This window comes from Mesorhizobium sp. M0491 (assembly GCF_040321265.1).
Classification (GTDB): Bacteria; Pseudomonadota; Alphaproteobacteria; order Rhizobiales; family Rhizobiaceae; genus Mesorhizobium.
The window spans coordinates 1-55,985 of the sequence record NZ_JAMYRE010000014.1 but is presented as its reverse complement, the minus strand read 5'-3'; the positions used below and the strand labels follow the sequence as shown (position 1 = coordinate 55,985).

Below are 55,985 nucleotides of genomic sequence, written 5' to 3'. Positions count from 1 at the left end.
TGCCCGGCCATCGAGATGGGCGGTCACCCGGTCATGAAACGGCGAAAAGATGATCTCGGCACGCCGGGTCCGCTCCGTCGCGTCGATGCCGACATTGCCGGGAATGCCGGTATCTTCCGACAGCACCGGAATGCTGCCCTGGGTATTGAGCGGCCGGTTGAGGTCGATCAGCAGCCGGGAGTAGCCGCTGAGGAAAGCTGGTGAATCGAGCTTCGCGGACAGCAGGCGGGTCACCTCGGCGGCGCCGATATCCCAGGCGATGTGGCGCTGCAGATGATTGGCATCGAGGCCGAGCTGTCGATACTCGGCCGGCATGTGGTTGGAGGCATGCTCGCACAACAGCACGATATCGGAGCGGCCGTGCTCGTTGAGGACCTCGACGGCCTCCGGCCAATCTTTTTCGGTCCGTGCGGTCATCAATAGAGCGTCCGGTAGAGATCGCAGATGGAGGCCGGATCGAGACCGGCAAGACGCTCGACTTCATGTCGTTTGAGGCCGACGAAGGTTTCGATGAAGACAGGCGCGAACCATCCCGTCACGGTGCCGTCGGCCAGCAGAGCGTCTAGCGCCGCCGGCAGGGTTTCGGGCAGGCGCACCAGACCGAGACTTGCGCGCTCCGCCTCGCTCATCAGCGTCGGGTCGCCGGTGACCAGCGGCGGCGACGGCAAGTCCGCCTTCAGTCCTTCCAGCCCGGCGCGGATGATCGCTGCCAGCGACAGATAGGGATTGCCGGTGGCGTCCGCCGCCCGGTACTCGATATTGTACTGCCGCGCCGGATCGCGTCCGCCCATCGTCACAGTCGGGCAGATGCGCAGCGACGCCTCGCGGTCGCGGTCGGCAAGCCAGGTGTAGGACGAACTCCAGCTGTGCGGCTTCAGCCGGTAGAAGGACGACACGCTCGACGCCGTCATCGCGGTCATTCCAGGCAGATGGCGCAGCACGCCGGCACAGAAGGCGCCGGCTTTGGCGGAAAGACCTCCGGGCTGCGTTGGATCGTATGTCACCGGCTTGCCGGCCTCGTCGACGAAGCTGAAATGGATGTGGACGCCGTTGCCGACGGCAGTTGGCGCTGTCTTGGGCGCGAAGCTCGCACGCCAGCCGGCATTGCGCGCCAGTTCGCGCGTGATTTCGCGGATGGCGACGGCGCGGTCGGCTGCCGTCAGCGCGTCCGCCGGCTCGTGCGTCACCTCGAACTGCTCGTCGCCGAATTCGGCGATGACCACTTCGGGTGCGACGCCGGCCTCCTCCAGCGCCGCCATCAGGTTGGGCGCGAAGGGGTCGGTTCGCCTGAGCGCGGCGAAAGACATCGAATGCGCCGGCGCGAAGCCGCCGTCGGCGACGTTGAATTCATGCTCGAAGGCGGCGATGACCGACAGGCCGGTCGCGGCTTTCAAATCGGCCGACGCCTCTTTGAGCATCGTGCGGGTGCAGCCGAGCCATGGGCTGCCGTCGAGCTCGACGATGTCGCCGGCGACCATGTCGAACGGCGTCGCCGATCCGGTGCGTGTCGTGCGAAAGCGCGCCTTGAGATCGGGGATCAGCCGCAGGTCGCCCGACGAGCCCCAGGGGTTGGGATCGACGATCGAGTTGAACGGCGTCAGCGACAGATTGGCCTGCAGCCAGCCGACCCCGGTCGTGGCGGTCTTCTGCAACTTGCTTTCGGCAACGAAACGGCCCCGCGTGACGGCGGAGAGATCCGTGGTGACGACGGCAACCAGAGGCTCGACGGTCGATGTCATGCCGGTTTTCCCAAAGCGTTGAAGCGGTCGACGACCGTGTCGGTGTCGGCCACCCAGCAGTAGCCGCCGAAGGCCTTGAGCGCGATGTCGTGGCGTTCCTGGGTGATGGTGGCGCAAGCATCCGATACGCAGGTGACGAGATAGCCGCGGTCGGCGCCGTCGCGCACCGCCATGTCGACGCATTGATCGGTCAGCACGCCGACCACGACGAGATAGCGGATGCCGAGGTTCTTGAGGAGATAGTCGACATTGGTCGAATTGAAGATGCCCGACGACGTCTTCGGCAGCATGATCTCGTCGCCAACCGGCGCCAGCGATGCCACCGGCAGTCCCTCGGGGAGGCTGGGTGCAATATGGATCGGCGTCAGCTTGTGGTCGAGCGAGCGGTCGCGGCCGTCTTCGGTCAGGCTCTGGATGATGGTGTGCAGCACCTCGACGCCATTGGCCCGCGCCGCGGCCAGCAGGCGCTCCTGGTTGGGGATCGTCCGCGAGGATGTCTGCCGGTAGAAATAGTGATCGGGGCCACGCTCCGGATGCGACGGATCGGCGCCCGGCTCCAGCCAGATGCGCTGCATGTCGACGAGCAGCAGTGCCGTTTCGCCGGCACGGAAGGCTTCGTCTCGTTTGGGTAGGGCCTGGGTCATGCTTTGTCGTCCTGCTTTGCTGATTTGGGTCCCGGCGTCTTGCGGGGTCCGGGTATCTTGCGCGCGCCGTTCTCTTGCGGGTCGCTGTCGAGCGTCACGGCATTGGCATGTCGCACGCTTTCGAGCCGCTCGATGCGGGCGCGGGCCTCGTCGCCCAGCGTCGAAACGATATGGGCGACCAGCGCCTCCATCTGGGCGATCGCCGGCGCCAGCGTGTCGTAGGGCGAGGCGACTTCGAGCGGGCTGACGATGGTGACTTCGGCGAGATCTGATATCGGCGACAGCCATTGGTCGGTGAACAGGACGATGCGCACATTGAGCGCCGCCGCTTGGCTCGCATAGGCCATCACATCAAGCTGATAGCGGCGATAGTCGAACACGACGAGCACGTCGCGGCGGTCGAGGTCGGCGAGCGTGTCGAAGGTCTGCGGGGAGAGCACACCAAGATCGCGAACCCCGGAGCGAAACTGCACGAGATAGCCGGCCAGCATGCCGGCGATGTGGCGGCTGAACCGGCCGCCAACCAGCACGACCTCGCCCTTGACCTCCATCAGCAGGCGGGCCGCCCGTTCGTATGTCTGGATGGGTGTCGCGGCGGTGGCTTTCTGCAAGGCCGTGGTGACGCTATCAAGATAGGCCAGCACGGCGCTGTCGTTGGAACCGCTCTGCCGCTTGGCCTCCATCATCAGCAGCGGCGAGTGCAGTCTTGCCTCGACTTCGGCCAGAAGCTTCGCCTGGAAATCCGGAAACCCTTCATAGCCGAGTTTTACGACCAGCCTCACCACGGTCGGATCGCTGACGCCAGCGCGCCGCGCAAGCGACGAAGCGGTGCCGAGGCCGGAGGTCGGATAGTCCGTCAACAGCAGCCGGACGATCTTCTCTTCCGACGGCGTCAGCGCAAGATCCCCGCGCATCAGAACATCGCGTATCGCCATGGGCCTCCCCGAAATCCATGTTCTCTTGTTTTGTCGAGTTTATTACAGAGATTTAAATCTTGGTCAACAATGAAGAGATGTTGACATTGTGTGATCGCTGGCCCTACCTTGTCGGAAAGCAGCCAAGAGACTGTGGGGAACAGCCATGCGAAACGGAAGCGACGTCATCGTCGTCGGTGCCGGTATTGTCGGATCGAGCGCCGCCTATCATCTGGCCAAGGCCGGTGTGAAGGTCACGTTGGTCGAGCAGACCCACCCCGCCGGCGGCCCGTCGGGCAAATCGTCGGCGCTGCTGCACGCCTTCTACCTGATGCCGGAACTGTCGCAGCTGTCCATCCGTGGCCGAGAGATCCTGGTGTCGCTGCCGGAAATCGCGGGCGAAGGATCCTTTGTCACCGAAATCGGCATGATGTGGGTCTGCGGCAACGACAACAAGGTGAGTTGGACGGCGGCAGCCGAACGCATCCGCGGCGAGGGCGCGCGCATCGAGACATTGTCGCCGCAGGCCTTTGCCGACGCGGCACCCGGCTTTGTCCTGGACAATGTCGCAATGGCGCTGTGGGAGCCGGAATATGGCTACGCCGATGCCTTCGGCGCCACCAACGCCATCGCCCGTGCCGCCCGCGCCAACGGTGCTGGGATCATGCAGAACACGTTGGTCGAGAGCCTCCAGCGGCAGGGCGACCGCATCACCGGCGTCACCTTGACCGATGGAACGGTGCTGGAAGCCGGTACCGTCGTCCTGGCCGCCGGGCCATGGACGCGCCGGCTGCTGGCGACAGTGGGCCTGGATCTGCCATTGCATGTCGAGCGCCATCCGATGGCCGTGCTGGACGCTGCCGGCAAGGCAAGGCAGGTCATGCCGTTCGCCTGGTGCGACGACATTTCCTGCAACTATGCACGGCCCGACAATGACGGCGTCATCCTGGCCGGCACCTGGGCCGGCGGCGGCACCGGCCTGCGCCATGAGCATGCAGGCCGTCCGCGCCTTGTCGAAAATCCCGACAACTACATGGAAGGTGTCGAGGAAGCTGAATCGGTCGAGATCCTGGAGACCTTCGCCACCCGCTTGCCGGCCATGGCCGAACTTGGCATCCGCCCCGGCTATGCCGGGCTCTACGACATGAGCCCCGACGATCTGCCTGTCATCGGCGCCATGCCTGGGGTCGAAGGGCTGGTCGTTTCTGCCGGATCCTCCGGCCACGGCTTTAAGACCGGTCCAGCCGTCGGCGAGGCCGTGGCCAGGCTGGTCACCGAGGGAGCACAGCCGATCCTGGCGCCGTTTTCGCCCGATCGCTTCAGGGCCGCGTGATGGCGTCGCCGACGATGAGCGAGAGCAACTCACGCGGCCTCATGCCGGCCGCGTTTCGCAACGCCACCGCCGATGCCCTGTGCATGGTCGCGGTGCTGCTGCTGGTGGCGCTTGCCGCCTTTGTCTTCGGCAGCGCCGCCATGCAACGTGTGGTCACCTATGCAGCGATCATGCTGACGGCGGTGCTTGGCCTGCAGATATTCTCCGGCAACAGCGGCATCGTCTCGTTCGGCCAGGCCGCCTTTGTCGGCCTCGGCGCCTACGCTACGGGCATCCTCACCATGCCGACCGCATTGCAGCGAACGGCGCTGCGCGACCTGCCGCAATTCCTCGCAGGCCATCAACTCTCCTTTGTCGCGGCGCTGGCCGTCGTCCTTGCTCTCGCGGTCATCGTCGGCCTGTTGACCGGCACGCCGCTGCTCAGGCTTTCCGGATCGAGCGCTTCGATCGCAACGCTTGCCATGCTGATCATCGTCTACACGCTGCTGGTCGCCGGACGCGAAATCACCCGCGGCAGCCAGCCATTTTACGGCGTGCCGCGCGAGGTCGGGCTGTGGACGGCTGCCGCTGTCGCTTCGGTGGCGCTGGTGGCGGCGAGGTTGTTTCGCGAAACCTCCTTCGGCCTTGCCACCCGCGCCGCCGCCAATGACGAGCGTGGTGCGGCCGCCGTCGGCGTCGACCAGCGCACGGCGCGTCTGGCCGCCTGGGTGGCGGGCGTCGTCGCCGCCATGGCCGCCGGCGCCATGATGGCGCAATTCCTTGGCGCGTTTTCGCCGCGCGATTTCTATTTCGACCTCGGCTTCACCATGCTCGCCATGCTGATCGTCGGCGGCATGACCTCGTCGCTCGGCGCTTTCGCCGGCGTCATCGTCACCATCGTTTTGGTCGAAGTGGTGCGCCGCTTCGAGGGCGGCGGCGAGGTGCTCGGCCTGCATCTGCCTGTCCTGTTCGGCTTGACCCAGGGCGTGCTGGCCATCGCCATGATCCTGGTCATCTGGCGACGCCCGACCGGTCTGTTCGGCGAGCGTGAGCTCAACCTTTTGCGCCGGCCGGGACGCCAGGCCGTGACGGCTTCGGCGGCACCTCCGCAGCATGTCGAGAGTGACCGGCTCACCGCCGACCATCTGTCGCGCCGCTATGCCGGCGTCGTTGCCGTCGATGACGTCAGTTTGAGCTTCGGGACAGACAGCATCACCGGCATTATCGGTCCCAATGGCGCCGGCAAGACCACGCTGCTCAACATGCTGGCCGGTGATGTCCAGCCAAGCACCGGCACAGTGTCTGTCGGCGGCGCGGTGCGGCAGGCTTCGGCCTTTCGCTTCGCCCGCTCCGGCGTTGCCCGCACCTTCCAGAACATCCGCGTTTTTCCGCACATGACGGTGCTCGAAAATGTCGTTGTCGCAGCACGCCAGGTGGAACCTGATCTCGGCCATGCCGAGGCGGCGGCGATGAGCGAGCTTGCGCGCATGGGGCTGGAGAGATTTGCCGATCAGCCGGCCGCCAGGCTTGCCTATGGCCAGCGCCGCCGGCTCGAAGTGGCACGCGCCCTGGTGTTGAGGCCACGCTTCCTGCTGCTCGACGAGCCGGCCGCCGGCATGAACGCCGTCGAGACCGCCGAACTGGTCTCGATTCTATCGACGGTTCGCGCGGAGCGCCGCATCGGCGTCGTGCTGATCGAACACGACATGCGGCTGGTGATGAATTTGTGCGAGCGCATCGTCGTCATCGATCATGGCCGCGTCATCGCTGACGGCACGCCCGGCGACGTCCAGAAGAACCCCGCCGTGATCGCCGCCTATCTCGGCAGCCGCACGGCGCGTGCCAAGACCGCAACAGCTGAAAACCAGACCGCATGACCTGCAACGACAACCAATCATAAAAATCCAGAAGGAGAACCGACATGCCAAGCCTCTATCGCCTCCATCGCGCCGCCCTGTGCGCTGCCGTGTTCGGCATCGCCGCCATTTCGACGGCCAGCGCCGAGGAGATCATCATCGGTGCCGCGACCGCGCAGACCGGCGGCCTTGCCCCTTACGACCAGCCGGCACTTGCCGGCCTGCGCATGTCGCTCGACGAACTCAACGCCAAGGGCGGGCTCGGCGGCAAATACACCGTCAAGCTTTTGATCAAGGACACGCGCTCCGATACCGCGCAGACCGCCACCGTCGCCCAGGAGCTGATCGACGCCGGCGCCAAGATCATGATCACGCCGTGCGATGCCGATCCCTCGATTTCCGCCGGCCAGCTCACCCAGCCGCTCGGCATTCCGACCCTGACGCTGTGCGGCTCCGCCCCGGTGCTGACCGGCGCGGTCGGCGACGTCATGTTCGGCACCTATCCGGCCGACAATGTGCAGGCGACGGCGGTCGCCGACTTTGCCGTCTCCGAAGGCAAGAAGAAGGTGTTCCTGCTGACCTCGCCGGACTCCACCTACACCGCCAATCTGCCGGAATATTTCGGCAAAGTGTTCGAGAAGAAGGGCGGCGCCATTGTCGGCCGCGGCACCTTCAGCATGGGCCAGCCCGACTTTTCCGCCGAGATCACCAACATCAAGGGCCTGGCCGACAAGCCCGACCTGATCATGACGGCGGCCTACGAGCCGGATTTCCCGGCCTTCGTCCAGCAATTGCGCGGCGCCGGCGTCACCATCCCGGTCTATGGCGCCGATGCCATCGGCACGCCGACCATCAAGGCGCTCGGCAAATTGGTCGACGGCGTCGTCTACACCGCGGCCGGCTATGCCGAGCCAGGCAGCAAGCTCGAGGCCTTCAACGCCGCCTTCACCAAATATGCCGGCCACGCACCGGAATCGACCTATGAGGTCAATGGCTACGAGATCGGCCTGATCCTCGACCAGGCGGTCAAGACGGCCGGCTCCGACGACCCGAAGGCGATCCGCGACGCCATCGCCGGCCTCAAGGATTTCGAAGGCATCACCGGCAAGATCACCTATGCCGGCACTGATCGCATGCCGCTGCGGCCAGTGGCGCTGATGCGCTACGAGGGCGGCGAGGGCAAGCATGTCGAGACCCTGATCCCCGACGCCGCCGACGTTCCGGCGCCGTGATATCATGCTGAGCGTCGAAGCCCTGAAAATCCGGTACGGCGAGGTCGAGGCGGTGCGCCGCGTCGACCTCACCGTCGGCAGCGGCGAGATCATCGCGCTGGTCGGTGCCAACGGCGCCGGCAAGAGCTCGACGCTCGGTGCCGTCGCCGGGTTGGTGCCGGCGGCATCCGGCAAGGTGGTCTTCGACGGTGTCGACATCACCGGCCTGGCGCCGGAGGCGATAGCCCGCAAGGGCGTCGCGCTGGTTCCCGAAGGCCGCCGTATCTTCGCCAGCCTGACGGTGGCCGACAATCTGCGTCTCGGCGGCGCGGTGCATCAGCCGGCGGCCGAGGCAAGGCTGCGCGAGGAGGAGATGCTGGAGTTGTTCCCGATCCTGCGCCGCTACCACCGGGTCAAGGGCGGCAATCTGTCGGGCGGCGAACAGCAGATGCTGGCCATCGCCCGCGCGCTGATGGGCAAGCCGCGCATGATCCTGCTCGACGAGCCCTCGCTCGGCCTTGCCCCGCAACTGATCGACACCGTCTTCGACCTGATCGCCGAACTGCGCCGCAAGGGCCTGACCATCCTTCTGGTCGAACAGAATGTGGCGCTGGCGCTCGAAATCGCCGACCGCGCCGTCGTGCTCGCCAATGGCGAAGTGGTGCTGGCCGGCACGGCAAAAGAACTCGCCTCCTCGGACCTCGTCCGCCAGGCCTATTTGGGAGCTTGAGAAGCATGATCGCGCAGCAGATCATCAATGCGGTGAGCCTCGGCGGCGTCTATGCGCTGCTGGCGCTCGGGCTGGCGATCGTCTTTTCCATCGTCGGCCTCATCAACTTCGCCCATGGCGAGCTGATGACGCTGTCGGGCTACGCGCTTCTGGCCTCGCTGGTGCTCGGCTTTCCCTTCCCGGTAGCCGTGCTTGTCGCCGTCTCCTGCGGCGCGCTCGCCGCTGTCGCCATGGAGCGTATCGCATTCAGGCCGATGCGCGGCGCCAGCGTCACCAGCCTGCTGTTGACCAGCTTTGCCGTCTCCAGCCTGTTGAAGGTCGTATTCCAGAACGGCATTTCGGCGCGGCCGCAAGCTGTCGCCATGCCCGGTTGGATGACCGGCGCCTTCTCCTTCGGCGATTTCACCATCGGCGTCGGTCCCAGCATCTCCATCGTCGTCTCCGCACTGGCGCTGATTGCGCTGGAAGTCTTCCTTCGCCGCTCGGTGACCGGCACGGCGATGCGCGCCGCGGCGGAAGATTTCGACGTCGTGCGCCTGATGGGCATTCCGGCCAGCCGCATCATCGCCACCGCCTTCCTGCTCTCCGGCCTGCTTGCCGGGCTGGCGGCCATGCTGTGGGTGGCGCAGCGTGCCTCAGTCGATCCGCTGATGGGCTTTACGCCGGTGCTGAAGGCCTTCATCGCCGCCGTCGTCGGCGGGCTCGGCAGCTTGCCCGGTGCTGTCGCCGGCGGTTTTCTGCTCGGCATCATCGAGGTTTTGTTGCAGGCGACGCTTCCGGGAGCGATCGCGCCCTACCGCGATGCCATCGTGCTGTCGGGGGTCATCGCGGTACTGCTGGTTCGCCCGCAAGGCCTGATCCCGGCGGTTCGCGCTCAGCGAAGCTGACCTGATGTATACCAAGCCTGAATTTGCGCCGCTGTCGTCGGACGAGGTGTTCGGCCTGATCGAGGCTGCGGCCTTCGCGACGGTGGTGACAGCGGGACCGCAGGGCCTTGTCGTCTCGCATCTTCCCTTCGTGCTCGATCGCCCGCGTGGTGAAAACGGAACGCTGGTCTCGCATCTCGCCAGGGCCAATCCGCACAGCACCTTGATCAGCGAAGGCAGGGAGACGGTCGCTATCTTCCACGGCCCACATGGCTACATCTCGCCGTCCTGGTATCCGCGCAACCCGGTGCGCGACAGCGCGCCGACCTGGAATTTTGCTGTCGTGCATTGCCATGGGCATCCGGTTCCGCTCGACGATCATGCCACCGCCCGGCATCTCTTGCAGCTTGTCGACGTGCTGGAGAAAGATCGCGAGGATCGCTGGCGCATGCGCGAGCTCGGCCCTGGCGGCATGGAGCGGCGCATACCTGGTATCATAGGGTTTGACCTGCCGATCGATCGGCTCGAGGCCAAGTTCAAGATGGGTCAGGATGAGCGCCTCTACGACACAGGCGGAGCCATCAGGGCGCTGGAGCAAAATGACCCTGCGCTGGCAACGATGATGAAGACGCACAACGCGCATCGCCAGGACTGACCGGCTGCATGCGGCAAGGACAAGAAAAAATGATTCCCAATCTCAACATCGTCCCCTTCGTCAGCGTCGACCACATGATGAAGCTGGTGCTGAAGATCGGCGTCGAGCGCTTCCTCGTCGAACTCTCAGGCTACATCGAGGACGATTTCCGCCGCTGGGAACTGTTCGACAAGACGCCGCGCGTCGCCTCGCACAGCGCCGAAGGCGTCATCGAGCTGATGCCGACCAGCGACGGCGAGGTCTATGGCTTCAAATATGTCAACGGGCACCCCAAGAACATGCGCGAGGGCCGCCAGACGGTGACCGCCTTCGGCATGCTCGCCGATGTCCACAATGGCTACCCCGTATTGCTGTCGGAAATGACCATCCTGACCGCGCTGCGCACGGCGGCGATGTCGGCCCTGGCCGCCAAGTACCTGGCGCCGACTGGCTCCGACTGCATGGCGCTGATCGGCAACGGCGCTCAGGCCGAATTCCAGGCGGTAGCCTTCAAGGCGCTGCTCGGCGTCGACAGGCTGAGGCTTTACGACATCGATCGCAAGGCCACCGAAAAATGCATCCGCAATCTGGCCGGCCTCGGCTTCGACATGGTCGCCTGCGGCACCGCGCAAGAGGCGGTAGAAGGGGCCGACATCATCACCACCGTCACCGCCGACAAGCAGTACGCCACCATCCTCACCGACAACATGGTCGGCTCCGGCGTGCACATCAACGCCGTCGGTGGCGACTGTCCCGGCAAGACCGAACTGCACCGCGATATCCTGCTGCGCTCCGACATCTTCGTCGAATATCCGCCGCAGACCCGCATCGAGGGCGAGATCCAGCAGCTTGCACCAGATCACAAGGTGACCGAGCTGTGGCAGGTGATGTCAGGCGCCGTGCAAGGCCGGCGCGATCCCGGGCAGATCACGCTGTTTGATTCGGTCGGTTTCGCCATCGAGGATTTTTCGGCACTGCGTTACGTCAGGGATCAACTGCGCTCGACCGGCCTCTATCAGGAACTCGACATGCTGGCCGACCCCGACGAGCCGCGCGACCTGTTCGGCATGCTGCTGCGGGCGGCCCAGCAGGGTTGAGACATCGGTCGTTCAGATAGCCGAACCCCACATGGCATCCGGCACCACTACCAGCTTGCCGACGAAATCCTTGGCGATGAAATCCGCTTGCGCATGGTGGAAATCGGAGAGCTTGTAGACGCCGCCGACCAGCGGCCGGATCTTTTTCGCCTCGATGTGCCCGACGATGCGGCGGAAATCCGCGCGCGTGCCTTGGCTCGAGCCATGCAACTGCAATTGCTTCAGGTACATGGTCCTGAGATCGAGCTGCACGACCGGGCCGGCGATTGCGCCAGCCGTGGTGTAGCGGCCCTCGGGCCTGAGAATACGCAGGAGGTCATTGAAGATGGCACCGCCAACAAGGTCGGCGACAACGTCGATCGGCTGGCCTCCGGTCGCCTCGTTCACGGCATGCGGCAGGTCGGCAACGCCACGGGTGATGACAGCCTCGGCGCCGATGTCGCGCACCGCCTGCTCCTTGCCCTTGCCGACGACGGCATAGGGGATGGCGCCGCGCGCCCGTGCCAGCTGCACGATGCCGGAGCCGACACCGCCCGAGGCGCCGGTGACCAGCACGCGCTCGCCAGCCTTGAGCGCGGCGCGTTCCAGCATCTGTTCGCCGGTCAGATAGGCGCAGCAGAAGGTGGCGAGCTCGACGTCGGTCATGTCGGTATCGACGACATGAGCATTCTCGGCCGGCACGGCCTGGTACTCGGCGTAACCGCCATCGCGACCGTGGCCCATATAGTCAATGTCGGCGAGCGAATCGTCGTCGCGGTTGTAGATCGAGAAGTCGACCATCACCCGTTCGCCGATACGATCAGGCGACACGCCTTCGCCAACGGCGGCGATGGTGCCGACAGTGTCGGTGCCCTGAATGCGCGGGAAGCTCAGAGTGTTGCCCTGACGCCGCCAGGTCGACACTGCAGCCGCGTCCTCTTCTGTGCCATAGGCGCCCTGGCGCACCCAGACGTCGGTGTTGTTCATCCCGCAGGCGCTGACTTTCACCAGCACTTCACCCGGCGCAGGCGCAGGCACTTTGACATCGCTGCGGTAGATGAGCTTTTCCGGTCCGCCGTGCCCGGTAAGCAGCACGGCGGCCATGGTGGCGGGGACAGTTTTGGTCATGGCATTCATGGATCGATCTCAGAGATTGGCAAACACGCTCTTGACCGCGTCGGCGGTCTTCGAAACGACGATGTCGGCTTCTTCGCGGGTCAGGCAGAGCGGCGGCGCAAAGCCGAGAATGTCGCCCTGCGGCATGGCGCGGCCGATGACCCCGCTTGCTGCAAGCGTCGTCGCAACCTGCGGTCCGATCTTGAGCGAAGCATCGAAGAACACCCGATCGTCCTTGTCGGCAACGAACTCGACCGCCGCCAGCATGCCGTCGCCGCGCACGTCACCGACATGTTTGTGACCGCCGACCGCCTTGGCCAGCTCGGCGCGGAAAAAGGCGCCGGTCTCGCGGGCATTGGTCACAAGATCCATCTCGTCGATCAGTTCGAGATTGGCGACGCCGGCGGCAACGCAGATCGGGTGCGCGGAATAGGTCCAGCCATGGCCGAGCGAGCCGAGCTTGTCGGAGCCCTCAACCAGCACCTGCCACATCTTGTCGGCGACGATGACGCCCGACAGCGGCGCATAGGCCGAGGTCAGGCCCTTGGCGATGGTGATCAGGTCCGGCTTGATGCCGTAATGGTCGGAGCCGAACATGGTGCCCAGCCGGCCGAAGCCCGTCACCACTTCGTCGGCGACCAGAAGCACGTCGTACTTCTTAAGCACCGCCTGGATCTTTTCCCAATAGCCTGCCGGCGGCGGCACGATGCCGCCAGTGCCGAGGATCGGCTCGCCGATGAAGGCCGCGACGGTTTCCGGACCCTCGGCCAGGATCATCTCCTCGAGCTTGTCGGCGCAATGCTGCGAGAACTGTTCTTCGCTCATCGAGCGGTCGGCTCGGCGGAAATAATAAGGCGCCTCGGTATGCAGGATCGGCGCGCGCGGCAGGTCGAAGGCGTTGTGGAACAGGTCGAGCCCGGTCAGCGAACCGGTCATCACGCCCGAACCGTGATAGCCCCGCCAGCGCGAGATGATCTTCTTCTTCTCCGGCCGTCCGAGCACATTGTTGTAGTACCAGATCAGCTTGATGTTGGTTTCGTTGGCGTCGGAACCGGAGAGGCCGAAATAGACCCGCGACATGCCCTGCGGCGCGCGGTCGATGATCATCTTGGCCAGCGTGATCGAGGCTTCGGTGCCGTGGCCGACATAGGCGTGGTAGTAAGCGAGGTTCTTCGCCTGGGCGGCCATGGCATCAGCGATCTTCTGGCGGCCGTAGCCGACATTGACACAATAGAGGCCTGCGAAGGCATCGAGGCTCTTCCGGCCATTGTTGTCCCACACGGTGACGCCTTCACCGCCGGCCATGATGCGCGTCGGGCTTTCACCCCGCGCATGCGTTCCCATATGGGTCGAGGGGTGGAAGAAGTGGTCGCGATCCCAGGCGGCGAGTTCGTTGGACTGGTCGAGCATTCTTTTGACTCCTGACAAAAGGGTGATTCCGGCGCAGCTTAAGCTACATCGAGACAGAGATATTTTAGATCGGTGAAGGCCTCGAGCCCGTGGCGCGAGCCTTCGCGGCCGATGCCGGATTGCTTGACGCCGCCGAAGGGTATCGGCGCGCCGGTGATCTTGACGCGGTTGATGGCAACCATGCCGTAGTCGAGCGCGCGGCCCATGCGCAACTGGCGGGCGCCGTTCTCGGTCACGACATAGGCGACGAGGCCATACTCGGTGGCGTTGGCGCGGGCGATCACCTCGTCCTCGCTGTCGAAAGCTGTCACGGCGGCGACCGGACCGAAAGTTTCCTCGCGCATGATCAGCGCTTCATCGGTGACATCGGCCAGCAGCGTCGGCTGATAGAACAGGGGGCCAGCCTGGTGCCGCTTGCCGCCGGTGAGGCAGCGCGCGCCAAGGGTCAGCGCATCGGTGACCTGCTCTTCGATCTTCTTGATCGCGCGCTCATGCATCAGCGGGCCGATGTCGGTGTCATCTGCAAGGCCATTGCCGGTTCGCAGCGCCTCGATGCGCGCGGTGAAAGCTGCGCAGAAGCGATCGTAGAGCGGACGCTGGACATAGATGCGGTTGGCGGCGAGGCAGTCCTGGCCCGACGTGGCGAATTTGGCGTCGATGGCGATATCAACCGCTTTGTCCAGATCGGCATCGGCAAAGACGATCAGCGGCGCATGGCCGCCAAGCTCCATCACCAGCCGTTTCATGGTCGGCGCACTTTGCGCGGCGATCAGCCGGCCGATCTCGGTCGAGCCGGTGAAGCTCATGGCGCGAACGCGCGGATCTTCGCACATCCGGCCGACGATGGTCGAAGCCTTGCCGGTGATGATGTTGAAGACGCCGGCGGGCAGGCCGGCGCGTTCGCCGAGTTCGGCCAGCGCCAGCGCCGACAGCGGTGTTTCCGAGGAGGGATGCGCAACAATGGTGCAGCCGGCGGCAAGGGCTGCCGCCGCCTTGCGGGTCAGCATCGCCGACGGAAAATTCCACGGCGTGACGACACCAACGACACCGAGCGGCTCGCGCCGCACCATCATTTCGGCGCCCGGCAGATGGCTTGTGACGCTCTCGGCATTCAGCCGTTTTGCTTCTTCGGCATACCATTCGACGAAGGAAGCGGCATAGTCGATCTCGCCCAGCGACTCCTGCAGCGGCTTGCCCTGTTCCAGCGTCATCAGCAGAGCCAGGTCATCCTTGGCGCCGATGATCAACTCGAACCATTTGCGCAGGATTTTCGAGCGCTCCTGCGGCAACAGCGCCCGCCAGGCCGGAAAGGCGCGCGCGGCGGCATCGATCGCCTTTGTCGTCTGCCGGCCATCGAGCGCGGCGACGAAAGCAACGGTGGTGCCGGTGGCCGGATCGGTGACCTCGAAGCTCTCGGCGGCTTCGCTCGCCGTCCAATGGCCATCGACATAGGCGAGTTCGCGCAACAGCCGGCGGTCGGCGAGGCCGTCGAGCGCTTCATGGCGATGCGAGCGGGCGAAATGCGCGGACATGGTCGAGGCCTCCCGGTTCGGACTGATGCGGGAAGACTATCCGCCCGATGCAGATAGAGAGGCTGTTTGGATGCCTCGAAGGAGAGAGACTCTCTCTTTTGTCCCGCCCCGACAGATGATCTCTCCGCCTTAAGCCGACGCCGGCAGCAGGTCGGCTATGGGCAGCGCGATCTCGTCCTTCACCGTCTTGGTGACGATGTAGGTGAAGTAGCGGTCGATGCCGATTTCCCGTTCGAGCAAGCCATCGACCAGCCGCTGATAGGCGTCGATGTCGCGCGCCATCACCTTCACCACATAGTCGACGCCGCCGCCGACAGACCAGCAGGCGACGATCTCGGGAACATCGCGGATGACGCGCTCGAAGCGGTCGAAATCGGCCTGGCGGTGGTTTGCCAGCGTCACCTCCATCAGCACGGTGGCAACGGGTGCGACGACGCGCATGGCGATCCTGGCGTGATAGCCCGAGACGATGCCGGCCTTCTCCAGCTTGCGCAGCCGCATCCAGCACGGCGTCGGCGACAGGCCGACCTGCTCGGCCAGCGCCAACTTGGTGATGCGTCCGTCGCGCTGGATGGCGTCGAGGATTTTCAGGTCGATCGGGTCGAGTTTCGCGGATGTCATCAGAGCTCACTTTTCGTCCGAGTACCATGACGGCGCATTATTTCGATTGTCAATTGCACTGATTTCGATCTCTAATAAGTCATGACATTGTGGCAACCCGATCCCGCGCTCATCCGGCGCCCGGCCTATCAATCGCTGGCCGACCAGTTCGCGCGCGCCATCCATGACGGGCGCCTCGCCAATGGCGCGCGGCTGCCGACCCATCGACGTCTGGCCGACGACCTCAAGCTTTCTGTGCAGACGGTGAGCCGCGCCTATGAGGAATTGATCCGCCGCGGGCTGATTTCGGGCGAGATCGGCCGCGGCAGCTTCGTCCAGACGCAGCGCCGCGAGCCGGAACCGCCCTATCTGCCGGAGCGGCTCGGCGAAGTCATCGATCTGTCGATCCTGAAGCCGGTCTGCGAGCCGATGCATCTGGAGCGGCTGAAGCAGGCGCTGGGCTGGCTGGCCGAGAACCTGCCGTCGAGTTCGGCACTGTCGTTTCGGCCCAACATGGTGTTTCCGCGCCACCGCGCGGTGGCGGTCGAATGGCTGAAACTGTGCGGTCTCGACACCTCCGCGCAGAACATCAGCCTGACCAACGGCGCCACCGCCGGCATGACGGTAGCGCTGATGAGTGTCGCCCCGCCGGGCTCGACGGTCGCCACCGAGGCGATCGGCCACCATACGCTGGTGCCGTTGGCACGCTATCTCGGCTTCAACCTGGAAGGCCTGCCGATCGACGACAACGGCCTGATCCCGGAAGCGCTGGACGAAGCCTGCCGGCTTTCCGACATCCGCGCGGTCTTCGTGCAGCCCTCGGTGATCAACCCGACGGCGACGTTGATGGATGCGCGGCGGCGCGAAGAAATCGCCGCGGTCGCGCGCAAGCACGACATCGCCATCATCGAGAACGATGTGCTCGGTCCGCTGGTCGAAGACCGGCCGCCGCCGGTTGCCGCGTTCGCGCCGGAGCGCACGCTCTACGTCACCTCCTTCACCAAGATCACCGTGCCCGGGCTGCGCATCGGCTATCTCGTCGCACCCGACCGCTATGTCGCCGCCGTCGCCAACCGGCATCTGGTTTCGAACTGGATGGCGACGCCGCTGGTGGCCGAGATCGCCACAAAATGGGTGACCGACGGGACGGCGATGGAGCTTGTCCACTGGCAGCGCGCGGCTTTGCGGCGCCGGCAGGATATTGCAGCGCAAGTGCTGGCGGGGGTCGGCTATCGCGCCCGGCGAGACGGGCTGCATGTCTGGCTGCAACTGCCGGCCGACCGCGCCGAGGAAAGCTTTGTCGCCCAGGCCCGCCTGCAGGGTGTGGCGATTGCACCCGGCACGTCCTTCCGTATTTCGGCTGCGCCGTGGCATCCGGCGGTGCGTATCTCGCTGGGTTCGACCACCGAGGGGGAACTGCGCGCCGGCCTCGGCGTTGTCACCAAGCTGCTGCTTGGCGATCCGGAACACCTGCTGCTCGCTATCTAGGCTGGGGTTGCTCGGAAATTGTGCGGAATCAGAAATAATTGTCATGATATTATTTTCTCAATTGACATGATTTGGCGCGTTCCGCATCGTTAAGAGCATAGACCTCTCCAGGACGGGGAACTGCAGTGCCCACGCCCATCATCAAGATCGACGCCATTTCAAAAAGCTTCGGCACTTTCAAAGTGCTGGACGGCCTGTCGATGCAGGTCATGCCTGGCGAAAAGCTGGCACTGATCGGCCCGTCGGGCTCGGGCAAGACGACAATCCTGCGCATCCTGATGACGCTGGAGCGCATCGATGGCGGTCATATCCAGATCGACGGTGAGCAGCTCTATCACATGGAACGCAACGGCCAGTTGCTGCCCGCCGATGAGCGACACCTGACAAGGATGCGCCAGAAGATCGGCATGGTCTTCCAGCTGTTCAACCTGTTTCCGCACAAATGCGTCATGGACAATGTCACGCTGGCGCCGATGCTGACCAAGGGCACGCCGCGTGCGGCCGCCGAAAAGCGGGCGATGGAACTGCTCGAGATGGTCGGCATGGCCGACAAGGCGAAAAGCATGCCGGCACAGCTTTCCGGCGGGCAGAAGCAGCGCGTGGCGATCGCCCGGGCGCTGGCGCTGTCGCCAAAGATCATGCTGTTCGACGAGGTGACGTCGGCGCTCGATCCGGAGCTGGTCGAGGAGGTGATGAACGTCATGCGCAAGCTTGCCGCCGAGACCGACATGACCATGCTGCTGGTCACCCACGAGATGGGCTTTGCCCATGATTTCGCCGACCGGGTGCTGTTCTTCGATCGTGGCAGGATCGTCGAGGAGGGCAAGCCCGACGAGATTTTCCGCAATCCCAAGCGGGAGCGCACGCAAGGCTTCCTGAAGAAGATCATCGCGGCCGGACATCGCGTCTGACCGCAATGCCCAAGGCGACGAAGTCGTCCCGAGGTGGCGAGAGCCGCCTCGTAACAAAGCAAGACAAGAAACAAGGAGTTGGGAACAATGAAAAAACTTGGCATTCTGGCTGGCGTCGCCAGCCTTGCGTTGGCGGCGGTGCTGGCCGCCTCGAACGTGGGTTCGGCCGATGACAGCAAGCTCGAACAGCTCAAGGCGCAAGGTTTCGCCCGCCTCGCCATCGCCAACGAGCCGCCCTATACGGCGGTCGCCGCCGACGGCAAGGTTTCGGGTGCCGCGCCTGATGTGGCCCGCGAGATATTCAAGCGGCTCGGCGTCGCCGACGTCGCCGCTTCGATCTCCGAATATGGCGCCATGATCCCTGGCCTGCAGGCCGGTCGCTTCGATGTCGTCACCGCCGGCCTGTTCATGAAGCCGGAACGCTGCGCCGCCGTCGTCTATTCCGAGCCGGTGCTTTGCGATGCCGAGGCGATGTTGGTGAAGAAGGGCAATCCGAAGGGCTTCAAGAGCTATGAGGATGTCGCCAAGGATACGACTGCGACCATCGGTGCGCCGGGCGGCGGCACCGAGGAGAAGCTCGCCCTCAATGCCGGCGTGCCACGCGATCGCGTCATCGTCGTGCCGGATGGCCAGAGCGGCGTGAAGATGCTTCAGGATGGCCGCATCGACGCTTATTCGCTGCCCGTCCTGTCGATCAATGATCTGGTCAAGAAGGCCAACGATCCGAACCTCGAAGTCATCGCTCCGGTGCAGGGCGCACCGGTCTATTGCGACGGCGCCGCCTTCAAGAAGGGCGACGAGGCACTGCGCGACGCCTTCGACGTAGAACTGGCCAAGATGAAGAAATCAGGCGAGTTCGCCAAGATCATCGAGCCCTACGGCTTCTCGGCGGCGGCCGCGATGTCGACCAGCCGCGACAAGCTCTGCGCGGCGAAGTGAAGTAAGGAAGACCCCTTCATCCGGCCCTTCGGGCCACCTTCTCCCCGCTGGGGAGAAGAGGCTGGCGCCGACGCTGGTGGTCTCCTCTCCCCGCCGGGGAGAGGTCGGCCGAGCGTAGCGGAGGCCGGGTGAGGGGGCTTCGACCAAACGTCCAGGTGGAACAGTACATTAGATGACCCAGTGGTCCGGCTATTTCGGCCTGATATTGCAGGGAGCGCTTGTCACCATCGAGCTGACGCTGATGGGGTCGGTGCTTGCGCTGTTCATGGCCTTTCTTGCCGGAATGGGGCGGCTGTCGCGTTTCTTCGTGCTGCGCGCGCTGGCTACCGCCTACATCGAATTCTTCCGCGGCACCTCGATCTTCGTGCAGTTGTTCTGGGCCTATTTCGTGCTGCCCTTCATCGGCATTTCGCTGACCCCGTTGCAGGCCGGCGTGCTGGCGCTCGGCCTCAATGTCGGCGCCTATGCCGCCGAAGTGGTGCGTGGCGCCATCCAGTCGATCGGCCGCGAACAGTATGAGGCCTGCACAGCGCTCAATCTCGGCCGCTGGCAAGGCATGCGCCACATCATCCTGCCGCAGGCGCTGCTGGTGATGCTGCCGACTTTTGGCAACAATGCCATCGAATTGCTCAAGGCGACCGCCGTGGTGTCGCTGATCTCGCTCACCGACCTGACCTTCCAGGCGCAGGTGGTGCGCGCCCAGACCGGCAACACCCTGGTGCCGTTCACCACCATCCTGATCATCTATTTCGTCCTCGCCCTGCTCATCTCGTGGGGCGTGCGCTCGCTGGAACGACGCATGGCGCGCGGCCTCGATGGGGTGCGTGCCTGATGGCCAATTCCCTTCTGACAAATTGGGCTTGCTGATGGAGTGGGATTGGAACTTCGTCTGGGAAATCATGCCGACGCTGATCCAGGGGGTGAAGATCACCATCCTGGCGACGCTGCTCGGCTCGGTGCTGGCGGCGATCGTCGGGCTTGGCATTGCGCTTGCGCGCCGCTCGCCCAACAAAGCGCTGTCGCGCACGGTCGGCTTCCTCGCAGAGTTCATCCGCGGCACGCCATTGCTGGTGCAGCTCTATTTCATTTTCTACGTGCTGCCCGACATCGGCATCCTGCTGCCGCCGCTGGTCGCCGGTGTCATCGGGCTCGGGCTGCACTACGGCACCTACACGGCGGAAGTTTATCGCGCCGGCATCGACAATGTGCCGCGCGGCCAGTGGGAAGCGGCCAAGGCGTGCAATCTGAGCGCCACGCAGACCTGGACCAACATCATCATTCCGCAGGCTATCCCGCCGATGATACCGGCGCTCGCCAATTACTTCATCGCCATGTTCAAGGAAACGCCGCTGCTGTCGGCAATCACCGTGCTGGAACTGATGAACCAGGCCAAAAGCGTCGCCAACACCTACTATCGCTATATCGAGCCGATCACCCTGGTCGGTGCTTTCTTCCTGGTCATCAGTCTGTTTTCGGTCGTGCTGCTGCGCTGGCTGGAACGCCGCTACGGCAAGATCGAGAGGTAGCCGATGAAACCCTTGCCCGAGATCAAGGTCTACCCGAAACGGTCGGCGCTGGATGCGCGCCCGCTGGAGCGGCGCGTCGGCCTGATTATCCTGGCCACCGACCATACCAGCGAACCGGATTTCCGCCGCATGGTGGCGGGCGAGCGGGTCGGCGTCTATGTCGCGCGCATTCCCTATGCCAACCCGACGACGCCTGAAAACCTGCGCAAGATGCAGCCGGCGCTGACGGCGGGCGCGGCCCTGATCCTGCCGGACGAGAAGCTCGATGCCATCTGCTATTCCTGCACTTCGGCCTCGGTGGTGATCGGCGATGCCGAGATCGAGGCGGCGATCCAGGTCGCAAAGCCCGGCGTGCCGGTGGTCACACCGCCGATGGCGGGCGTGCGCGGGCTGCGTGCTCTGGGCGCAAACAAGATCAGCATTCTCACTCCCTACACGGTCGAGACATCCAGGCCGATGGCCGCCTATTTCGCCGCGCGCGGCTTCGAGATCGTCAGCTTCACCTGCCTCGGCTTCGAGGACGACCGCGAGATGGCACGCATCGCACCGGCAACGCTTGTCGACCTGGCGCGTGAAGCGACCGACGCCAGCGCCGATGCGCTGTTCGTGTCGTGCACGGCGCTGCGTAGCGCCCTCGCGGTCACCGGCATGGAAAATTCTATTGGACGTCCCGTGGTGACCAGCAACCAGGCGACCGCCTGGAACTGCCTGAGATTGTGCGGGGATGAGGCGCCGCATCCTGAGTTCGGGCGGCTGATGACGTTGCCCTTGGTTCAGTAAGATTATGTCCAGTGTGAGCGAGCACCCCCCTCTGGCCTGCCGGCTATCTCCCCCTCAAGGGGGGAGATTGGCAGTTCATGCGTCACCGCTCTTCCTGCAACATCGACAATTGGCGAAGGTGTTGCAGCCGCTAATCTCCCCCCTTGAGGGGGAGATGGCCGGCAGGCCAGAGGGGGGCGTTTCGTGATGCCCGCCGTCATTCTCACCGACATCCGTACCGCCCGTGAGCGTATCGCTGGTAAAGTCGAGCGCACGCCAACCGTCTTGTCCCACAGCCTCTCGGAACAGTTCGGCGTCCCCGTTCACCTCAAGCTCGAGCATCGCCAGACCACCGGCAGCTTCAAGCTGCGTGGCGCCTCGAACGCCGTCGCCTCGTTGAACGCCGAACAGAAGGCGCGGGGCGTGGTCGCGGCCTCGACCGGCAATCACGGCCGCGCGCTGGCGCATGCGGCGAAGCTTGAGGGCATGCGCGCCGTAATCTGCATGTCGCGCCTGGTGCCCGGCAACAAGCTCGACGAGATCCGCCGGCTTGGCGCGGAAGTCCGCATCGTCGGCGACAGCCAGGACGATGCCCAGCAGGAGGTCGATCGGCTGGTGGCGCAAGAGGGGCTGGTTATGCTGCCGCCCTTCGACCATCCCGACATCATCGCCGGGCAAGGCACGCTCGGGCTTGAGATGATCGAGCAGGTCCCGGATGCCGCCCTCGTTCTGGCCCAGATCTCCGGCGGTGGGCTCGCATCAGGGGTTGCTACAGCCATCAAAGGCGTCAGCCCCCGGACAAAAGTCGTCGGTGTCTCGATGGCGCGTGGCGCGGCGATGAAGGCCAGCCTCGATGCGGGCCAGCCGGTGCTGGTGGAAGAATTGCCGACGCTGGCGGATTCGCTCGGTGGTGGCATCGGCCTCGACAACCGGCTGACCTTCGCCATGTGCCGCGACCTGCTCGACGATGTCGTCCTGCTCAGCGAAGACGAGATCGCCGCCGGCATCCGCCACGCCTATGCGCAGGAGCGCGAGATCGTCGAGGGCGCCGGCGCGGTCGGCATCGCCGCACTGCTCGCCGGCAAGATTACGGCGAACGGGCCGGTGGTTGTGCTTCTTTCTGGCCGAAACATTGATATGGAGCTGCATCGGAAAATCGTCTGCGGTGACACTTCGATAAATGCGGGTCGCGCCGGATGAAACGTCTTTCACGCCGAGTTTCTTCACACCCCCCTCTGTCCTGCCGGACATCTCCCCCGCAAGGGGGGAGATCGGCAGCTTCGATGCTGCCGCTTTTCTTGCGGCGTCTGAGATTGGCGAAGGCAAAGATGAAGTCCAATCTCCCCCCTTGCGGGGGAGATGTCCGGCAGGACAGAGGGGGGTGTGACAGAACGCTGTCCTTTGCAGAGCTTGCCACTCCGGAGCGCGCCGCATGAGCCGGATGACCATCCTTACCGAGAAAGAGTTGCGGGCGATCGTGACACTCGATCTCGATGCCGTCGCCTGCATTGAAAACGCTTTCCGCGCGCTCGCTACCCTGCCGGTGGCGATGCCGCCGATCCTGCGGCTCGACATTCCCGAGTACCACGGCGAGGTCGACGTGAAGACAGCCTATGTGCCGGGCATTGACGGCTTCGCCATCAAGATCAGCCCCGGCTTCTTCGACAATCCGAAGCTCGGCCTGCCCAGCGTCAACGGCATGATGGTGCTGCTTTCGGCCAAGACCGGCCTAGTCGAGGCGCTGTTGCTCGACAATGGCTATCTCACCGACGTCCGCACGGCTGCCGCCGGCGCCGTCGCCGCCAAACATCTGTCGCGGCAGGACTCGTCCGTTGCCGCGATCTTCGGCGCCGGCGTCCAGGCCGGATTGCAATTGGAATCCCTCATGCTGGTGCGGCCGATTGCCGAGGCGCGCATCTGGGCGCGCGATGCGGCAAAGGCCGAGGCGACCGCCGGAGCCCTGCGCGAAAAGATCGGCATCGTCGTGCGCGCTGAATCCGACGCGGCAAACGCGGTCGCCGGCGCCGACATCATCGTCACCACCACGCCTTCGACCGAGCCGCTGATCAAGGCGGGATTCGTTTCCGCCGGCCAGCACATCACCGCGATGGGTTCCGACGCCGAGCATAAGAACGAGATCGCGCCGGCAATCCTGCGCATGGCCGATCTCTATGTCGCCGACAGTGCCCGCCAGACAAGGCGGTTGGGTGAGCTGCACCATGCCATCGCGGCGGGCGTGATGGCCGCCGAGGAAGAGGTGACCGAACTCGGCCAGATCATCGCCGGCGAAAAACATGGCCGGCGCTCGGCCAGCGACATCACCATCGCCGACCTCACCGGCACTGGCGTCCAGGACACGGCGATCGCCACGCTCGCTCGAGATCGCGCGAGGGTGGCCAACTCCGGAACGATTTTCGAAAGCTGATGCTGGCCAAAGCGTGATCCGGAAAAGTGGGAACAGGTTTTCTCGGACAAACAGTTTCCGTTTTGTCCAGAGATCACTCTCAAACAAGAACGACGAGTTGGATTCAAAGCTGATACCGGCCGCAAGGCCCAACAAACGAGGACCAAGAACAATGCAACCGAACCTGAAGTTCTCGCGCGGCGAATTTGCGGATCGTCTCGCCAAAACGCGCAAAGCCATGGAGGTGAAGGGCGTCGATCTTCTTGTTATCAGCGATCCTTCCAATATGGCCTGGTTGACCGGCTATGATGGCTGGTCGTTCTATGTGCACCAGGCGGTTATCGTGCCGCCTTCGGGCGAGCCGGTCTGGTACGGCCGCGGCCAGGACGCCAACGGCGCCAAGCGCACCGCCTATCTCGCGCACGACAACATCGTCGGCTATGCCGACCACTATGTGCAGTCGACCGAGCGCCACCCGATGGATTTTTTGGCGAGCGTGCTTGCGGATCGCGGCTGGGGCAAGCTGACAGTCGGCGTCGAAATGGACAATTACTGGTTCTCGGCGGCCGCCTTCGCGTCGCTGCAGAAGCATTTGCCCAATGCCCGCTTTGTCGATGCCACCGCGCTGGTCAACTGGCAGCGTGCGGTGAAGAGCCCGACCGAGATCGACTATATGCGCAAGGCGGCCCGCATCGTCGAAGCGATGCACCAGCGCATATTCGACAAGATCGAGGTCGGCATGCGCAAATGCGATCTCGTTGCCGAAATCTATGATGCCGGCACGCGCGGCGTTGACGGTATCGGCGGTGATTATCCGGCGATCGTGCCGCTGCTGCCGTCGGGTGCCGATGCCTCGGCGCCGCATCTGACCTGGGATGACAGACCGATGAAGCGGGGCGAGGGCACCTTCTTCGAGATTGCCGGCTGCTACAACCGCTATCACTGCCCGCTGTCGCGCACCGTCTTCCTCGGCAAGCCGACGCAGGAATTCCTCGATGCCGAGAAGGCGACGCTGGAAGGCATGGAAGCGGGGCTGGCCGCGGCGAAACCCGGCAACGCCTGCGAGGACATTGCCAACGCCTTCTTCGGTGTCCTCAAGCGATACGGCATCATCAAGGACAACCGCACCGGCTATTCGATCGGCCTGTCCTATCCGCCGGACTGGGGCGAACGCACGATGAGCCTGCGCCCCGGCGACCGCACCGAGCTCAGGCCCGGCATGACCTTCCATTTCATGACCGGCCTGTGGCTGGAAACGATGGGACTGGAGATCACCGAGTCCATCCTGATCACCGAAACCGGTGTAGAGTGCCTGGCCAATGTGCCGCGCAAGCTGGTGGTGAAGGATTGAGCCCGATGTCCAGTATCCGCCCGTCGCCCATCGCGCCGACCGTCGATTTCGACCGCGACGGCGTCCAGCACGGTTTCCTGCGCTTGCCCTACAGCCGCGACGACTCCGCGTGGGGCTCGGTGATGATCCCGATCTGCGTCATCCGCGACGGCAACGGGCCGGCAGCGCTGCTGTCCGGCGGCAACCATGGCGACGAGTATGAGGGGCCGCTGGCACTCTACGATCTCGCCAGGACCCTCGATCCCAAGCAAGTCAGCGGCACGGTGATCATCGTGCCGGCAATGAACTATCCGGCCTTCCGTGCTGGCACGCGCACCTCGCCGATCGACAAGGGCAACATGAACCGCAGCTTTCCCGGCCGGCCGGACGGGACGGTGACCGAAAAGATCGCCGACTATTTCCAGCGTGAGCTGCTCCCCCGCGCCGACATCGTGTTCGACTTCCATTCGGGCGGCAAGACGCTGGACTTCGTGCCGTTCTGCGCCGCGCACACTTTGCCCGACAAGGCGCTGGAGCAGAAAGCTTTCGACGCGGTCGCGGCCTTCGCCGCCCCGTTCTCGATGCGCATGATCGAGATCGACGCCGTCGGCATGTATGACACGGCAGCCGAGGAGATGGGCAAGGTCTTCGTCAGCACCGAGCTTGGCGGCGGCGGCACGTCGCGCGCGCAAACCGTGCGGATTGCGCGGCGCGGCATTCTCAACGTGCTGCGCCACGCCGGCATTGTCGCCGGTGCGGTGGAGAAGACCTCAACCCAGTGGTTGGATATGCCATCGGGCGATTGTTTCTCCTTCGCCGAAGATGACGGCATGATCGAAACCATGGTCGATCTCGGTGAACCCGTCGAAAAGGGCGCGGTGCTCGCGCGCATTCATCCCACCGGCCGCACCGGCATCGCCCCGCAGGAAATCCGGGCAAAAATGTCGGGCATGCTGGCGGCGCGGCATTTCCCCGGGCTGGTCAAGGCCGGCGACTGCGCGGCGGTGGTGGCTGTGCACGTCTGAGCGATTCCGCCGAGGCTTGCTCCACCCCGTTCGCGTCCATCGTCACTTGCTCTTGGTCCGTTGCGGAGCCTTCGGCGCGGCGGAAAGAAGCAGCATGGCGAGCGGAGTCGACATTGCAGGAGGATGTCACTATATAGCGGCGGCTTCGACCTGCGCGCCCGAGGGCCGCACCTCGAAGCAACTGTGAATGTGTAGTGTGTTGCGCCATCTATTGTGACGGAAATCGGCTCGGAAACCGGAAAAAAGCAAATAGAAACAGTGGCGCAGCGCTGGGCGTGACCCAGCCAACGGTACCGACCCCTCCAGAATCAGAAAATGCTCTTGACCCCTCGATTTCCTATGGCTCTGTGGACCTTGGACGGCATTGGCTTGCCGGCCGACCGCGACTCGGCTGGAATGGGGACATGCATCCTTTGCGGGATGTCGACGTTTATGATTACCAACCGGCTTTGCCGCCAGGGAACAGCAGTATGAGTGAACACGCCATCGAATTCTTGCGGGGATGGATCGGCGAAAAGGTCCATTGCCAGTCCTCCCAGGCAAGGATCGACAAGCAGGCCGAAACCTTGGCCAAGGAGTGCGCTGCCGAGGCGGCCGAGGTCGGCATCCCGCTGGAGGACATCCAGGAAGAAGTCGGCGATATCCAGGAACTTATCGCATCCCGGCTTGAGGAAGCGGCCGAGGCCGAGGAAAGCCAGCAGGCTCCGAGAAAAGCCGCGGAATGATCACCTAGAGAAGTTCACCGTTTCACGGAAACAGTGAACTTCTCTAACTCTTGTTTTTACGCAATCCCGGACGGAAAACCGTTTCACAATTTTCCTGGAATTGCTCTAGCGGCGACGTTGTTTCAGCGCGGGCTTCTGGCCCGCGTTTTTGTCTTCAGCCAAACTTCTCCTTCAGCCACGCCTTCGGGAGCGCCGGCACGAAATTTCCGTCGCGTCCGGTCATATCGTCATTGGCAACCAGCGCGTTAAGGATTGCTTCCTCCACGGTCTGGATCACCGCATCGAAAAACGGATCGATATCGGTGTCCGGAATAAAATTGGCGCTGGCGGTGCGGCCGGAGGGCGCCAGCGCTGCGCTCGCATTGGCGGTCGAGAAGGCGATAAAAATGTCGCCTGAGCTGTGATAGCCGAAGCCGCCGGTCATGGCGACGCCGAGCGGCACCCGGCGGGCCAGCCGCTTCATCTGATGCGGCAGGAACGGTGCGTCGGTGGCGACGACGGCAATGATCGAGCCCTTTTCAGCACGCGGTGTGCCTTCGCGGACCGCCGGCTCGACGAGTTCCGGCCCGACGCGCAGGCCGCGAATGGTGATATTGCGCCGTTTTCCAAAATTAGACTGCACGAAGGCGCCGACGGTGTAGGCACGGCCGTGCCATTCGACGATGCGCGATGCGGTGCCGGAGCCGGCCTTGAAGCCGAAAGTGATCATGCCGGTACCGCCGCCGACGCTGCCTTCCTCGATCGGTCCGCCGGCGGCGCCGTCGAGGGCCTGCGCAACATGCGCTGACGTCAAATGGTGACCGTTGATGTCGTTGAGGAAGCCGTCATAGGTCTCCGCCGCCACCGGCAGCCCCCAGCCGCTGTCGAGTGCCGCCGGCAGCACGCTTTGCATCCAGCGCAGCGTGCCGTCGCGCGAAACACCGCAGGAATGCGTGTTGGTGATGGTGATCGGGAAGTTGAAAGCGCCGGTTTCCTCGACGATGTGCGAGCCGGTCAGTTCGCCGTTTCCGTTCTGGCTGAAGATGCCGGCGAAGACCGGGGTGGCGAGATCCGCCAGCGGTCTGGGCAGGATCGCGGTCACGCCGGTGCGCACCGGTCCCTCGCCGACGACAAGCGCGCCATCGCCCGAAATCAGCGTCGCATAACCGACCGCGACGCCGGGCACATCGGTGATCGCGTTAAACGGTCCGGGCCGCCCGTCGAAGCCGATGCCGAAATTTCGCGCGCGCGGTTTGCCTGAGGGCGTTGTCAGATGATGCGGATTGTTGGTCATGGTGTCAGAACAGGGATCCCTGATTGCCGGGCTCTTTGGCCTTGGCCGCCGGCTTGGCTACGGCTTTCGGTTTTGCCGTGCCGGTGATCGCCACCGCATCGGCGACGCCGTCGGCGAACTCGAGCGAAAGCGCCATTCCCGACGCCACATCGGCAGCCTGCTTGATCACCGCGCCATCCGCATCCCTCACCAGCGCAAAGCCGCGCGCCAGGACGGCCTTGTGCGACAGTGTTGCCATCAGCCTGTCGGCCTGGACGACACGGCCGCGCAAACGCTCCAGCCTGAGCACCACTGCTTGCGTGCCGCGTCTTGTCAAAGCTGTCAGCAAATCCCTCTGCACGCGTTGCCGCCGTGCCGTCGGCTCGATCGTGATGCGGCCTTGCAGCATGGCCAGTTGCTGCTTGTGCCGCTGCAGCGATGCCCTGGCACATTTTGGCAATTGATCCGCCGCTCGGTTAAGCTGCGCACGCCGGGCTCTTGCCAACGTGCGCAATGCCCCTTGTGCTCGCAAAAGATTGCGTTCGTTGGTGCGCCGCGCCTCGGCAATGCGCTGCGACAGCATTGCCGGTGTCAGCTTTACGGCAAAAAACCTTGCACGCTTGCGTTCGGTGGAGACCAACAGGCCCCGGCCGAGCCTGGATGTCGCCTCATCGAGGCGTCGGCGCGGCAGCGCCAGCAATTGATCGGGCGAGGGCAGAGCCCGGGCGGCGGCACGGGCAGCCTGCCCTTTGCGCTCGAAATTGCGCAGGACCGCCGCTTTCAGCCGTGCACCGAGGCTGGCAAGCGTTGCTTCGAGATCGGCCTTCACCGGCACGGCGATTTCGGCTGCACCCGTTGGTGTCGGCGCCCGCACATCGGCAACGAGATCGATCAGCGTCCAGTCGGTCTCGTGGCCGACAGCCGAGATCACCGGAATGCCGGAAGCAGCAACCGCGCGGGCGAGCGCCTCGTCGTTGAAGCCCCAGAGGTCTTCGAGGCTGCCGCCGCCACGCGCCACGATCAACAGATCGGGACGCTGGACGGCGCCATCCCATGCCAGCGCGTTGAAGCCGTTGACCGCAGCAGTCACTTCCGTGCCTGACGTCTCGCCCTGAACACGCACCGGCCAGACCAGGATGTGCAGCGGAAAGCGGTCCTTGATGCGGTGGATGATGTCGCGGATGACGGACCCTGTCGGCGAGGTGACGACGCCGATGATGCGCGGCATGAATGGCAGCAACCGCTTGCGGCCGGTGTCGAACAGACCCTCGGCCTGTAGCCGCCGCTTGCGCTCCTCCAGCAGCGCCATCAGCGCGCCGGCGCCGGCAGGCTCCAGATTGTCGATGACGATCTGGTAGTTGGACTTGCCGGGATAGGTGGTGAGCTTACCGGTGGCGATCACCTCCATGCCCTCTTCGGGACGGAATTTCAGCCGGCTCATCGTGCCTTTCCACACCACGGCGTCGAGCCGGGCGCGGTCGTCCTTCAGCGCGAAATAGGCATGACCTGAGGAATGCGGCCCGCGATAGCCTGATATTTCGCCACGCACCCGCACATTGCCGAAAACGTCCTCGACCGTGCGCTTCAGCGCGCCGGAAATCTCGCTCACCGTATATTCGGCGGCGTTGGTGCGTGATTCGGATGCTGCTTCGCTCATCGGCCAATTGGGGAACGGTTGGGCGCCGGCGTCAAGGCGGTTGCGTGGGGCCAGCCGTTCATCACCCGCATACCTGACCCTGCCTACCAGCCGGGCAGAATCTGGTTCGGCTTGGTCCGCCGCAGCTTGGTGAAGGCCAGTGCTGCGAAATCGAATGTCCCGGGGTCTTCGCCGACCGGGACGGAGATATTGTCCAGGCTTTCCGAAATATGGCGGGCGAGCGCATCGACGATCTCCGGCCGCGACGTCTGGCCGCGCATGATACCGATGCGGCAGTCGGGCAGGGCGCCGAAGCCGTCGGCTTCGCTCAGCACCCGCATGCCGGGCCGCAGCGCGCATTCCGGCAGCACCGAGATCGCCAGCCCGGAAAGCACCGCGGCGGTGATGACGGTGGCCGAGAAACTGGTGAACAGGATGCGATAGTCGCGGTTCTGCTGGTCGAGCACATCGACGGCGGCGCGCCGCCAGATGCAGTTCGGCCGGCCAAAGGCCATCGGCAGCGTTTCCTGCTCATGCGTTGCATGGTTGGCCGAGGTGACCCACAGCAGCGGTTCGCGCCGCACCACCTCCGACTGGCCGCGTACGTCGTTGTGAGTCACCAGCGCGAGGTCGAGATTGCCGCGCTTGATATGCTCGACCAGCCCCGGCGTCGGCTCGCAGATGACGGTCAGTTCGACGCGCGGATTGGAGCGCGTGAACCGCGCCATGATCTCGGGCAGGAAACGATCGGCATAGTCGTCGGGCGTGCCGATGCGGATCGTGCCTTCGAGCCGCCGGTCGTCGAAGGCGGCCAGCGTTTCGCGGTTGAGATAGAGCAGCCGCCGCGCATAGGAGAGCAGCTTGTCGCCTTCCTCGGTCAATCTGTTGGTGCGCCCGTCCTTTTCGAACAGCGGCTTGCCGAGCCGCTCCTCCAGCCGGCGCATCTGCATCGACACCGCCGACTGGGTCCGGTGCACCTCTTCGGCCGCCCTGGTGAAGCTGCCGGTATCGGCGATCGAGATGAAGGTCTGCAACTGATCGAGATCGAGCGGCGATTTCATCGACATGATCCATCACTAGTGTTGATGGTAAAGATTAGAAACATTCGTTGGGTTAATCAATCACTCGATGGCAAATTGGTATTGTCCACATGAAGGCATGTGAATCGAGGCCGGAACGGCCGCTGTCGCCAGCGCCGATAGCAAGGCTTTGCCCGTTCGAGTCTGAAGGAGACCGACAATGACCACGTTCGATTTCGCCACCGAGACCTCGCGCATCACCTCGCGTCCGGCCGTTGCGACTCGCGTGGCTAACACCGTCTCCAACATCTATCGCGCCTGGAAAAACCGCCGCGCCTTTTATCGCCTTGGCGAGATGTCGGACGCCGAACTCGCCGATATCGGCCTGACGCGCGCCGACCTGCATGTCGCCATCGACGTGCCGTTTGGCCGCGACCCGACGGCGATGCTGCGCGAAATCGCCAGCGATCGCGTCGAAACGATCGAGGACATCGCCCGCAAGGTGGCCTGATCTGATGCTTGTTGTTAGGGTTGCCGCGAACCTTTTCGGGGTTCGACGCGACTGACGAGTATGCAGGCTCCCACTCCCTGCCGGATCCCCCCGGCCCGCCTGCACTCTGCCCGGTCCTCCCAGGACCGGGCTTTTCTCTTTCTACCTCAGCGAAGACCGACTACCGTCGGTCCATATCCCGCTTGAACTGGTCGAAGATCGTCTCCACGCCCTTCTGGTAGTCGTCACGCTGCTGGGCGCCGGTCTCGAACATCTTGCCGAACAGGTCGTCGAACGGATTCGTTGGCCTGCCGCTCGGATTGGCCTGTGGCTGCGGTGCCTGACGCTGCTGTGGGGGCGCTTGAGGCTGTTGCGGCGCCGGCTGTCCGCCAGGGATGCCGCCTAAGCCACCGCCACCTTGCCGCAGCATCTCCTCGAAGATTTTCCCCAGCGGATTGTCTCCGTAGGGGCTTTGTGTCTGCTGCGGCTGCGCCCGCCCTTGCGGCTGCGGCTGAGGCGCGCCACCGCCGAACATGTCCTGCAGCACCTTGCCGAGTGGATTTTCGCCGTAGGGATTGGGCTGCGGCTGCGGCTGGCTTTGCGGCTGTGGCTGAGGCGCACCGCCGCCGAACATGTCCTGCAACACCTTGCCGAGCGGGTTGTCCATCGGGTTCTGGGGCTGCGGCGCCTGGCGCGGCTGCGGCGCCGGGGCCTGCATGCCGCCGCCTTGCCGCATCATCTGCTCGATGATCTCGCCGAGCGGATTGTTGCCGCCGCCAAAACCGCCGGCGGCCTGCATCTGATTTGTCGTCTGCTTGAACAGCCCGCCCATGACCATCGAGGCGATCGCCGGCAGCATCTGCTGCAGGATCTGCTGATTGACGCCGCTGGCTTGCGCCGCCTGGCTGGCCACGGCGCGAGACAGGTCTTTCGAGCCGAACAGGTGCCCGAGAATGCCGTTGCCCTCATCCACGCCTTGCGGCGAGAAGGCCCGGGTTGCGTCCTCGAAATACTTGGCGTGCTGGCCGCTGGCCATCGCCGTCATGAAGGCGCCGAGCCCGTAAGGGTCGGCGGTGTTGCGCTGCAGCCCTTGCGAAAAGGCCGGCAGCAACGCGGCGACCGCCGCTTGCGTCTGCTGCATCGAGAGCCCGTATTGCTGGGCAAGGGCCTGCATGCCGTTGCCGTTCTGGGCCTGCGTCAGCATGTCGAACAAGGAAGGCATTGGTCTCTCCTCCGGAAATCCTCGCCGAAGAAGCCTAGTTTGTTTCCACTTCCGATTGAAGCGACTTTTGCCGGCCGGTCAGCTTTCCCAGATCCGAGGGTTAATAGGCGTATTCCATGAAAACCGGCTCGATCGAGCCGCCCCAGCGTGTGTGATAGGCCGACAGCATCTCCTCGGCGCTGGTGGTGCCGCGCGCCACGACTTCGTCCAACGTGTTGAGGAAGGAGGTCTCGTCGTAGCCGTCGCGGTTCTTCTTGCCACGGTTCTTCAGCCCCATGCGGGAAATGACCATCACGTCACGCGCGATCTCGCGCAGCGTGGTGTTGCGGAACGGTGCGGAAATGCCTTGTTCCGGCACGGCGTTGCGCATCGCCAGCGTTTCTTCATACGTCCAGCTCGAGGTCAGCGCCTCGGCGGCATCGAGTGCGGCCTCATCATAAAGCAATCCGACCCAGAAGGCCGGCAGCGCGCAGATGCGCCGCCATGGCCCGCCATCGGCGCCGCGCATCTCGAGGAAGCGCTTCAGCCGCACGTCCGGGAACAGCGTTGACAGATGGTTCGCCCAGTCGCCCATTGTCGGCAGCCCGTCCGGCACTGCATTGCGCGCGGCCCCGGCCATGAACTGGCGGAAGGTGATGTGGGTCATGTCGTGATAGCGGTCGTCCCGGATGACGAAATACATCGGCACGTCGAGCGCCCATTCGACATAGTCGGCAAAGCCGAAATCGGGCGAGAAGCAGAATTCGAGCAGGCCCGAGCGCTGGTTGTCGGTGTCGCGCCAGATGTCGCCGCGCCAGCTCTGCAGACCGTTCGGGTGGCTTTCGGTGAAAGGCGAATTGGCGAACAATGCCGTCGACAGCGGCTGCAGCTTCAATGACACCTGCATCTTGCGGCGCATGTCCGCCTCGCTCTCGAAGTCGAGATTCACCTGGATCGTGCAGGTGCGGTACATCATGTCGAGGCCCTTGGTGCCCACCTTGGGCATGTAGCGCGTCATGATCTCGTAGCGCGATTTCGGCATTTTCGGCGTCTCGGCCAGCGACCATTTCGGGCTGCCGCCGAGGCCGAGGAAGCGGATGCCCATCGGCTCGGCGATCTCGCGCACCTGCGCCAGATGGGCGTTGCCCTCCCGGCAGGTCTGGTGGATCGTCTCCAGCGGTGCGCCGGAAAGTTCGAACTGGCCGCCGGGTTCCAGCGAAATCGCACCCTGACCGGTCGGTTCGACCAGGCCGATGATGCGGCCGTCATCGACGATCGGATCCCATCCGAGCTTTGACTGCATGCCTTCGAGAATGGCGCGGATGCCGCGCTCGCCACCATAGGGGACCGGTGCATTGCCGTCGACATAGAACGGGAATTTCTCGTGCTCGGTGCCGATGCGCCATTTGTCGCGCGGCTTGTTGCCTTCGGCCAGATGCTCGACGAGTTCGTCGATGCCTTCGATGGGCCGGAAATCGGTTGTGTCGCGCGCCATGATCAAGCCCTCAGAGGCGGTTGGAGAACCGCCGGCGCTAAATGGACGAAATGTCAGTAGCCGATCAAGCGAAAAATCCTGAGCCACAGGTCAACAGGAATTGAACCTTACCGCGCTCACCGTCCCTTGCAAGAGATGACGTTTCACCAGTCTCCGACTGTCGCCTGCATCACCGCGAGCGCGGCCACCGCCGCCGTGTCGGCGCGCAGGATGCGTGGGCCGAGCGGAATGGCGGTGACGAAGGGCAGGGCGCGCAGCATCTTGCGCTCGTCGTCGGAAAAGCCACCCTCCGGCCCGACCAGCAGCCCAAGCTTCTTTTCCTTGACCGCCTGCAGCGCGGCCAGCGGATTGTTGGTCGAAGCATCCTCATCGCAGAAGATCAGCCGTCGCCCTGTGTCCCAGCCGATCAGCAGGCGGTCGAATTTTTCGGCTTCGTGCACCTGAGGTACCGCCAAGATGCCGCATTGTTCGGCGGCTTCGACGACATTGGCGCGCAGGCGATCGATCGACGGCTTGGCCACTTGCGTGTGCTGGGTGATGACCGGCTGCAGGACGCCGGCGCCCATCTCGACCGCCTTCTGCACGAGATAGTCGAGCCGGCCCTGCTTCAGTGGCGCAAAGCAGTAGACGAGATCGGGCAGCGGCGGCTGCGGTCGCTGCAGCGCCGACACCTTCAGTCGAACCGACCTTTTCGTCTTCGCCGCGATGGCCGCCGACCACTCGCCGCCGCGGCCATTGAACACCAGGATTTCGGCGCCTTCGCCAAGCCGCAGCACATGCAGGAGATAGTGGCTCTGCTGTTGGCCGGCGTCGAACTCTACATCCGGCGCGAGATCGTCGGGCACGAACAGACGTTGCATCTTGTAATTGGCGCGCATCGCCGAGGAATGAGCGAGCCGGCTGCCGGCGTCAAGCCTCGGCGGTCGGATGCCACACCGGCCGAAAGCCATACCCCAGCACGGCGAGCGTTGTGGCCGGTGTCAGCAGCGAGAGTGTCTTGCCGTTGAGCAGGCCGAAATCGCCGGGATGCCCATACCCGGCAAACGACCAGCGCAGCGTCTTGCCCCGACGCAAAGCATAAACCGTGGCGCCATCCGCGACCATGGCGCCGTCCGGCAGGCCGGCAAGGTCTTCAACCGCAACCACTGGCGGCCTGCCGCCCGAGGCCAGCCGCTCCTTGTGCAGCCGCCTGTCGACCATCGGCGCACGCGGTTCGGCAATGCCGAAGGCGTCGCCGAAGCGGCCGACGAAATCCCTGGCCCGTTCGCGCTGGCAAAAGAAGCAGGGGCGATGCCCGCCAGCCAATGCAGTCACCTCGTCGAGGAAGAACAGCTCGGTCCAGCCCGCTTTGCCGCCCTTCCGGTTGCGGCCCATCGGTTCGCGCCGCACATGGCGGAATTGGCGGACGCAGATGATCCAGGCCGGAAGCGCCCAGCGCTTCTTCTTGAGCGTCTTCGTCTCGGGATCGTGGATGATGCCGCGATTGCCGGTGAACAGGCCGCGATCGGGCACGGCGTGGATGGTACCGAACGGATCGACCCGGTTCTGCAGTGGCATAGTTTTCTCTCCGGACACGCATCTTGGCTGCAATGCGAGCGGCATGATATCGCTCGTCGCATCTTTTTCATGTCAGCAGGGTTTTGTGATGCGGGTGCTGGTGGTCCAGAACTACGACAATACCGGCCTCGGCCAGGTCGGCGCAGCACTTGCGGAAGCGGGTGCCGATCTCGACCTGCGTCTCCCTTACAGGGGCGATCCCCTGCCGGACGACGCGGCCGGTCATGATGCCATGGTGGTGCTCGGCGGTGGCCAGAATGCGCTGGCCGACGATGAGTACCCCTATTTCCCGGCGCTGCTCGAACTGACCCGCGATTTTGCCGACAAGGATCGCGCCGTGCTCGGCATCTGCCTCGGCAGCCAGCTCGTCGCCCGTGCCTTCGGCGGCGAAAACCGCATCGGCGGCGCCAATGAGTTCGGTTGGCGCGGCGTATCGCTGACGGCGGACGCCAAGGCCGATCCGGTGTTGGGCGCGCTGCCGGAGAAATTCCCGATCTTCCAGTGGCATGACGACACCTTCGTGCTGCCCGAGGCCGCCGTGCGGCTCGCCGGCAACGATGTCGCCGAGAACCAGGCGTTTCGCGTCGGCCGCGCCGTCTATGGCTTCCAGTTCCATTTCGAGGCCGACCGGCCGATGGTCAAGGACTGGAGCACATCCTTTGCCCCGACCATCGCCGCCCGCCATCCCGACTGGGCCGGCAAGCTCGATGGCGAAATGGCCCGCAACGGACCCGATGCGGATGCCGCGGGTCTGGCCATTGCCCGCGCCTGGGTAGCGACCATCTGAGCGTTGGTCTCTCTGCACCCTCCAGCGTGACATAATTGGCACGCGGCGGTGAAACCGCCTGGGGAAAACCGTTTCATTCTTGGCTTGTGTCCGCCCGCCATCCTAGAAGGCGCGCGCTCTGCATCTTCTGTGCAACGGCTATGAACCTTTGTGTGACCCGCGCGACACACCGTTGATACAGAACATGCCTAGAAGCGCAAAATCGTCGAAACTTTGAAGCGAATTCTCCGTTTCAACGCATTGGTAACCGCCTGGTGCACAGATGCAGAAAGCTCAACAAGAGATGACCTCCGTGAAAGCAGCGCTTCTGTCCTTTGCCATGTTGTCCGCCATCGTGCTGTGCGGTCTCGGCATCTATGCCGCCGACGCAGCCAACAACCACAACGCCGTAGACGGTTACGGCGTCACCGCCTCGCTGCGCTAAAGGCGGGAAGCGTCTTTCGCGTCTTCCGACGCGCGACGCTCAAGCTTCCTTGATCGTCATTGTCAGGATGCGTTTGTCCGCGCCGTCGACGACGAGCGCGCTCAGCATGCCTGACTGCCAGGCAAGCGTGTCGATATTGACGCGGTTGGCCATCACTTCCGCCTCCGGCACCGGGGTGTGGCCGTGCACCACGATCTTCGGATAAAGGTCGGTGTGGTTGTGGAAGACGTCGCGGATCCAGATCAGGTCCTGTGGGTTTTGCTTCTCCAGAGGATTACCCGGCCTGATGCCGGCATGACAGAAGAAGAAGTCCCCGAAAATCGCGGAGAACGGCAGTGACCGCAGGAAGTCGATGTGGCTTTGCGGCACGGCCTCGACCAGGGCCTGATGTCCTTTGCGCACGGCCGATTCAGCCTTGCCGAACCATACGCTGGTGCCTTCACTGATCGCCACGCCGTAGGACTGTGCCGTCTGGATGCCGCCGAACCGGATGAAAAGCCCTTCCGGGTCAGGGGTCTTGAGAAAGTCGAGAAAACCGATGTCGTGGTTGCCGGCCAGCATCAGGTGACGAGGGTCGCGCTCTTGCGCTTCGATCAGGAAATCGATGACGCCCTTCGAGTCCGGCCCGCGGTCGACATAGTCGCCAAGATGGATGATGCGCCAGTCGGCAGGCGCCTCCTGCTCGATCTCGGCCCTGATGCGCAGATGCATGGCGGCCAGAAGGTCGAGCCGGCCGTGGACGTCGCCGATCGCATAGAGACGCATGCCGTCCGGCCCATGCGCGTCGAGAAAATGGATGCCGGGTTCTGCCAATTTTTCGGTGCCTCCGTGGTCAGGCGGTCACGGGACCTGGCGCCGGAGCTGGTCCTTGCCCATGTCGGTGACCAGACGCTTTCCGCATAGCGCCAGCGTGATGTCCATCTCCTTGCGGATGATTTCCAACGCCTTGGTAACCCCTTCCTTGCCAAGCGCCCCCAGGCCGTAAAGAAATGGCCGCCCGATATAGGTTCCCTTGGCACCGAGGCAAAGCGCCTTCAGCACATCCTGGCCGGAGCGGATGCCGCCATCCATATGCACTTCGATCGTGTCGCCGACCGCGTCGGCGATCTCTTCCAGCACGCTGATCGACGACGACGCACCATCGAGCTGGCGCCCGCCATGGTTGGAAACGATGATCGCGTCGGCGCCGGTCTTGGCCGCCATCAGCGCGTCCTCCTTGTCGAGAATGCCCTTGAGGATCAGCTTGCCGCCCCAGCGCTCCTTGATCCAGGCGACGTCCTTCCACGACAGATGCGGGTCGAACTGCTCCGTCGTCCACGATGCCAGCGAGGCCATGTTGCCGACGCCCTTGGCGTGGCCGACAATGTTGCGGAAGGTCCGCCGCTTCGTGCCGGCCATGGCGGCGCACCAGTGCGGGCGGATGGCCATGTCGACGATGTTCGTCAGCGTCAGCTTGGGTGGCGCGGAAAGCCCGTTGCGGATGTCCTTGTGGCGCTGACCGAGAATCTGCAGGTCGAGCGTCAGCACGAGCGCCGAGCATTTCGCCGCCTTTGCCCTGTCGATCAGGTTGAGCACGAAATCCTTGTCACGCAGCACATAGAGCTGAAACCAGAACGGCTTCGTGGTTACCGAGGCGACATCCTCGATCGAGCAGATGCTCATCGTCGACAAGGTAAACGGCACGCCGAATTCCTCCGCCGCCTGAGCCGCCAGCATCTCGCCATTGGCGTGCTGCATGCCGGTCATGCCGGTTGGCGCCAATGCCACCGGCATCGACACTTTTTCGCCGATCATCGTCGACGCCAGCGAACGGTTGTCCATGTCGACGAGCACGCGCTGGCGGAACTTGATCTTCTGGAAGTCCTCTTCGTTGGCCCGATACGTGCCTTCGGTCCACGAACCGGAATCGGCATAGTCGAAGAACATCTTCGGCACGCGCCGGCGGGCGAGGTCCTTGAGGTCGGCGATGGTCAGGATCTGGCTCATGGGTTCCCGTCTCGATAGCTAGGAGCGTTTGCGTGCTGGTTCTGTATCGGTGGCGTCGACGCGCTGTTTCAACCTCAGTCGCGAGACGCGCTGCCAGTCGCCGCTGCGCTCGGCCTCCGCCATCGACCGTTCGACATAGGTGATGTGGTCCATCGCCGCTTGCCGGGCAGCATCCGGATCGCCGGCCTTCACCGCCGCATGGATCGCGCGGTGCTGCGCGAGCAGGGCGTCGCGCGCGCCGGGCACGCTGAACACCAGCAGCCGGTTCTGGAACACGCCCTCCGACAACAGCCGGTAACAGGAGCGCAGCGTGTGCAAAAGGATGATGTTGTGCGCGCATTCGCAGATCGCGTGGTGGAACTCGACATCGATCTCGGCTTCGTCGTCGAAGTCGCCGGTCCGGTGCGCATCGTCCATGCGTGCCATGATCTTGTCGAGCAGCGCCATGTCGTCCGCAGTGGCGCGCCGTGCCGCGTATTCAGCCGCGACCCCTTCGATCTCGCGGCGGTATTCCAGATAATCGGTCACTGCCTTGCGGTGCATCGAGATCAGGTCCGTCACCGGCTTGGTGAAAAGCTGGCCGATGACATCGGCGACATGCGTGCCGCCGCCGGGCCTTGTCGTCAAAAGGCCGCGTCCTTCCAGTGCCTTCAGGGCGTCACGCAGGATCGGCCGGGATACGTCGAACTGGCGTGCAAGCTCGCGCTCGCCCGGCAGCCGGTCGCCGGTGCGCAGCACGCCTTCGAGGATGAGGCTCTCGATCTGCTGCACCACCTCGTCGGCGGTGCGCGAATGCTCGATCCTGGAAAAAATGTCGCTCAACAGAATGCCTGGAAGGTGAACCGGTGTCGCAGAATAGAGCCTGCCTCGCCAACTGGTCAAATTATTTATCCAATTGACAAAAGCGTGCCGATTTTTCGCCCTGATGCCATCATCTTCGGCTAACTTTGCTGTTTGCGTCATAAGGCCATTGGCACTAGAGGGACGCACGTGCAAGAGGGTTCAAGGAACCCAGGGAACAAGCCGTGTCAGACGACCCGTCCGATCTCGAATTCCAGCCGCGCGCCAAGGGCAGCGTCATGGGCTTTCCCGCGCATGAGGGGCGGCCCGGCGCACTCGGCGAGGTTCATGCCCGGCCGCATCCGCTGATCGAAAAGCCACGCGTCCTGATGCAACTCGCCTTCATGACGGAGGGTGGCTCCGGCGTCGACCACGCGGTGCTTTCCGAACTGTCGCGGCGCCTCGGCATCGCCGCGCCCGACCGCCAGGCCCGCCACCATGCCATGAAATGGGGCAAGGGCTCGCTGCGCTGGGAGCGGCACACCGAATTCTCGACCTATTTGTGGGAAGGGCCGCTTTCCGAAAGCGGCAGGACGCAGGAGGACTCACCCTTCGGCAACGGGTTTTCGCCGCCGGGAACCTGCATCTCCGGCATCAGGCTCGAAATCCGCAAATGGACGCAAGCGAGCGAGCAACTGATAGCCGGTTTCGACCCGACCAGCCTGTGCTACTCGCTGGTAGAGCGCGGAAACGCCGCCATCGTCACCGATTTTCGCCAGGATGGCGATGGCCTGACCCGCATGCTGCTGCTCGATCGCGGTTTGACCCCGGCGCGCACCGGCGCGTTGTCGCAGCGGCTTATCGACATCGAAACCTATCGGACGCTGGCCATGCTCGGCCTGCCGCTGGCGTTGACCTTGTCCGGCCGCGCCCGCCGCATCGAAGACCGGCTGGCGCAGACCACGCTGGAGATGAAGGTCGCCGGGACACGCGACAGCCAGACCTTGCTGGCCGATCTGACCGAACTTGCGGCGGAGCTGGAGGCGGACGCGGCATCGAGCCTTTACCGCTTCGGCGCCAGCCGCGCTTATGACGGCATCGTCGGCGAACGGCTGGAGGCGCTCGAGGAAGAGGCTGTGCCCGGTTATGACACATGGCGCGGGTTCCTGCAGCGCCGTGTGGCACCCGCAATGCGCACCTGCCGCTCGGTCGAGGAGCGGCAGGAAAATCTGTCGCGAAAACTGACCCGCGCCACGACGCTGCTGCGCACCTGGGTCGATGTCGAGGTCGAGAAGCAGAACCGCGACCTGCTTGCCTCGATGAACAACCGCGCCCGCCTGCAACTGCGCCTGCAGCAGACCGTCGAGGGGCTCTCGGTCGCCGCCGTCTCCTATTATGTGGTCGGCCTTGTCGGCTATGTCGCCAAGGGCGCCTCGATCTTCGGCCATGCCTTCGCGCCGGAGATCGTTACCGCTGCTTCGGTGCCTGTCGCCATCCTGCTGGTCTGGTGGGGCGTACGCCGTGTGCGCCGGATGCATTCCGAGCCCGGCAAGCCGCCCGGCGAATAGATCTGCTCACCCTCCCCTTGTGGGGAGGGTCGGCTCATGATCGCAGCGAAGCGAAGATCGTGAGACGGGGTGGTGGTCCTCGTAGAGCGCCGCGCGGACCCCCACCCCGCTCGCTTCGTTCGCGACCCTTCCCACAAGGGGAGGGTGAGAGAGCGGCAGATTGCCGCTGAGGAAGCTTGCCTCAGCCTTGAAGCGGATTCCCCGCCGCCACAGGATTTGCACCCAACGCGCTTCACTGGTAAAAGATTTTGACCAGTCAAGCGAAATGAGGCTGCTGATGTCCGGCTTGGCCATGCCGAAACCAGACGACGCCACGATGCGCCGGCGCGACGAGATCGTCGCCGACATGCGCATCATCGTGCCGGGTGAGGGCGTCGTCGACGCCGCCAATTCCATGCGCGCCTTCGAGAGCGACGGCCTGACCGCCTATCGGCAGCTGCCGCTGGTTGTCGTGCTGCCGCAAACCGTGGCGCAGGTTTCGCGCGTGCTGAAATACTGCAACGACCGCAACATCCGCATCGTGCCGCGCGGCTCCGGCACCTCGCTGTCGGGCGGCGCACTGCCGCTCGAGGACGCGGTGCTTTTGGTCATGAGCCGCTTCAACCGCATCCTCGGGATCGATTTCCCCAATCGCGTCGTCGTTGCCCAGCCGGGCGTCACCAATCTCGGCATCACCGCCGCCGTCGAGCAGGAGGGCTTTTACTACGCCCCTGATCCATCCTCCCAGATCGCCTGCTCGATCGGCGGCAATGTCGCGGAGAATTCCGGCGGTGTGCACTGCCTGAAATACGGCCTAACCGCCAACAATGTGCTCGGCATCGAGATGGTGCTGATGAATGGCGAAGTGGTGCGGCTGGGCGGCAGTCATCTCGATGCGGAAGGCTACGACCTGCTCGGCGTCATGACCGGCTCCGAAGGGCTGCTCGGCGTCGTCACCGAGGTTACCGTGCGCATCCTGAAGAAGCCGGAGACGGCACGTGCACTGCTGATCGGCTTCCCGACCAGCGAGCAGGGCGGCCAGTGCGTCGCCGACATCATCGGCGCCGGCATCATCCCGGGCGGCATGGAGATGATGGACCGGCCGGCGATCCATGCGGCGGAAGATTTCGTTCATGCCGGCTATCCCCTCGATGTCGAGGCGCTGCTGATCGTCGAGCTCGACGGCCCCGGCGTCGAGGTCGATCATCTGATCGGGCTGGTCGAGGCGATCGCCTACAAGAACGGCTCGACCACCTGCCGCATTTCGCAGTCGGAACAGGAACGGCTGAGCTTCTGGGCCGGCCGCAAGGCGGCGTTTCCGGCCGTTGGCCGCATCTCGCCCGACTACTACTGCATGGACGGCACCATCCCGCGCAAGGAGCTGCCGCGCGTGCTCGCCGGCATGCGCGAGCTGTCGGAAAAATACGGTCTCGGCGTCGCCAATGTCTTTCATGCCGGCGACGGCAATCTGCATCCGCTGATCCTCTACGATGCCAACGTACCGGGCGAACTCGACAAGGCCGAAAGCTTCGGCGCCGACATATTGCGGCTCTGCGTCAAGGTCGGCGGCGTCTTGACCGGCGAACACGGTGTGGGCGTGGAAAAACGCGACTTGATGCCGGAAATGTTCACCCAGATCGATCTCGACCAGCAGATGCGGGTCAAATGTGCCTTCGATCCCAACCATCTGCTCAACCCGGGAAAAGTGTTCCCGCAGCTGCGGCGATGCGCCGAGCTTGGGCGGATGCACATTTCCGGCGGCAAACTGCCGTTCCCAGACATTCCGAGGTTTTGAGGGATATGTCGGCGCTTGAACACCCCCCTCTGTCCTGCCGGACATCTCCCCCGCTAGGGGGGAGATTGGATGTCGTTTTGGCTTTCGCCAATCACCAAGGTTTGAAAGGCGCGGTCGTGCGAGCTGCCAATCTCCCCCCTTGCGGGGGAGATGTCCGGCAGGACAGAGGGGGGTGTGAAGAAACGCGGCCGATGTGGCCTTCCCCGCTTCGCTGGGCGAGGAACAGGGGTCGCCCATGACCACCTTCACCCCGACCACCTCATCCGAAGTCCCCTCCACCGTCGCCTGGGCAGCGGCGGAAGGCTCGCCGCTGGAAATCCTCGGCCACGGCTCCAAGCGTGGCATCGGCCGGCCGCTGCAAACCGAACACACGCTCGACTTGTCGAAACTCTCTGGCGTCACGCTCTATGAACCGGCTGAACTGGTGCTGTCGGCAAAAGCCGGCACACCGCTGGCCGAGATCGAAAAGCTGCTGGCGGAAAACGGCCAGCAGCTTGCCTTCGAGCCGATGGACTACGGCCCACTGCTCGGCGGCGAAGCTGGCAAAGGCACAATCGGCGGCGTGCTCGCCGCGAACCTCTCCGGTCCGCGCCGGCTGAAGGCGGGCGCGGCGCGCGATCATATCCTGGGCATCAATGTGGTGTCCGGGCGCGGCGAGGCCTTCAAGTCGGGCGGTCGCGTGGTCAAGAACGTCACCGGCTATGACATGTCCAAGCTGATGGCCAACAGCTGGGGCACGCTGGCCGCCTTCACCGACGTCACCTTCAAGGTGCTGCCGGCAGCCGAGACCGAAGTCACGCTCGCCATCCGTGGCTTGCTCGACGATGCCGCTGCCGCCGCCATGGCCCTGGCGCTTGGCTCGAGTGCTGAAGTGTCGAGTGCCGCCCATCTGCCGGAGCGGATCGCCGCGCGCGTCGCCGGCGGCAGTCTCGGCAGCGAGGCCGCCACGCTGCTGCGTGTCGAGGGTTTCGGCCCGTCGGTTGCCTACCGTATTGCCGCGCTGAAAACGCTGCTCGGCAAGGCCGGGCCGCTGCAGGAGATTGCCGGTGAAACCTCACGGCTGATCTGGCGCGATGTGCGCGATTGCAGGCCCTTCGCCGACAACGGCGAGAAACCGGTCTGGCGTGTCTCGATGACGCCGGGACAGTGCCACCAGATGGTCCTGACACTGCGCATGCAGGCCGCCGTCAGCGCCTTCTATGACTGGCAGGGCGGGCTGGTGTGGCTGCGCATGGAACAAGGCGACCCGGAAGCCGCCCTGCTGCGCGGGCTGTTGAGGAAACATGGCGGCGGCCATGCGACGCTGGTGCGTGCCGCACCTTCGCATCGCGCCGCTCTGCCGGTGTTCGAGCCGCAGCCGCCGGCGCTTGCCGCACTAGCGGTGCGCCTGAAACAGGAATTCGACCCGAAGAATATCCTCAATCCCGGCCGAATGGCCTAGGACATCAGCGATGCAGACCAATTTTTCGCTTGCCCAGCTTGCCGATCCGCATGTCGCGGAATCGGAAAAGATCCTGCGCAAATGCGTGCATTGCGGCTTCTGCACCGCCACCTGCCCGACCTATGTGACGCTTGGCAACGAGCTCGATTCACCGCGCGGGCGCATCTACCTGATCAAGGACATGCTGGAGAACGGCCGTCCGGCCGACAAGGAGATCGTCACCCATATCGATCGCTGCCTGTCGTGCCTTGCCTGCATGACCACCTGCCCGTCGGGCGTCAACTACATGCATCTGGTCGACCATGCCCGCGCCCATATCCAGGAGACCTACAAGCGGCCGCTGCTCGACCGCCTGACCCGCGCCATGCTGGCCTTCGTGCTGCCCTATCCCCAGCGTTTTCGCGCCGCGCTCAAGCTGGCGAAGCTGGGCAAGCCGTTTATGGGCTTGTTCGACAAGGTTCCGGCGCTGAAGCCGCTGAGTGCGATGCTCAAGCTCGCGCCGGCCTCGATCCCGACAGCATCGTCGATAGCTTCACCTGGCATCCATGCCGGGCAGGGGAGCAAAAGAGGCCGCGTCGCCATCCTCACCGGCTGTGCGCAATCGGTGCTCGATCCCGCCATCAACGAGACGACGATTTCGCTGCTGACGCGGCTCGGTGTCGAGGTCGTGGTGCCACCGGGCGAAGGCTGCTGCGGCGCGCTGGTGCATCATATGGGGCGCGAGCAAGCCGCCCTTGCCTCGGCGAGACAAAATGTCAACGCCTGGACGTGGGCGATCGACCAGGGTGGGCTCGATGCTATCGTCATCACCGCGTCCGGCTGCGGCACGACGATCAAGGATTACGGCTTCATGTTGCGGCTCGACCAGGCCTATGCCGAGAAGGCGGCGCGCGTTTCGGCGCTGGCCAAGGACATTACCGAATATCTCTCGACCTTCGACCTGCCTGAACCGGTGCGCAAGCCGGGCACGGTCGTCGCCTATCACTCGGCCTGTTCGATGCAGCACGGCCAGAAGATCACCCGCCAGCCGAAGGAACTGCTCGCCAAGGCCGGCTTCATCGTGCGCGAGCCGCGCGAAGGGCATTTGTGCTGCGGTTCGGCCGGCACCTACAACATCCTGCAGTCCGAAATCTCGGCCAAACTGCGCGACCGCAAGGTGACAAACATCGAGGCGACGGGGGCTTCGATCGTCGCCACCGGCAACATCGGCTGCATCACCCAGATCGCTTCCGCCGCCAAGCTGCCGGTGGTGCACACGATAAAACTGCTCGACTGGGCCTATGGCGGACCGATGCCGGAAGGCGTTCGGGGAGAGAACCTCATCGCCGCGGAGTAGGGCGCCGCGCTTACTCCGCCGCGAGCCTGTCCGCCGTACCGTAGGTCGCCTCATAAAGCGCGCGCTGGCGGCTGAGCGCCACCATGGTGTTGCGCAGCAGGATGGCGATCGTAATCGGGCCGACGCCGCCCGGCACCGGGGTGATCCAGGAGGCGACCTCGCGGACGCTTTCGGTGTCGACGTCGCCGACGATGCGGCTTGAGCCGTCAGGGCCGATTTCGGAATTGATGCCGATGTCGATAACGGCCGCACCCGGCTTGACCATGTCGGCCTTGATCAGCCGTGGCTTGCCCACGGCGACGAACAGCGCATCGGCCCGCCTTGCATGGGCGGCGACCGACCGCGTCATGTGGTGGCACACGGTCACCGTCGCGCCTTCGCTCATCAACAGGAAGGCGATCGGCTTGCCGACGATTTCCGAATGGCCGACGATGACGACTTCCAGTCCCTTGAGGTCGAGGCCGGTTTCCTTGAGCAGTTCGACCGAGGCCGCCGCCGTGCAAGGCGCGAGATCGAGCTGGTTGTAGACGATGTTGCCGATCGAGGCCGGATGCATGCCTTCGACATCCTTGAGCGGATGCACCGCCGCCTGCAGCGTCCTGATCGGGATATGCACTGGGACCGGCCGCTGGATGATGATGCCGGTAACGCGCGGATCGGCGTTCAGGCCGTGAATGGCCGCTTCCAACTCGCCTGCCGTGATGGTGGCGGGAAAGCGCCGTTCCTCGAAATCGATGCCGGCGAGCTCAGCCTTGGCGCGCTGGTTGCGTACATAAACATCCACCGCATCGGTGTCGCCGACGGTGATCGAGATCAGCTTGGGCGGAAAACCCTCGGCTTTGGCGATCGTGGCGTCCTCGCGAACGGCGGCGATGATGCGCTGGGCGACCGGGCCGCCCTTGAGATAACGGCTGTCTTCGGACAGGGGCATGGGTGAACTCTTTTGTGGAACTAGCCACCGAGATAGCAAAAGAATGCGGTAAAGGGCAGCATGAAAGCGAACCGCTATGCCGTTGCGCGACGCGTGGGTGACCTTTGCCCTCGATTTCTGCTCAAAAACGGAAAGGGCAGCGCGGTTTCCCGTGCTGCCCTTCCTGACCGGCCGCATCCCCATACGGCCCGTCCCCCGTTGTCCCTAACTGGCCTCGAAAAGCGGACTGCTTTGCCGGCCAGGTGATTCGCAGGACCTACTATATCACCTCGACCGTGGTTCCGACATTGACCCGTTCATAGAGGTCGACGACGTCCTCGTTGCGCATGCGGATGCAGCCCGATGACACCGCACCGCCGATCGTCCACGGCTGGTTGGTGCCGTGGATGCGGTACTCGGTCGTGCCGAGGTAGAGCGCGCGGGCGCCAAGCGGGTTCTCCGTGCCGCCGGCAAGATAGGTCGGCAAATAGCGGCCCTTGGCGGCTTCACGCTTGATCATCTGCGCCGGCGGGCGCCAGTCCGGCCATTCGCGCTTGTTGGTGATCTTGTGCGTACCCGACCATTCGAAGCCCGGCTTGCCGGTGCCGACGCCATAGCGCCTTGCCTTGCCGTTCTTCTCGACCAGGAAGAGGAAATTCTGCGTGGTGTCGATGACGATCGTGCCCGGCTTCTGGCCTCCGTCATAGTCGACTTCCTGCGGCAGGTAGATCGGGTTGATCTGAGGACGCGCGACCATGCGCTTGGCCGGCGGCTGCACCGCCGCCGTCTGCACCCGGTCGGGCTGCGCCGGGCGCAGGCGCCGCTGTTGCTGGACGACCTGGCGGTTCTGGCGCACGATGCCGGGTGCCTGGCCAAGCTGCAGCACCCAGGGTGCGGAAAGGTCGGGGCTCACCATCACCGGCGGCCTGTCGGCATAGCGGTCGCCGGCGGTTGAGGGTGTGACGCCGGCGGCAAACACAGCCACGGCGCCGAGCACGGGAAACAGAACTGTCTTCATCGTAACGCACCTTGATCGTCTGATACAAAACGGGTGGAAACGTCCTCCCGGTTCGGCGATCATTGGCGCGCAAGCAGCAACCGAAACATGAATCGGAATGCGTAAAATGCGGAACTGTCGGTAAACCTTTTGGTGTGGTTACCGCCGGGTTCAGGAATCTGGTAAAGCCGCAGTAAATGCCGCGCAAAAGCGCGTTAACGAACGGATTTTGGCTTATGGACAAGGAAAACACCGGACTGCTCGCCGGTCCCGATGGTGTCGCGCGCTGCTTCTGGCACGGCAATCTGCCCGACTATCTGCACTACCACGATCATGAATGGGGCCGGCCTGTGGCCGACGACCGCAGGCTGTTCGAAAAGATCTGCCTCGAAGGCTTTCAGTCTGGCCTGTCGTGGCTGACCATTCTGCGCAAGCGGGAGAATTTTCGCGAAGCCTTCGCCAATTTCGAATTCGACAAGGTCGCCGCCTTCACCGACAAGGATGTCGAGCGCCTGCTCGGCAATGCCGGCATCATCCGCCATCGCGGCAAGATCGTCTCGACCATCAACAACGCCAAGCGCGCCCGCGAAATGGCCGACGAGTTCGGCTCGCTGGCCGCCTGGTTCTGGAAGTTCGAACCCGGCAAGGAGGAGCGGCCGCAGATCGTCGATCTCGCCCATCTGCGCGCCAACCCGACCACGGCGGTCTCGGTGCGGATTTCGAAGGAGTTGAAGAAACGCGGCTGGAGCTTCGTGGGGCCGACCACTGTCTACGCCTTCATGCAGGCGATGGGCCTGGTCAACGACCATCTCGAGGGCTGCATCTGCCGCAAAGAGGTTGAGAAGCAGCGGAAGGCTTTCAGGCGGCCGAAATAGGCTCAGGTGCCGTTGGCGCTGGCCAGCACCAGGCCGGCGACGATCGCCACCACCGTGGCCACGGTCGGATAGATCACCAGCAGGCCGGTCATCAACGCGTCGCGCATGGATGGTCCCTTGCCGGTCTCGCTGGGTACTTCGAACGGGCCGGCAGCCTGGCTGACCATTTTCGGGGCGTTGATGTCGGCCGGGCGCAAGCGCGCGGGCAATTCGCCGGCTTCGCCATCAATAGCGTAAAATCTTGCTGTGCTGACCATGGCCCCGAGCCCTCATTTACCCCGCCTTATCGGCGACGATTGTGTCGGCACGATGCCGCACCCGTGTCGGGATTGTTTCATTTTCGATGCGGTTTTGTTTCACGGAGGTTCGAGCGTGGTGCTGGGTGCCGACCCTTGCCGCTCCCGGCTGCATCAGTTAGGAAACGCGCGCTGCCGAATAGGAAATTTCCTATCCCGCAACGCCACGAAACACCGAGTACCCATCTCATGGCCGATAAATCGGAAAAGACGAAAGCGCGACTGCCGCGCGGTTTTGCCGACCGCAGCGCCGAGGACATCCGCGCCGTCGAGAAGATGATGGCGACGATCCGCTCGGTCTATGAGCTTTACGGTTTCGAGCCCGCTGACCAGCCGCTGATCGAATACACCGATGCGCTTGGAAAATTCCTGCCCGACCAGGACCGGCCGAACGAAGGCGTGTTCTCCTTCCAGGATGACGACGACCAGTGGCTGTCGCTGCGCTATGACCTGACCGCGCCGACGGCCCGTTTCGTCGCCGAGAATTACGAGCGCCTGCCCAAGCCTTACCGCAGCTATCGCTCCGGCTGGGTGTTCCGCAACGAGAAGCCAGGCCCCGGCCGCTTCCGCCAGTTCATGCAGTTCGACGCCGACACGATCGGTACGCCGGGCGTGGCCGCCGACGCCGAAATGGCGATGATGATGGCCGACGTCATGGAAGCGCTCGGCATCAAGCGCGGCGACTACGTCATTCGCGTCAACAACCGCAAGGTTCTGGATGGCGTGCTGGAGGCGATCGGGCTTGGCGGCGAGGAGAATGCCGGACGAAGGCTGACGGTGCTGCGCGCGATCGACAAACTGGACAAGCTCGGGCCGGGAGGCGTGAAGCTTTTGCTTGGCCCGGGCCGCTGGGACGGTGGCAAGGAAGGCGAAGGCGACTTCGCCAAGGGCGCCGGGTTGAATAACGGGCAGGCCGAGGCAGTCCTTCTCGCGACAGCGAGGAATGCACAGGTAGGCCAGGATTCCATGGTCAGTTCGAATGCCATCTACCAGGAAGGCGTCGGCGAACTCGCCACGATTGAAGCGCTGGTCAGGGCGGCAGGATATGGCGAGGACCGTATCGCCATGGACCGCTCGGTCGTGCGCGGCCTCGAATACTACACCGGCCCTGTCTTCGAAGCCGAGCTGCTGGCCGAAATCCCCAACGAGGACGGCCAGATCGTGCGCTTCGGCTCGGTCGGTGGCGGCGGTCGCTATGATGGTCTGGTTTCGCGCTTTCGCGGCGAGCCGGTGCCGGCGACCGGCTTTTCCATTGGCGTCTCCAGGCTGATGACGGCGCTGAAGAACCTCGGCAAGCTCGACGCCTCGGATGTGATCGCACCTGTCGTCGTGCTGGTGATGGACAAGGACACCGACAGTCTCGGCCGCTACCAGAAGATGGTGGCGAGCCTGCGCGCCGCTGGCATCCGGTCCGAAATGTATCTCGGCGGCGCCGGCATGAAGGCGCAGCTCAAATATGCCGACCGGCGCGGCTGCCCGGTCGCGATCATCCAGGGCGGCGACGAGCGCGCCAAGGGCGAACTGCAGATCAAGGACCTGATCGAAGGCGCCCGCATGTCGGCCGAAATCACAGACAATGCCGAATGGCGCGCCGTCCGCCCGGCGCAGGTGACGGTGGCGGAGGGCGAGCTGGTCTCCGAGGTTAGGAAGATCCTGGGGGCGCAGGCTGCTGATCGCGCGAAAGGTGGCGCTTGAACACCCCCCTCTGGCCTGCCGGCCATCTCCCCCGCAAGGGGGGAGATTGGATGTCACGTGGGCTTTCGCCAATCTCCAGCGTTGAAGAAGAGGCGCTGAGCCTCAAGCTGCCGATCTCCCTCCTTGCGGGGGAGATGGCCGGCAGGCCAGAGGGGGGTGCCTCGCGCCCATCCGCTCCATGACCTCCCGCACCCCCGCCATCTCCACCGACATCACCAACCTCTTCGCCACCCGCAACACGCATGCGGTCGAAGTCGCCATATTGCAGCCGGCCGACCCGTTCCTTGACATGGCCGGCGAGGATCTACGCCGCCGTATCTTCCTGACCGAAAGCGAAACCGGGCAGACATTGTGCCTGCGGCCGGAATTCACCATTCCGGTCTGCCTCGACCACATAAGCTCGCAGGCCGGCACGCCGCGACGCTATTCTTACCTGGGCGAGGTGTTTCGCCAGCGCCGCGAAGGCGGCAACGAGTTCTTCCAGGCCGGCATCGAGGATCTTGGCGACCGCGATACCGCTGGAGCCGATGCCCGCTCGGTGGCCGATGCGCATGCGCTGCTGTCGCTGGTGCTGCCTGGCCAGGCATTGGCGATCACGCTCGGCGATCAGACTATTTTCGAGGCGGTTCTGGCTGCCCTTGGCTTGCCGCGCGGCTGGCGCATGCGCCTTGCCCGTGCGTTCGGCTCGGCGCCGATGCTTGAGGCGGCTCTCGCCGATCTCGCCAACCCGCCGCGCAACAGCCAGCTCTCCGGCCCGGTCGCGGCCCTTGTGCTAGACGGTGATCTGGACGGTCTTTCCGCCCATATCGCCAGCGGCATGGAAGAGGCGGGCCTGTCGGCGTCCGCCGGGCGCGCGCCGTCCGACATTGCCCGGCGGCTGATCGAGAAAGCCGAATTGCGCAGCGTTCGGCTGTCGAGCGAGGCCTTTTCCGCGCTGAAGGATTTTCTGGCGATCGACGTTCCGCTTGATGGCGCAACCCAGGCGCTGGAGTCCTTCGCCACCGGCGCCGGGCTGTCGCTCGATGTCGCGCTGGAAAAGTTCGCTGCCCGCGCCAAGGCGATCGAAACGTATGGCTTGCCGGCCGATAAAATCCGCTACGACGCCGCCTTCGGCCGCCCGCTCGATTACTACACCGGTCTTGTTTTCGAAATCGCGGCCGACAATGGCGACCGGCCGCTGGTCGGCGGCGGCCGCTATGACCGGCTGCTGACCCTGCTTGGCGCGAAGACGCCTATCCCCGGCGTAGGCTTTTCGGTCTGGCTCGATCGCATCGAGGCACTGCGGGAGACGGCGCCATGATCACGCTGGCGATCCCGTCGAAAGGCCGCCTGAAAGAACAGGCGCTGGACGTGCTGGCCAAAGCCGGCCTCGCCGTCAGCCTGCCAGGCGACGAGCGCAAGTACCACGCCCGCGTCGAGGGTCTGGATGATGTCGAAGTGGTGTTCCTGTCGGCTTCCGAAATATCAGGCGAGATCGGCCAGGGCGCCGTCGATCTCGGCATCACCGGCGAGGACCTGGTGCGTGAAAACCTCGCCGACTGGGAGGCGCGCGCCGAAATCGTCGCCCGTCTCGGCTTCGGCAATGCCGATGTCGTGGTGGCTGTGCCGGATATCTGGCTCGATGTCGACACCATGGCCGATCTCGACGACGTCGCCGCCGATTTTCGCCAGCGCCATGGCCGGCGGCTGCGCATCGCCACCAAATACTGGCGGCTGACCCAGCAATTCTTCTCGCAGAAGCACGGCATCCAGGTTTATCGTATCGTCGAGAGCCTAGGGGCTACCGAAGGCGCGCCGGCGGCCGGTCTGGCCGATGTCATCGTCGACATCACGACCACCGGCTCGACGCTGCGCGCCAATCATCTCAAAGTGCTGGGCGATGGCCTTGTCCTGCGCTCGCAGGCCTGTCTGGTGGCGTCGAAGAAGACACGGGCGGCGGCTGATGAGGCGCTCTTGCGCGACATTGCCGCGAAGATGGCGGCTGCGGCCGGATAGCGGCGGGGCCCACTACCCTTAGGGCCCCGACCCAGCTTAAGAACCCTGACGGCCGCCCAGCGGTGTCGGTAGCGTTTGCGCCGAGGTTTTCATGTTGATAGGAATTTTTTCTTGACCCGTGAGGGCAGCTATGCTACATTTTTGCCCATGGTGCTGATTTGCGCCAGCGACCCGCCGCCCAGGCGGGTTTTTGCGTTTTGGGGCTTCGTCAACCAACGCGAAGCTCCGAAGCATCGTTGACCTGCCACGACGATCGGCGGGTTTTCACCACCCCCTCAGGCTGATAGGTTCGGCCAATGCATGTCGCCCAAAAGTGATCTCGGTTTTGGGAGAACGACATGCCTAAAAACAAGGACCTAAAGCGCGTCGCATGATTCCGTTTCAGCGCGACACGCTTTAGTCCCGGGAGGAGAGAGCGATGCCGGTCAATCTCGACGAGCTGAAGAACGCCAGCAATTTGCGCGGACGCGGCGCGCGTGCTGGCGGTGTCTTCGTGGCACCCGTCGACAACAGGGCGCATGTCTCTGGCGAACGCAGCGTGCCGCTGCTCGACAAGACCATCCCCGCGCTGTTTTCCGACACCGTCAGCAAATACGGCACGCTCGACGCCGCCGTTTTCGTTGATCAGGACAAGCGCTTCACCTGGAGCGAACTGTCGGACACAGTGGACGCGCTGGCTGCCGGCTTCCTGGCACTGGGGTTGGCAAAGGGCGATCGCGTCGGCATCTGGTCGCCCAACCGCTGGGAATGGCTGGTGACGCAGTTCGCCACCGCCCGCATCGGCCTGATCCTGGTCAACATCAACCCCGCCTATCGGTTGACCGAGCTCGACTATGCGCTGAACAAGGTCGGCTGCAAGGCGCTGGTCACCGCTGCCAGGTTCAAGACGTCAGACTATCTCGGCATGATCGAGACGCTGGCACCCGAGATCGCCAAGGCCACACCGGGCAAGCTCAAGGCACAGAAACTGCCGGCGCTGAAGATCGTCATCCGCATGGGCGACGAGAATTCGCCCGGCATGTTCAATTTCGGCGACGTGCTGGCCATGGCCGGGCGTGACGAGCATGACAGCCTCGACCGCATCTCGGAGAAGCTGAAGCCGGGCGAGGCCATCAACATCCAGTTCACCTCAGGCACCACGGGAGCCCCCAAGGGCGCGACGCTGACCCACAGCAACATCGTCAACAACGGCAATTTCGTCACTTCGGCGATCAAGCTGACCGTCGACGACCGGCTGTGCATTCCGGTGCCGCTCTACCACTGCTTCGGCATGTCGATGGGCACGATGGGTTGCGTCTCGAAAGGCGCCACCATGGTTTTTCCGGGAGAAGGGTTCGACGCCGGCGCCACACTGAAGGCGGTGGCGCAGGAACGCTGCACCGGGCTTTATGGCGTGCCGACCATGTTCGTCGCCCTGCTGGATCATCCGGATTTTTCCGCCTTCGATCTCTCCAGCCTGCGCACCGGCATCATGGCCGGCTCGCCATGCCCGATCGAGGTGATGAAGAAGGTGGTGTCGCTGATGCATATGGAACAGGTGACCATCGCCTACGGCATGACCGAGACCAGCCCGGTCTCGTTCCAGAGCGGCGTCGACGACCCCTTGGAAAAGCGCGTCTCGACCGTCGGGCGCATCCATCCCCATGTCGAGGTAAAGGCGGTCGATGCCGATGGCGCTACCGTTGCGGTCGGCGTACCGGGTGAGCTTTGCACGCGCGGATATTCGGTGATGAAGGGTTACTGGGACGACGAAGACAAGACCCGCGAGGCGATCGACAGCGACGGCTGGATGTGCACCGGCGACCTCGCCACCATCGATTCCGAGGGTTATTGCAACATCGTCGGCCGGGTCAAGGATATGGTCATCCGCGGTGGCGAGAACGTCTATCCCAGGGAGGTCGAGGAATTCCTCTACCGCCATCCAAAGGTCAAGGAGGTGCAGGTGTTCGGCATTCCCGACGCCAAATATGGCGAGGAGCTGTGCGCGTGGATCGTGCTCAAGCCCGGCCAGATCGCCACCGAGCAGGAGGTCAAGAACTTCTGCGCCGGCCAGATCGCCCATTACAAGATCCCCCGCCACATACGCTTCCGCACCGAATTGCCGATGACGGTGACCGGCAAGCCGCAAAAGTTCTTGATGCGCGAGGCCATGGTGGAGGAACTGGGGCTGGTGGCGCAGAAGACGGCGTGAGCGAAGGCGGCGCTTCGGTTTGTCCGGCGCGCTGGGTGCGGTCAGGTCGCGATCCTGCTGCATCATTTGGAGCGCGTTGTTTGTGAGGGGGCGAACGCCGGCCGTCGGGCCTGCCGGATGTTTTCCAAGGCGCTCCACACTCCACATGGGGTTTTCCGCAAGGTTCGCAGAAGCGCATAGGGGCTTGAATGGTTGGTTTCAAACGATCGGTGGTTTCTTATGCGTTGCCCTTGGCCGCCTTGGTGATGGCTGTTGCAGTCAGGGCAGGCGGGCTGTCGGCGGACGAAGGTTCGCTGAGCGCCAGGATACTCGTCGGAGCGCTTTCGAGTGCGATTATGTTCACCACCATTTTCGTGGTGCTCGACCACGCCGAGGCGGTGGCCCGGCGTGTAGGAGAGCCCTATGGCACATTGGTGCTGACTTTTGCCGTGACGGCAATCGAGGTGTCGATCATCGTTTCCATGATGCTGCATGGAGAGAACAACCCTACGCTTGCACGTGAGTCCGTCTTCTCAACGGTGATGATTGCATCTACCGGCGTCGTCGGCACGTGTCTTGCGCTCGGCGGCTGGCGTCATCGCAAGCAGGCAATTGTTCGACAAGGGACCAGCGCATATTTGGCGGTTCTGATCGCGCTGACCATCATGACGCTTATTCTGCCGACCTACACACAAGCTACGGGGCCGGGCACATTTTCGGCAGCTCAACTTGGCTTTGTGAGCGTGCTTTCGGTGCTGCTTTATGCAAGTTTTGTGTTCGCGCAGACTGTCCGCCACCGAGAAGACTTTGTCGAAGGGCAGGCCCACGGCGTTGCGCTGCGGACTGCCCCTCACGAAAGCGTCTTTGCCGGCGCATTGCTGCTTTTGATCGGGCTGATTGGCATTGTCATGCTCGCCGAGCAGGTCGCCGCAAGTGTTGAAAATACGCTCGTTGCCTATCAGGTGACACAGGCTGACAGCATTGTGGGGGCATTGATCGCCGGGCTGGTTTTGATGCCGGAGGCCATTTCGGCGGTTCGCGCTTCACTCAACAATGAGCTGCAACGCGGTTTGAATGTCGCGATGGGTTCCGCTTGTGCCACGATTGGTTTGACAATACCGGCGGTCGCAGCCGCCAGCCTGCTGACGGGAAGAGGGTTAACCCTGGGGCTGCCGGCTGCTGATGCGGTCCTTTTGGTCTTGGCGCTTTTCATATGCAATGTAAGCTTCAGCACTGAAAGAACGACGTTCTTGACCGGAATGGTCCATCTTGTAGTATTTTTTACTTATGTATTTCTGATATTTATACCATGAGAGCTTTGGTGCAAGCGAAGCGCCAAGGGGGCGGTATCCTTCGTTACCTCACGCCGTGGATTTGAGGTGGTCGATGAAGGCGCGCAGCTTCGGCAGGATCTGGCGCTTGCCGGGATGGTAGAGGAAGACGCCCGGCGTCGTGGCGGCGATGGTGTCTAGAGCGTTTCATATTTTGACGGAAGCGTAGCCTGCGTTTTCGAAGTAGTTCTTGCATTCGGCTGCCTCGATTGTTTCGACGAGG

At 64.0% G+C, this 55,985-nt stretch carries 52 protein-coding genes and 1 pseudogene (1 of these 53 running past the window's edge); 31 read left to right on the top strand and 22 right to left on the bottom strand.

The genetic code is table 11. The features are described 5' to 3' along the window. The 4 genes in view from NKI69_RS19365 to NKI69_RS19350 are tightly spaced (each overlapping or abutting the next) and all read right to left on the bottom strand, a layout consistent with a single transcriptional unit that may run on beyond the window. Nucleotides 1–417, bottom strand: the 5' portion of a protein-coding gene (locus tag NKI69_RS19365) for an N-formylglutamate amidohydrolase (protein ID WP_352722370.1). 351 nt of this gene lie to the left of the window's left edge; the window shows 417 of its 768 coding nt (coding positions 1–417); the start codon lies at nt 415–417; its stop codon lies beyond the left edge, outside the window. After that, on the bottom strand, nt 417–1,739 hold the full coding sequence (locus tag NKI69_RS19360) for a type I glutamate--ammonia ligase (RefSeq protein WP_352722369.1): 1,323 nt from the start codon (nt 1,737–1,739) through the stop codon (nt 417–419). Before NKI69_RS19360 ends, NKI69_RS19365 begins: the two co-directional genes overlap by 1 nt. Beyond that, nucleotides 1,736–2,383 carry a cysteine hydrolase family protein gene (locus tag NKI69_RS19355; protein WP_023809063.1) on the bottom strand — a complete coding sequence of 216 codons (648 nt, stop codon included), beginning with the start codon at nt 2,381–2,383 and terminating at the stop codon, nt 1,736–1,738. The genes NKI69_RS19360 and NKI69_RS19355 overlap by 4 nt, the downstream gene beginning before the upstream one ends. Beyond that, nucleotides 2,380–3,318: a MurR/RpiR family transcriptional regulator gene (locus tag NKI69_RS19350; RefSeq protein ID WP_352722368.1), complete on the bottom strand. Its 939-nt coding sequence runs from the start codon at nt 3,316–3,318 to the stop codon at nt 2,380–2,382. The genes NKI69_RS19355 and NKI69_RS19350 overlap by 4 nt, the downstream gene beginning before the upstream one ends. A 145-nt stretch (nt 3,319–3,463) precedes the next feature. On the opposite strand from NKI69_RS19350, the gene NKI69_RS19345 reads away from it, so the two are divergent. Genes NKI69_RS19345 through ocd form a run of 7 tightly spaced genes read left to right on the top strand, consistent with a single transcriptional unit; the run spans nt 3,464 to nt 11,003 of the window. After that, nucleotides 3,464–4,630, top strand: coding sequence for an NAD(P)/FAD-dependent oxidoreductase (locus NKI69_RS19345; RefSeq protein WP_023809061.1), 1,167 nt, complete (start codon nt 3,464–3,466; stop codon nt 4,628–4,630). 14 nt (nt 4,631–4,644) lie between these two features. Next, nucleotides 4,645–6,486, top strand: a complete 1,842-nt coding sequence (locus NKI69_RS19340) for a branched-chain amino acid ABC transporter ATP-binding protein/permease (RefSeq protein ID WP_245486042.1) — start codon at nt 4,645–4,647, stop codon at nt 6,484–6,486. 44 nt (nt 6,487–6,530) lie between these two features. Then, nucleotides 6,531–7,697, top strand: coding sequence for an ABC transporter substrate-binding protein (locus NKI69_RS19335; RefSeq protein ID WP_352722367.1), 1,167 nt, complete (start codon nt 6,531–6,533; stop codon nt 7,695–7,697). A 4-nt stretch (nt 7,698–7,701) separates the two neighbouring features. Continuing rightward, entirely contained in the window at nt 7,702–8,406 is a 705-nt protein-coding gene (locus NKI69_RS19330) for an ABC transporter ATP-binding protein (protein WP_023809058.1), read from the top strand. A gap of 5 nt (nt 8,407–8,411) precedes the next feature. Continuing rightward, nucleotides 8,412–9,293, top strand: a complete 882-nt coding sequence (locus tag NKI69_RS19325; protein WP_027035600.1) for a branched-chain amino acid ABC transporter permease — start codon at nt 8,412–8,414, stop codon at nt 9,291–9,293. 4 nt (nt 9,294–9,297) lie between these two features. Continuing rightward, a complete protein-coding gene (locus NKI69_RS19320) occupies nt 9,298–9,927 on the top strand; it encodes an FMN-binding negative transcriptional regulator (RefSeq protein ID WP_352722366.1) in 630 nt (209 codons plus the stop codon). A gap of 29 nt (nt 9,928–9,956) precedes the next feature. Further along, nucleotides 9,957–11,003 carry an ornithine cyclodeaminase gene (gene ocd / locus NKI69_RS19315; protein ID WP_352610024.1) on the top strand — a complete coding sequence of 349 codons (1,047 nt, stop codon included), beginning with the start codon at nt 9,957–9,959 and terminating at the stop codon, nt 11,001–11,003. 12 nt (nt 11,004–11,015) lie between these two features. Here ocd and NKI69_RS19310 read toward each other — a convergent pair whose 3' ends face one another. The 4 genes from NKI69_RS19310 to NKI69_RS19295 all read right to left on the bottom strand — a co-directional run bounded on the left by NKI69_RS19310 (nt 11,016) and on the right by NKI69_RS19295 (nt 15,661). Then, entirely contained in the window at nt 11,016–12,119 is a 1,104-nt protein-coding gene (locus NKI69_RS19310; protein ID WP_352722365.1) for an alcohol dehydrogenase family protein, read from the bottom strand. A gap of 9 nt (nt 12,120–12,128) precedes the next feature. Beyond that, nucleotides 12,129–13,508, bottom strand: coding sequence for an aspartate aminotransferase family protein (locus tag NKI69_RS19305; protein WP_352722364.1), 1,380 nt, complete (start codon nt 13,506–13,508; stop codon nt 12,129–12,131). 38 nt (nt 13,509–13,546) lie between these two features. Further along, on the bottom strand, nt 13,547–15,040 hold the full coding sequence (locus tag NKI69_RS19300) for an NAD-dependent succinate-semialdehyde dehydrogenase (protein ID WP_352722363.1): 1,494 nt from the start codon (nt 15,038–15,040) through the stop codon (nt 13,547–13,549). A 129-nt stretch (nt 15,041–15,169) separates the two neighbouring features. Further along, a complete protein-coding gene (locus tag NKI69_RS19295; protein WP_023809051.1) occupies nt 15,170–15,661 on the bottom strand; it encodes an Lrp/AsnC family transcriptional regulator in 492 nt (163 codons plus the stop codon). 81 nt (nt 15,662–15,742) lie between these two features. Between NKI69_RS19295 and ehuR the strand changes: the two genes are divergently transcribed. From ehuR to NKI69_RS19240, 11 genes are all read left to right on the top strand, one after another. Continuing rightward, nucleotides 15,743–17,128: a MocR-like ectoine utilization transcription factor EhuR gene (gene ehuR, locus NKI69_RS19290; protein ID WP_352675986.1), complete on the top strand. Its 1,386-nt coding sequence runs from the start codon at nt 15,743–15,745 to the stop codon at nt 17,126–17,128. A gap of 125 nt (nt 17,129–17,253) precedes the next feature. Continuing rightward, a complete protein-coding gene (gene ehuA, locus NKI69_RS19285) occupies nt 17,254–18,039 on the top strand; it encodes an ectoine/hydroxyectoine ABC transporter ATP-binding protein EhuA (RefSeq protein ID WP_352722362.1) in 786 nt (261 codons plus the stop codon). A gap of 87 nt (nt 18,040–18,126) precedes the next feature. Continuing rightward, entirely contained in the window at nt 18,127–18,978 is an 852-nt protein-coding gene (ehuB, locus tag NKI69_RS19280; protein ID WP_023809048.1) for an ectoine/hydroxyectoine ABC transporter substrate-binding protein EhuB, read from the top strand. A 172-nt stretch (nt 18,979–19,150) separates the two neighbouring features. Further along, complete coding sequence (ehuC, locus tag NKI69_RS19275; RefSeq protein ID WP_023809047.1) at nt 19,151–19,810, top strand: ectoine/hydroxyectoine ABC transporter permease subunit EhuC; 660 nt, start codon at nt 19,151–19,153, stop codon at nt 19,808–19,810. Between the two features lie 34 nt (nt 19,811–19,844). Next, entirely contained in the window at nt 19,845–20,504 is a 660-nt protein-coding gene (gene ehuD, locus NKI69_RS19270) for an ectoine/hydroxyectoine ABC transporter permease subunit EhuD (RefSeq protein WP_352440712.1), read from the top strand. Between the two features lie 3 nt (nt 20,505–20,507). Next, a complete protein-coding gene (eutA, locus tag NKI69_RS19265) occupies nt 20,508–21,284 on the top strand; it encodes an ectoine utilization protein EutA (RefSeq protein WP_352440711.1) in 777 nt (258 codons plus the stop codon). A 186-nt stretch (nt 21,285–21,470) separates the two neighbouring features. Then, the gene (gene eutB, locus NKI69_RS19260; protein WP_352628363.1) at nt 21,471–22,463 is read left to right on the top strand and encodes a hydroxyectoine utilization dehydratase EutB; all 993 of its coding nucleotides are present in this window, start codon (nt 21,471–21,473) and stop codon (nt 22,461–22,463) included. A 232-nt stretch (nt 22,464–22,695) separates the two neighbouring features. After that, nucleotides 22,696–23,688 carry an ectoine utilization protein EutC gene (gene eutC, locus NKI69_RS19255; protein ID WP_352440709.1) on the top strand — a complete coding sequence of 331 codons (993 nt, stop codon included), beginning with the start codon at nt 22,696–22,698 and terminating at the stop codon, nt 23,686–23,688. A gap of 151 nt (nt 23,689–23,839) precedes the next feature. Further along, on the top strand, nt 23,840–25,018 hold the full coding sequence (gene doeA, locus NKI69_RS19250; RefSeq protein ID WP_352722361.1) for an ectoine hydrolase DoeA: 1,179 nt from the start codon (nt 23,840–23,842) through the stop codon (nt 25,016–25,018). Between the two features lie 5 nt (nt 25,019–25,023). Further along, a complete protein-coding gene (doeB, locus tag NKI69_RS19245) occupies nt 25,024–26,022 on the top strand; it encodes a N(2)-acetyl-L-2,4-diaminobutanoate deacetylase DoeB (RefSeq protein ID WP_352722360.1) in 999 nt (332 codons plus the stop codon). Between the two features lie 470 nt (nt 26,023–26,492). After that, entirely contained in the window at nt 26,493–26,747 is a 255-nt protein-coding gene (locus NKI69_RS19240) for a DUF768 domain-containing protein (protein ID WP_013530335.1), read from the top strand. 154 nt (nt 26,748–26,901) lie between these two features. On the opposite strand, the gene NKI69_RS19235 is transcribed toward NKI69_RS19240, so the two are convergent. The 3 genes from NKI69_RS19235 to NKI69_RS19225 all read right to left on the bottom strand — a co-directional run bounded on the left by NKI69_RS19235 (nt 26,902) and on the right by NKI69_RS19225 (nt 30,696). Continuing rightward, complete coding sequence (locus tag NKI69_RS19235) at nt 26,902–28,020, bottom strand: DmpA family aminopeptidase (protein ID WP_352722359.1); 1,119 nt, start codon at nt 28,018–28,020, stop codon at nt 26,902–26,904. 4 nt (nt 28,021–28,024) lie between these two features. Then, nucleotides 28,025–29,656: an exodeoxyribonuclease VII large subunit gene (xseA, locus tag NKI69_RS19230; RefSeq protein ID WP_352722358.1), complete on the bottom strand. Its 1,632-nt coding sequence runs from the start codon at nt 29,654–29,656 to the stop codon at nt 28,025–28,027. Nucleotides 29,657–29,739: 83 nt separating this feature from the next. Next, nucleotides 29,740–30,696, bottom strand: coding sequence for a LysR substrate-binding domain-containing protein (locus NKI69_RS19225; RefSeq protein WP_027035580.1), 957 nt, complete (start codon nt 30,694–30,696; stop codon nt 29,740–29,742). Nucleotides 30,697–30,874: 178 nt separating this feature from the next. On the opposite strand from NKI69_RS19225, the gene NKI69_RS19220 reads away from it, so the two are divergent. Next, nucleotides 30,875–31,165 carry a DUF1127 domain-containing protein gene (locus NKI69_RS19220; protein ID WP_127254768.1) on the top strand — a complete coding sequence of 97 codons (291 nt, stop codon included), beginning with the start codon at nt 30,875–30,877 and terminating at the stop codon, nt 31,163–31,165. 160 nt (nt 31,166–31,325) lie between these two features. On the opposite strand, the gene NKI69_RS19215 is transcribed toward NKI69_RS19220, so the two are convergent. From NKI69_RS19215 to NKI69_RS19200, 4 genes are all read right to left on the bottom strand, one after another. Further along, on the bottom strand, nt 31,326–32,366 hold the full coding sequence (locus tag NKI69_RS19215; RefSeq protein WP_352722356.1) for a DUF937 domain-containing protein: 1,041 nt from the start codon (nt 32,364–32,366) through the stop codon (nt 31,326–31,328). A 100-nt stretch (nt 32,367–32,466) separates the two neighbouring features. Continuing rightward, a complete protein-coding gene (locus NKI69_RS19210) occupies nt 32,467–33,840 on the bottom strand; it encodes a glutamate--cysteine ligase (RefSeq protein ID WP_352722355.1) in 1,374 nt (457 codons plus the stop codon). 143 nt (nt 33,841–33,983) lie between these two features. After that, entirely contained in the window at nt 33,984–34,718 is a 735-nt protein-coding gene (locus tag NKI69_RS19205; RefSeq protein WP_023809034.1) for a 16S rRNA (uracil(1498)-N(3))-methyltransferase, read from the bottom strand. 31 nt (nt 34,719–34,749) lie between these two features. Next, nucleotides 34,750–35,397, bottom strand: a complete 648-nt coding sequence (locus NKI69_RS19200; RefSeq protein ID WP_352722354.1) for a hypothetical protein — start codon at nt 35,395–35,397, stop codon at nt 34,750–34,752. An 88-nt stretch (nt 35,398–35,485) separates the two neighbouring features. Here NKI69_RS19200 and NKI69_RS19195 point away from each other — a divergent pair, with 88 nt between their 5' ends. Both NKI69_RS19195 and NKI69_RS19190 read left to right on the top strand, forming a co-directional pair. Then, a complete protein-coding gene (locus tag NKI69_RS19195; RefSeq protein WP_127292765.1) occupies nt 35,486–36,184 on the top strand; it encodes a type 1 glutamine amidotransferase in 699 nt (232 codons plus the stop codon). Between the two features lie 292 nt (nt 36,185–36,476). Beyond that, nucleotides 36,477–36,608: a hypothetical protein gene (locus tag NKI69_RS19190; protein WP_013893872.1), complete on the top strand. Its 132-nt coding sequence runs from the start codon at nt 36,477–36,479 to the stop codon at nt 36,606–36,608. A 39-nt stretch (nt 36,609–36,647) separates the two neighbouring features. Here the strand turns inward: NKI69_RS19190 and NKI69_RS19185 are convergent, their stop codons facing one another. Genes NKI69_RS19185 through NKI69_RS19175 form a run of 3 tightly spaced genes read right to left on the bottom strand, consistent with a single transcriptional unit; the run spans nt 36,648 to nt 39,416 of the window. Further along, the gene (locus NKI69_RS19185; RefSeq protein WP_023809031.1) at nt 36,648–37,421 is read right to left on the bottom strand and encodes a metallophosphoesterase family protein; all 774 of its coding nucleotides are present in this window, start codon (nt 37,419–37,421) and stop codon (nt 36,648–36,650) included. A 27-nt stretch (nt 37,422–37,448) separates the two neighbouring features. Further along, the gene (locus tag NKI69_RS19180; RefSeq protein WP_023809030.1) at nt 37,449–38,594 is read right to left on the bottom strand and encodes an alpha-hydroxy acid oxidase; all 1,146 of its coding nucleotides are present in this window, start codon (nt 38,592–38,594) and stop codon (nt 37,449–37,451) included. Nucleotides 38,595–38,612: 18 nt separating this feature from the next. Continuing rightward, nucleotides 38,613–39,416: a FadR/GntR family transcriptional regulator gene (locus NKI69_RS19175; protein ID WP_023809029.1), complete on the bottom strand. Its 804-nt coding sequence runs from the start codon at nt 39,414–39,416 to the stop codon at nt 38,613–38,615. Nucleotides 39,417–39,619: 203 nt separating this feature from the next. Here NKI69_RS19175 and NKI69_RS19170 point away from each other — a divergent pair, with 203 nt between their 5' ends. From NKI69_RS19170 to glcF, 4 genes are all read left to right on the top strand, one after another. After that, entirely contained in the window at nt 39,620–40,942 is a 1,323-nt protein-coding gene (locus NKI69_RS19170) for a DUF3422 family protein (RefSeq protein ID WP_352440700.1), read from the top strand. 277 nt (nt 40,943–41,219) lie between these two features. Next, a complete protein-coding gene (locus NKI69_RS19165) occupies nt 41,220–42,716 on the top strand; it encodes an FAD-linked oxidase C-terminal domain-containing protein (protein WP_352722353.1) in 1,497 nt (498 codons plus the stop codon). Nucleotides 42,717–42,951: 235 nt separating this feature from the next. Further along, a complete protein-coding gene (locus tag NKI69_RS19160; protein ID WP_352722352.1) occupies nt 42,952–44,157 on the top strand; it encodes an FAD-binding protein in 1,206 nt (401 codons plus the stop codon). A 10-nt stretch (nt 44,158–44,167) separates the two neighbouring features. Beyond that, nucleotides 44,168–45,493, top strand: a complete 1,326-nt coding sequence (glcF, locus tag NKI69_RS19155; protein WP_352722351.1) for a glycolate oxidase subunit GlcF — start codon at nt 44,168–44,170, stop codon at nt 45,491–45,493. A gap of 10 nt (nt 45,494–45,503) precedes the next feature. On the opposite strand, the gene NKI69_RS19150 is transcribed toward glcF, so the two are convergent. Continuing rightward, nucleotides 45,504–46,424 carry a bifunctional 5,10-methylenetetrahydrofolate dehydrogenase/5,10-methenyltetrahydrofolate cyclohydrolase gene (locus NKI69_RS19150; protein WP_352722350.1) on the bottom strand — a complete coding sequence of 307 codons (921 nt, stop codon included), beginning with the start codon at nt 46,422–46,424 and terminating at the stop codon, nt 45,504–45,506. Between the two features lie 259 nt (nt 46,425–46,683). Further along, nucleotides 46,684–47,421 carry a L,D-transpeptidase gene (locus NKI69_RS19145; protein ID WP_023809023.1) on the bottom strand — a complete coding sequence of 246 codons (738 nt, stop codon included), beginning with the start codon at nt 47,419–47,421 and terminating at the stop codon, nt 46,684–46,686. A 215-nt stretch (nt 47,422–47,636) separates the two neighbouring features. Between NKI69_RS19145 and NKI69_RS19140 the strand changes: the two genes are divergently transcribed. Next, complete coding sequence (locus NKI69_RS19140) at nt 47,637–48,275, top strand: DNA-3-methyladenine glycosylase I (RefSeq protein WP_352440696.1); 639 nt, start codon at nt 47,637–47,639, stop codon at nt 48,273–48,275. 2 nt (nt 48,276–48,277) lie between these two features. On the opposite strand, the gene NKI69_RS19135 is transcribed toward NKI69_RS19140, so the two are convergent. Further along, a complete protein-coding gene (locus tag NKI69_RS19135; RefSeq protein WP_352722349.1) occupies nt 48,278–48,532 on the bottom strand; it encodes a hypothetical protein in 255 nt (84 codons plus the stop codon). 228 nt (nt 48,533–48,760) lie between these two features. On the opposite strand from NKI69_RS19135, the gene hisS reads away from it, so the two are divergent. The 5 genes from hisS (at nt 48,761) to NKI69_RS19110 (ending at nt 55,744) form a co-directional block, all read left to right on the top strand. After that, the gene (gene hisS, locus NKI69_RS19130; RefSeq protein ID WP_352722347.1) at nt 48,761–50,266 is read left to right on the top strand and encodes a histidine--tRNA ligase; all 1,506 of its coding nucleotides are present in this window, start codon (nt 48,761–48,763) and stop codon (nt 50,264–50,266) included. A gap of 178 nt (nt 50,267–50,444) precedes the next feature. Continuing rightward, the gene (locus NKI69_RS19125) at nt 50,445–51,566 is read left to right on the top strand and encodes an ATP phosphoribosyltransferase regulatory subunit (RefSeq protein ID WP_023809019.1); all 1,122 of its coding nucleotides are present in this window, start codon (nt 50,445–50,447) and stop codon (nt 51,564–51,566) included. Continuing rightward, a complete protein-coding gene (hisG, locus tag NKI69_RS19120) occupies nt 51,563–52,261 on the top strand; it encodes an ATP phosphoribosyltransferase (RefSeq protein ID WP_023809018.1) in 699 nt (232 codons plus the stop codon). Before NKI69_RS19125 ends, hisG begins: the two co-directional genes overlap by 4 nt. A gap of 418 nt (nt 52,262–52,679) precedes the next feature. Continuing rightward, a complete protein-coding gene (locus tag NKI69_RS19115; RefSeq protein ID WP_352722346.1) occupies nt 52,680–54,452 on the top strand; it encodes an AMP-binding protein in 1,773 nt (590 codons plus the stop codon). A gap of 188 nt (nt 54,453–54,640) precedes the next feature. Beyond that, a complete protein-coding gene (locus NKI69_RS19110; protein WP_352676029.1) occupies nt 54,641–55,744 on the top strand; it encodes a calcium:cation antiporter in 1,104 nt (367 codons plus the stop codon). Between the two features lie 48 nt (nt 55,745–55,792). Here the strand turns inward: NKI69_RS19110 and NKI69_RS19105 are convergent. Continuing rightward, a pseudogene (locus tag NKI69_RS19105) lies at nt 55,793–55,903 on the bottom strand (LysR family transcriptional regulator); the annotation flags it as partial. Between the last annotated feature and the right edge of the window lie 82 nt (nt 55,904–55,985).

What these genes read in the sequence shown, in the direction of transcription:
- ocd (WP_352610024.1), top strand. Translation starts at nt 9,957, where the DNA reads ATGATTCCCAATCTCAACATCGTCCCCTTCGTCAGCGTCGACCACATG.
- NKI69_RS19340 (WP_245486042.1), top strand. Translation starts at nt 4,645, where the DNA reads ATGAGCGAGAGCAACTCACGCGGCCTCATGCCGGCCGCGTTTCGCAAC.
- hisG (WP_023809018.1), top strand. Translation starts at nt 51,563, where the DNA reads ATGATCACGCTGGCGATCCCGTCGAAAGGCCGCCTGAAAGAACAGGCG.
- NKI69_RS19160 (WP_352722352.1), top strand. Translation starts at nt 42,952, where the DNA reads ATGACCACCTTCACCCCGACCACCTCATCCGAAGTCCCCTCCACCGTC.
- eutC (WP_352440709.1), top strand. Translation starts at nt 22,696, where the DNA reads ATGAGCCGGATGACCATCCTTACCGAGAAAGAGTTGCGGGCGATCGTG.
- NKI69_RS19235 (WP_352722359.1), bottom strand. Translation starts at nt 28,020, where the DNA reads ATGACCAACAATCCGCATCATCTGACAACGCCCTCAGGCAAACCGCGC.
- ehuB (WP_023809048.1), top strand. Translation starts at nt 18,127, where the DNA reads ATGAAAAAACTTGGCATTCTGGCTGGCGTCGCCAGCCTTGCGTTGGCG.
- NKI69_RS19115 (WP_352722346.1), top strand. Translation starts at nt 52,680, where the DNA reads ATGCCGGTCAATCTCGACGAGCTGAAGAACGCCAGCAATTTGCGCGGA.
- NKI69_RS19305 (WP_352722364.1), bottom strand. Translation starts at nt 13,508, where the DNA reads ATGCTCGACCAGTCCAACGAACTCGCCGCCTGGGATCGCGACCACTTC.
- NKI69_RS19360 (WP_352722369.1), bottom strand. Translation starts at nt 1,739, where the DNA reads ATGACATCGACCGTCGAGCCTCTGGTTGCCGTCGTCACCACGGATCTC.
- NKI69_RS19350 (WP_352722368.1), bottom strand. Translation starts at nt 3,318, where the DNA reads ATGGCGATACGCGATGTTCTGATGCGCGGGGATCTTGCGCTGACGCCG.
- NKI69_RS19335 (WP_352722367.1), top strand. Translation starts at nt 6,531, where the DNA reads ATGCCAAGCCTCTATCGCCTCCATCGCGCCGCCCTGTGCGCTGCCGTG.
- NKI69_RS19215 (WP_352722356.1), bottom strand. Translation starts at nt 32,366, where the DNA reads ATGCCTTCCTTGTTCGACATGCTGACGCAGGCCCAGAACGGCAACGGC.
- NKI69_RS19110 (WP_352676029.1), top strand. Translation starts at nt 54,641, where the DNA reads ATGGTTGGTTTCAAACGATCGGTGGTTTCTTATGCGTTGCCCTTGGCC.
- NKI69_RS19320 (WP_352722366.1), top strand. Translation starts at nt 9,298, where the DNA reads ATGTATACCAAGCCTGAATTTGCGCCGCTGTCGTCGGACGAGGTGTTC.
- NKI69_RS19140 (WP_352440696.1), top strand. Translation starts at nt 47,637, where the DNA reads ATGGACAAGGAAAACACCGGACTGCTCGCCGGTCCCGATGGTGTCGCG.
- NKI69_RS19205 (WP_023809034.1), bottom strand. Translation starts at nt 34,718, where the DNA reads ATGCGCGCCAATTACAAGATGCAACGTCTGTTCGTGCCCGACGATCTC.
- NKI69_RS19145 (WP_023809023.1), bottom strand. Translation starts at nt 47,421, where the DNA reads ATGAAGACAGTTCTGTTTCCCGTGCTCGGCGCCGTGGCTGTGTTTGCC.
- NKI69_RS19165 (WP_352722353.1), top strand. Translation starts at nt 41,220, where the DNA reads ATGTCCGGCTTGGCCATGCCGAAACCAGACGACGCCACGATGCGCCGG.
- hisS (WP_352722347.1), top strand. Translation starts at nt 48,761, where the DNA reads ATGGCCGATAAATCGGAAAAGACGAAAGCGCGACTGCCGCGCGGTTTT.
- doeB (WP_352722360.1), top strand. Translation starts at nt 25,024, where the DNA reads ATGTCCAGTATCCGCCCGTCGCCCATCGCGCCGACCGTCGATTTCGAC.
- NKI69_RS19355 (WP_023809063.1), bottom strand. Translation starts at nt 2,383, where the DNA reads ATGACCCAGGCCCTACCCAAACGAGACGAAGCCTTCCGTGCCGGCGAA.
- ehuR (WP_352675986.1), top strand. Translation starts at nt 15,743, where the DNA reads ATGACATTGTGGCAACCCGATCCCGCGCTCATCCGGCGCCCGGCCTAT.
- NKI69_RS19295 (WP_023809051.1), bottom strand. Translation starts at nt 15,661, where the DNA reads ATGACATCCGCGAAACTCGACCCGATCGACCTGAAAATCCTCGACGCC.
- NKI69_RS19330 (WP_023809058.1), top strand. Translation starts at nt 7,702, where the DNA reads ATGCTGAGCGTCGAAGCCCTGAAAATCCGGTACGGCGAGGTCGAGGCG.
- eutA (WP_352440711.1), top strand. Translation starts at nt 20,508, where the DNA reads ATGAAACCCTTGCCCGAGATCAAGGTCTACCCGAAACGGTCGGCGCTG.
- NKI69_RS19300 (WP_352722363.1), bottom strand. Translation starts at nt 15,040, where the DNA reads ATGTCCGCGCATTTCGCCCGCTCGCATCGCCATGAAGCGCTCGACGGC.
- NKI69_RS19125 (WP_023809019.1), top strand. Translation starts at nt 50,445, where the DNA reads ATGACCTCCCGCACCCCCGCCATCTCCACCGACATCACCAACCTCTTC.
- eutB (WP_352628363.1), top strand. Translation starts at nt 21,471, where the DNA reads ATGCCCGCCGTCATTCTCACCGACATCCGTACCGCCCGTGAGCGTATC.
- glcF (WP_352722351.1), top strand. Translation starts at nt 44,168, where the DNA reads ATGCAGACCAATTTTTCGCTTGCCCAGCTTGCCGATCCGCATGTCGCG.
- xseA (WP_352722358.1), bottom strand. Translation starts at nt 29,656, where the DNA reads ATGAGCGAAGCAGCATCCGAATCACGCACCAACGCCGCCGAATATACG.
- NKI69_RS19345 (WP_023809061.1), top strand. Translation starts at nt 3,464, where the DNA reads ATGCGAAACGGAAGCGACGTCATCGTCGTCGGTGCCGGTATTGTCGGA.
- ehuD (WP_352440712.1), top strand. Translation starts at nt 19,845, where the DNA reads ATGGAGTGGGATTGGAACTTCGTCTGGGAAATCATGCCGACGCTGATC.
- NKI69_RS19220 (WP_127254768.1), top strand. Translation starts at nt 30,875, where the DNA reads ATGACCACGTTCGATTTCGCCACCGAGACCTCGCGCATCACCTCGCGT.
- NKI69_RS19150 (WP_352722350.1), bottom strand. Translation starts at nt 46,424, where the DNA reads ATGCCCCTGTCCGAAGACAGCCGTTATCTCAAGGGCGGCCCGGTCGCC.
- NKI69_RS19200 (WP_352722354.1), bottom strand. Translation starts at nt 35,397, where the DNA reads ATGCCACTGCAGAACCGGGTCGATCCGTTCGGTACCATCCACGCCGTG.
- NKI69_RS19310 (WP_352722365.1), bottom strand. Translation starts at nt 12,119, where the DNA reads ATGAATGCCATGACCAAAACTGTCCCCGCCACCATGGCCGCCGTGCTG.
- NKI69_RS19135 (WP_352722349.1), bottom strand. Translation starts at nt 48,532, where the DNA reads ATGGTCAGCACAGCAAGATTTTACGCTATTGATGGCGAAGCCGGCGAA.
- NKI69_RS19180 (WP_023809030.1), bottom strand. Translation starts at nt 38,594, where the DNA reads ATGAGCCAGATCCTGACCATCGCCGACCTCAAGGACCTCGCCCGCCGG.
- NKI69_RS19325 (WP_027035600.1), top strand. Translation starts at nt 8,412, where the DNA reads ATGATCGCGCAGCAGATCATCAATGCGGTGAGCCTCGGCGGCGTCTAT.
- NKI69_RS19210 (WP_352722355.1), bottom strand. Translation starts at nt 33,840, where the DNA reads ATGGCGCGCGACACAACCGATTTCCGGCCCATCGAAGGCATCGACGAA.
- NKI69_RS19195 (WP_127292765.1), top strand. Translation starts at nt 35,486, where the DNA reads ATGCGGGTGCTGGTGGTCCAGAACTACGACAATACCGGCCTCGGCCAG.
- doeA (WP_352722361.1), top strand. Translation starts at nt 23,840, where the DNA reads ATGCAACCGAACCTGAAGTTCTCGCGCGGCGAATTTGCGGATCGTCTC.
- NKI69_RS19225 (WP_027035580.1), bottom strand. Translation starts at nt 30,696, where the DNA reads ATGAAATCGCCGCTCGATCTCGATCAGTTGCAGACCTTCATCTCGATC.
- ehuC (WP_023809047.1), top strand. Translation starts at nt 19,151, where the DNA reads ATGACCCAGTGGTCCGGCTATTTCGGCCTGATATTGCAGGGAGCGCTT.
- NKI69_RS19240 (WP_013530335.1), top strand. Translation starts at nt 26,493, where the DNA reads ATGAGTGAACACGCCATCGAATTCTTGCGGGGATGGATCGGCGAAAAG.